Source organism: Herbaspirillum sp. C7C2, from assembly GCF_022627865.1.
Taxonomy (GTDB): domain Bacteria; phylum Pseudomonadota; class Gammaproteobacteria; order Burkholderiales; family Burkholderiaceae_D; genus Herbaspirillum; species Herbaspirillum frisingense.
Genome location: NZ_JABXGI010000005.1, coordinates 230,687 through 286,764, shown reverse-complemented (window position 1 = coordinate 286,764; position 56,078 = coordinate 230,687). Strand labels below are relative to the sequence as shown.

Annotated in this window: 52 protein-coding genes and 1 riboswitch (2 of these 53 running past the window's edge); of the genes, 25 read left to right on the top strand and 27 right to left on the bottom strand. The window is 63.8% G+C overall.

Annotated features, from left to right (window positions below; genetic code table 11):
- From pilO2 to HWE04_RS10805, 7 genes are all read right to left on the bottom strand, one after another.
- Window positions 1–191 carry the 5' portion of a type 4b pilus protein PilO2 gene (gene pilO2 / locus HWE04_RS10835; RefSeq protein WP_241812406.1) on the bottom strand. 1,186 nt of this gene lie to the left of the window's left edge, so only the first 191 of its 1,377 coding nucleotides appear in the window; it begins with the start codon at window positions 189–191; its stop codon lies beyond the left edge, outside the window.
- Entirely contained in the window at window positions 184–1,890 is a 1,707-nt protein-coding gene (locus HWE04_RS10830) for a hypothetical protein (RefSeq protein ID WP_241812405.1), read from the bottom strand. The genes pilO2 and HWE04_RS10830 overlap by 8 nt, the downstream gene beginning before the upstream one ends.
- 17 nt (window positions 1,891–1,907) lie before the next feature.
- Window positions 1,908–2,468: a toxin co-regulated pilus biosynthesis Q family protein gene (locus HWE04_RS10825; protein ID WP_241812404.1), complete on the bottom strand. Its 561-nt coding sequence runs from the start codon at window positions 2,466–2,468 to the stop codon at window positions 1,908–1,910.
- Between the two features lie 15 nt (window positions 2,469–2,483).
- Window positions 2,484–3,179: a type II secretion system protein gene (locus HWE04_RS10820; RefSeq protein WP_241812403.1), complete on the bottom strand. Its 696-nt coding sequence runs from the start codon at window positions 3,177–3,179 to the stop codon at window positions 2,484–2,486.
- A complete protein-coding gene (locus tag HWE04_RS10815) occupies window positions 3,176–3,814 on the bottom strand; it encodes a type II secretion system protein (protein ID WP_241812402.1) in 639 nt (212 codons plus the stop codon). The genes HWE04_RS10820 and HWE04_RS10815 overlap by 4 nt, the downstream gene beginning before the upstream one ends.
- Before the next feature lie 63 nt (window positions 3,815–3,877).
- Entirely contained in the window at window positions 3,878–4,582 is a 705-nt protein-coding gene (locus tag HWE04_RS10810; RefSeq protein WP_241812401.1) for a PulJ/GspJ family protein, read from the bottom strand.
- A 235-nt stretch (window positions 4,583–4,817) separates the two neighbouring features.
- Entirely contained in the window at window positions 4,818–6,704 is a 1,887-nt protein-coding gene (locus HWE04_RS10805) for an ATP-binding protein (RefSeq protein ID WP_241812400.1), read from the bottom strand.
- A gap of 395 nt (window positions 6,705–7,099) precedes the next feature.
- Between HWE04_RS10805 and pgi the strand changes: the two genes are divergently transcribed.
- From pgi to HWE04_RS10780, 5 genes are all read left to right on the top strand, one after another.
- On the top strand, window positions 7,100–8,803 hold the full coding sequence (gene pgi / locus HWE04_RS10800; RefSeq protein WP_241812399.1) for a glucose-6-phosphate isomerase: 1,704 nt from the start codon (window positions 7,100–7,102) through the stop codon (window positions 8,801–8,803).
- A 45-nt stretch (window positions 8,804–8,848) separates the two neighbouring features.
- Complete coding sequence (locus tag HWE04_RS10795) at window positions 8,849–9,409, top strand: hypothetical protein (protein WP_241812398.1); 561 nt, start codon at window positions 8,849–8,851, stop codon at window positions 9,407–9,409.
- 270 nt (window positions 9,410–9,679) lie between these two features.
- A complete protein-coding gene (locus tag HWE04_RS10790) occupies window positions 9,680–11,287 on the top strand; it encodes a sensor histidine kinase (RefSeq protein ID WP_241812397.1) in 1,608 nt (535 codons plus the stop codon).
- 43 nt (window positions 11,288–11,330) lie between these two features.
- Complete coding sequence (locus tag HWE04_RS10785; RefSeq protein WP_102662409.1) at window positions 11,331–11,801, top strand: response regulator; 471 nt, start codon at window positions 11,331–11,333, stop codon at window positions 11,799–11,801.
- The gene (locus HWE04_RS10780) at window positions 11,798–12,892 is read left to right on the top strand and encodes a hybrid sensor histidine kinase/response regulator (protein WP_241812396.1); all 1,095 of its coding nucleotides are present in this window, start codon (window positions 11,798–11,800) and stop codon (window positions 12,890–12,892) included. The genes HWE04_RS10785 and HWE04_RS10780 overlap by 4 nt, the downstream gene beginning before the upstream one ends.
- 39 nt (window positions 12,893–12,931) lie before the next feature.
- Here HWE04_RS10780 and HWE04_RS10775 read toward each other — a convergent pair whose 3' ends face one another.
- A complete protein-coding gene (locus HWE04_RS10775; RefSeq protein ID WP_241812395.1) occupies window positions 12,932–15,130 on the bottom strand; it encodes an ATP-binding protein in 2,199 nt (732 codons plus the stop codon).
- A 705-nt stretch (window positions 15,131–15,835) separates the two neighbouring features.
- Between HWE04_RS10775 and HWE04_RS10770 the strand changes: the two genes are divergently transcribed.
- Together HWE04_RS10770 and HWE04_RS10765 are read left to right on the top strand one after the other, a co-directional pair.
- Entirely contained in the window at window positions 15,836–16,207 is a 372-nt protein-coding gene (locus HWE04_RS10770) for a hypothetical protein (RefSeq protein WP_241812394.1), read from the top strand.
- 361 nt (window positions 16,208–16,568) lie between these two features.
- Window positions 16,569–20,396 carry a hybrid sensor histidine kinase/response regulator gene (locus HWE04_RS10765; protein WP_241812393.1) on the top strand — a complete coding sequence of 1,276 codons (3,828 nt, stop codon included), beginning with the start codon at window positions 16,569–16,571 and terminating at the stop codon, window positions 20,394–20,396.
- 16 nt (window positions 20,397–20,412) lie between these two features.
- Here the strand turns inward: HWE04_RS10765 and HWE04_RS10760 are convergent, their stop codons facing one another.
- The 4 genes from HWE04_RS10760 to HWE04_RS10745 form a co-directional block, all read right to left on the bottom strand.
- A complete protein-coding gene (locus tag HWE04_RS10760; RefSeq protein WP_241812392.1) occupies window positions 20,413–20,733 on the bottom strand; it encodes a hypothetical protein in 321 nt (106 codons plus the stop codon).
- Between the two features lie 61 nt (window positions 20,734–20,794).
- A complete protein-coding gene (locus tag HWE04_RS10755; RefSeq protein ID WP_077238038.1) occupies window positions 20,795–21,115 on the bottom strand; it encodes a hypothetical protein in 321 nt (106 codons plus the stop codon).
- Between the two features lie 2 nt (window positions 21,116–21,117).
- Complete coding sequence (locus HWE04_RS10750) at window positions 21,118–21,726, bottom strand: hypothetical protein (RefSeq protein WP_241812391.1); 609 nt, start codon at window positions 21,724–21,726, stop codon at window positions 21,118–21,120.
- A gap of 2 nt (window positions 21,727–21,728) precedes the next feature.
- The gene (locus HWE04_RS10745) at window positions 21,729–22,238 is read right to left on the bottom strand and encodes a PAAR domain-containing protein (RefSeq protein ID WP_241812390.1); all 510 of its coding nucleotides are present in this window, start codon (window positions 22,236–22,238) and stop codon (window positions 21,729–21,731) included.
- A 459-nt stretch (window positions 22,239–22,697) separates the two neighbouring features.
- Here HWE04_RS10745 and HWE04_RS10740 point away from each other — a divergent pair, with 459 nt between their 5' ends.
- Window positions 22,698–23,948: a PepSY-associated TM helix domain-containing protein gene (locus tag HWE04_RS10740; RefSeq protein ID WP_006462309.1), complete on the top strand. Its 1,251-nt coding sequence runs from the start codon at window positions 22,698–22,700 to the stop codon at window positions 23,946–23,948.
- A gap of 16 nt (window positions 23,949–23,964) precedes the next feature.
- Here the strand turns inward: HWE04_RS10740 and HWE04_RS10735 are convergent, their stop codons facing one another.
- A complete protein-coding gene (locus tag HWE04_RS10735; protein ID WP_241812389.1) occupies window positions 23,965–24,789 on the bottom strand; it encodes a universal stress protein in 825 nt (274 codons plus the stop codon).
- Between the two features lie 272 nt (window positions 24,790–25,061).
- Between HWE04_RS10735 and HWE04_RS10730 the strand changes: the two genes are divergently transcribed.
- The 3 genes from HWE04_RS10730 to HWE04_RS10720 are packed head-to-tail and all read left to right on the top strand — an operon-like array spanning window position 25,062 to window position 26,755.
- The gene (locus HWE04_RS10730; RefSeq protein ID WP_006462307.1) at window positions 25,062–25,478 is read left to right on the top strand and encodes a VOC family protein; all 417 of its coding nucleotides are present in this window, start codon (window positions 25,062–25,064) and stop codon (window positions 25,476–25,478) included.
- The gene (locus tag HWE04_RS10725) at window positions 25,475–26,425 is read left to right on the top strand and encodes a 2-hydroxyacid dehydrogenase (protein WP_241812388.1); all 951 of its coding nucleotides are present in this window, start codon (window positions 25,475–25,477) and stop codon (window positions 26,423–26,425) included. The genes HWE04_RS10730 and HWE04_RS10725 overlap by 4 nt, the downstream gene beginning before the upstream one ends.
- A gap of 42 nt (window positions 26,426–26,467) precedes the next feature.
- Window positions 26,468–26,755 carry a type II toxin-antitoxin system HicB family antitoxin gene (locus HWE04_RS10720; RefSeq protein ID WP_241812387.1) on the top strand — a complete coding sequence of 96 codons (288 nt, stop codon included), beginning with the start codon at window positions 26,468–26,470 and terminating at the stop codon, window positions 26,753–26,755.
- On the opposite strand, the gene HWE04_RS10715 is transcribed toward HWE04_RS10720, so the two are convergent.
- From HWE04_RS10715 to HWE04_RS10685, 7 genes are all read right to left on the bottom strand, one after another.
- Window positions 26,740–27,666 carry a bestrophin family protein gene (locus HWE04_RS10715; RefSeq protein ID WP_241812386.1) on the bottom strand — a complete coding sequence of 309 codons (927 nt, stop codon included), beginning with the start codon at window positions 27,664–27,666 and terminating at the stop codon, window positions 26,740–26,742. The genes HWE04_RS10720 and HWE04_RS10715 overlap by 16 nt on opposite strands.
- A 118-nt stretch (window positions 27,667–27,784) precedes the next feature.
- Window positions 27,785–29,230 (bottom strand): heavy metal sensor histidine kinase, encoded by a 1,446-nt coding sequence (locus HWE04_RS10710; RefSeq protein ID WP_077238035.1) that lies wholly within the window; start codon window positions 29,228–29,230, stop codon window positions 27,785–27,787.
- Window positions 29,223–29,915, bottom strand: coding sequence for a heavy metal response regulator transcription factor (locus HWE04_RS10705; RefSeq protein WP_006462301.1), 693 nt, complete (start codon window positions 29,913–29,915; stop codon window positions 29,223–29,225). Before HWE04_RS10705 ends, HWE04_RS10710 begins: the two co-directional genes overlap by 8 nt.
- Before the next feature lie 92 nt (window positions 29,916–30,007).
- A complete protein-coding gene (locus HWE04_RS10700; RefSeq protein WP_077238033.1) occupies window positions 30,008–33,175 on the bottom strand; it encodes an efflux RND transporter permease subunit in 3,168 nt (1,055 codons plus the stop codon).
- Window positions 33,172–34,392: an efflux RND transporter periplasmic adaptor subunit gene (locus tag HWE04_RS10695; protein ID WP_241812385.1), complete on the bottom strand. Its 1,221-nt coding sequence runs from the start codon at window positions 34,390–34,392 to the stop codon at window positions 33,172–33,174. Before HWE04_RS10695 ends, HWE04_RS10700 begins: the two co-directional genes overlap by 4 nt.
- 58 nt (window positions 34,393–34,450) lie before the next feature.
- Window positions 34,451–36,040 carry an efflux transporter outer membrane subunit gene (locus tag HWE04_RS10690; RefSeq protein ID WP_241812384.1) on the bottom strand — a complete coding sequence of 530 codons (1,590 nt, stop codon included), beginning with the start codon at window positions 36,038–36,040 and terminating at the stop codon, window positions 34,451–34,453.
- 137 nt (window positions 36,041–36,177) lie between these two features.
- Complete coding sequence (locus HWE04_RS10685; protein ID WP_241812383.1) at window positions 36,178–37,362, bottom strand: citrate/2-methylcitrate synthase; 1,185 nt, start codon at window positions 37,360–37,362, stop codon at window positions 36,178–36,180.
- Window positions 37,363–37,481: 119 nt separating this feature from the next.
- Between HWE04_RS10685 and HWE04_RS10680 the strand changes: the two genes are divergently transcribed.
- From HWE04_RS10680 to HWE04_RS10665, 4 genes are all read left to right on the top strand, one after another.
- Window positions 37,482–38,876: a CoA transferase gene (locus HWE04_RS10680; protein WP_241812382.1), complete on the top strand. Its 1,395-nt coding sequence runs from the start codon at window positions 37,482–37,484 to the stop codon at window positions 38,874–38,876.
- 49 nt (window positions 38,877–38,925) lie between these two features.
- Window positions 38,926–39,630: a signal peptidase I gene (lepB, locus tag HWE04_RS10675; RefSeq protein WP_241812381.1), complete on the top strand. Its 705-nt coding sequence runs from the start codon at window positions 38,926–38,928 to the stop codon at window positions 39,628–39,630.
- A gap of 108 nt (window positions 39,631–39,738) precedes the next feature.
- Entirely contained in the window at window positions 39,739–40,389 is a 651-nt protein-coding gene (locus tag HWE04_RS10670; RefSeq protein ID WP_274620108.1) for a TetR/AcrR family transcriptional regulator, read from the top strand.
- A gap of 399 nt (window positions 40,390–40,788) precedes the next feature.
- Window positions 40,789–41,127 (top strand): hypothetical protein, encoded by a 339-nt coding sequence (locus tag HWE04_RS10665; protein WP_241812380.1) that lies wholly within the window; start codon window positions 40,789–40,791, stop codon window positions 41,125–41,127.
- 59 nt (window positions 41,128–41,186) lie between these two features.
- On the opposite strand, the gene HWE04_RS10660 is transcribed toward HWE04_RS10665, so the two are convergent.
- From HWE04_RS10660 to HWE04_RS10645, 4 genes are read right to left on the bottom strand one after another with little or no spacing between them, the layout of a single operon-like run.
- Window positions 41,187–41,996: an endonuclease/exonuclease/phosphatase family protein gene (locus HWE04_RS10660; RefSeq protein WP_241812379.1), complete on the bottom strand. Its 810-nt coding sequence runs from the start codon at window positions 41,994–41,996 to the stop codon at window positions 41,187–41,189.
- Window positions 41,996–44,332 (bottom strand): VTT domain-containing protein, encoded by a 2,337-nt coding sequence (locus HWE04_RS10655; RefSeq protein ID WP_241812378.1) that lies wholly within the window; start codon window positions 44,330–44,332, stop codon window positions 41,996–41,998. Before HWE04_RS10655 ends, HWE04_RS10660 begins: the two co-directional genes overlap by 1 nt.
- Before the next feature lie 57 nt (window positions 44,333–44,389).
- Window positions 44,390–44,596, bottom strand: coding sequence for a hypothetical protein (locus HWE04_RS10650; protein WP_241812377.1), 207 nt, complete (start codon window positions 44,594–44,596; stop codon window positions 44,390–44,392).
- Between the two features lie 35 nt (window positions 44,597–44,631).
- Window positions 44,632–45,417 carry an SDR family NAD(P)-dependent oxidoreductase gene (locus tag HWE04_RS10645; protein ID WP_006462288.1) on the bottom strand — a complete coding sequence of 262 codons (786 nt, stop codon included), beginning with the start codon at window positions 45,415–45,417 and terminating at the stop codon, window positions 44,632–44,634.
- A 413-nt stretch (window positions 45,418–45,830) separates the two neighbouring features.
- On the opposite strand from HWE04_RS10645, the gene HWE04_RS10640 reads away from it, so the two are divergent.
- From HWE04_RS10640 to HWE04_RS10610, 7 genes are all read left to right on the top strand, one after another.
- Window positions 45,831–48,266 carry an ATP-binding protein gene (locus HWE04_RS10640; RefSeq protein ID WP_241812376.1) on the top strand — a complete coding sequence of 812 codons (2,436 nt, stop codon included), beginning with the start codon at window positions 45,831–45,833 and terminating at the stop codon, window positions 48,264–48,266.
- A gap of 64 nt (window positions 48,267–48,330) precedes the next feature.
- On the top strand, window positions 48,331–49,056 hold the full coding sequence (locus HWE04_RS24545; RefSeq protein ID WP_446719222.1) for a methyl-accepting chemotaxis protein: 726 nt from the start codon (window positions 48,331–48,333) through the stop codon (window positions 49,054–49,056).
- The gene (locus tag HWE04_RS10630; protein WP_241812375.1) at window positions 49,053–49,685 is read left to right on the top strand and encodes a hypothetical protein; all 633 of its coding nucleotides are present in this window, start codon (window positions 49,053–49,055) and stop codon (window positions 49,683–49,685) included. Before HWE04_RS24545 ends, HWE04_RS10630 begins: the two co-directional genes overlap by 4 nt.
- 34 nt (window positions 49,686–49,719) lie before the next feature.
- Window positions 49,720–50,673, top strand: coding sequence for a chemotaxis protein CheX (locus HWE04_RS10625; protein WP_241812374.1), 954 nt, complete (start codon window positions 49,720–49,722; stop codon window positions 50,671–50,673).
- Window positions 50,674–50,755: 82 nt separating this feature from the next.
- Window positions 50,756–51,124, top strand: a complete 369-nt coding sequence (locus HWE04_RS10620; RefSeq protein WP_006462277.1) for a response regulator — start codon at window positions 50,756–50,758, stop codon at window positions 51,122–51,124.
- Window positions 51,125–51,276: 152 nt separating this feature from the next.
- Complete coding sequence (locus HWE04_RS10615; RefSeq protein WP_241812373.1) at window positions 51,277–51,543, top strand: BrnT family toxin; 267 nt, start codon at window positions 51,277–51,279, stop codon at window positions 51,541–51,543.
- Window positions 51,530–51,811 carry a BrnA antitoxin family protein gene (locus HWE04_RS10610; RefSeq protein ID WP_006462275.1) on the top strand — a complete coding sequence of 94 codons (282 nt, stop codon included), beginning with the start codon at window positions 51,530–51,532 and terminating at the stop codon, window positions 51,809–51,811. Before HWE04_RS10615 ends, HWE04_RS10610 begins: the two co-directional genes overlap by 14 nt.
- A gap of 54 nt (window positions 51,812–51,865) precedes the next feature.
- Here the strand turns inward: HWE04_RS10610 and HWE04_RS10605 are convergent, their stop codons facing one another.
- Window positions 51,866–52,732, bottom strand: coding sequence for a DUF296 domain-containing protein (locus tag HWE04_RS10605; RefSeq protein ID WP_006462274.1), 867 nt, complete (start codon window positions 52,730–52,732; stop codon window positions 51,866–51,868).
- 273 nt (window positions 52,733–53,005) lie between these two features.
- On the opposite strand from HWE04_RS10605, the gene HWE04_RS10600 reads away from it, so the two are divergent.
- Both HWE04_RS10600 and HWE04_RS10595 read left to right on the top strand, forming a co-directional pair.
- The gene (locus HWE04_RS10600) at window positions 53,006–53,284 is read left to right on the top strand and encodes a helix-turn-helix domain-containing protein (protein ID WP_241812372.1); all 279 of its coding nucleotides are present in this window, start codon (window positions 53,006–53,008) and stop codon (window positions 53,282–53,284) included.
- A gap of 134 nt (window positions 53,285–53,418) precedes the next feature.
- Window positions 53,419–53,724: a hypothetical protein gene (locus tag HWE04_RS10595; RefSeq protein WP_241812371.1), complete on the top strand. Its 306-nt coding sequence runs from the start codon at window positions 53,419–53,421 to the stop codon at window positions 53,722–53,724.
- Between the two features lie 65 nt (window positions 53,725–53,789).
- Here the strand turns inward: HWE04_RS10595 and HWE04_RS10590 are convergent, their stop codons facing one another.
- Together HWE04_RS10590 and HWE04_RS10585 are read right to left on the bottom strand one after the other, a co-directional pair.
- On the bottom strand, window positions 53,790–55,094 hold the full coding sequence (locus tag HWE04_RS10590) for a voltage-gated chloride channel family protein (RefSeq protein ID WP_241812370.1): 1,305 nt from the start codon (window positions 55,092–55,094) through the stop codon (window positions 53,790–53,792).
- 92 nt (window positions 55,095–55,186) lie between these two features.
- A riboswitch (Fluoride riboswitch) is annotated at window positions 55,187–55,260 on the bottom strand.
- Window positions 55,261–55,342: 82 nt separating this feature from the next.
- Window positions 55,343–55,639 (bottom strand): YciI-like protein, encoded by a 297-nt coding sequence (locus HWE04_RS10585; protein WP_241812369.1) that lies wholly within the window; start codon window positions 55,637–55,639, stop codon window positions 55,343–55,345.
- A 162-nt stretch (window positions 55,640–55,801) separates the two neighbouring features.
- On the opposite strand from HWE04_RS10585, the gene HWE04_RS10580 reads away from it, so the two are divergent.
- On the top strand, window positions 55,802–56,078 hold the start of the coding sequence (locus tag HWE04_RS10580; RefSeq protein WP_241812423.1) for a zinc-binding metallopeptidase family protein. Its footprint extends 881 nt past the window's final position; the window shows 277 of its 1,158 coding nt (coding positions 1–277); the start codon lies at window positions 55,802–55,804; its stop codon lies off the right edge, out of view.

Here is a 56,078-nt window from a genome sequence, read left to right as displayed (position 1 = left end):
GGGGTGACGCAATAGCTGTGCTCGCCTTCGCTACGGGCGGCGGTGAAGAGCTTGCTACGCTCGCCCTTGTTCAGCGGCACCCAGCGCAGGCCAGCCACCAGCGCCACCTTGTTCTTCTGGAAGATGCGGCTGTGGTCCACCTCCGGCCTGGCCGGGCGTGCCGGTTTCTTGTTGAGTAGAGTCTTAAACATCGGTCAGCCGCGGAGTGATCAGGATCACGAAGGATTGCCGTACGTTGGCGGCGGTCTTGCTGGCGGCCAGGCCATCGACGCTGCCGCTGTTGCTGGAATTGGCCTGGGCCTGGTCATACCCGAGCATGACCAGCGTTTCGCCCGAGGGCACCACCATGCGCTGGCCGACGGTGAAGGCATTCACGTTGGGCAGCTGGATGGTCTGCCCGGCCGAACTGAACGAGGGCAAGCCCTTCAGGCTGGAGATGTTGACGTAGGTCTGCAACAGCACCTGATTGGAATCCAGCACCACCGGCAGGAAGGCCAGGGACATGCCGGTACTGATCTGGCCTGGGGTCAGGCTGGGCCCGGTGGTGGAGACGCTGCCCACCTGTCCGCCGGCGACGACCGCCGCCTGGGTCTGCTTCAGATAGGCCTGCTGGTTGACCACCATCAGGGGTACCGAGACCCGGTTGGAGGTCACGGCCACGCCGGAATAGGTGGTCGAGACGCGGCCGAAGGTCTTGAGCAGCTTGATCAGCGCGGTATTGCCATTGCCGTTCTGGTAGCCGATGGTGAAAGGGCTGCCGGACTGGCTGGGTAACAGCGCTGCGGGCGCCGAGGAGGTGAAATTGTTGCGGACCACGTTCCAGTCGATGCCGGCCGAGAACTCGTCGTTCAGCTGCACCGACAGGACCTGGATTTCCAGGCTGACCTGGCGCATCAGCGACTTGTTGACCAGTTCGACGTAGCTTTCCACGGCCTTCATCGGCTCGATGGCGTCGGTCACCGTGATGACCCCGGATTTGGCATCGACCGAGAATTTGCCACCACCGGAGACCAGGGATCCCAGGGTCTTTTCGATACCGCCCCAGAAGTCGGACTCGAAATCCATGCTGGCCGAGCTGCTGCCACCACCACCACCGCCGCCACCGCCACCCTCAGCCGAGGTCGAGGCCGACAGCGACGCGGTGTACTTGAAGGAAGAGCTCAGCGTCTTGACGAAGAAGGTGCGGGTGCTGACGCGATAGAAGAGGATGCGGTCGTCCTCGTATTTCCATTGCAATCCCGCACGCACGGCCACGTAATCCAGCAGGCCCGCAAAGGAGCCGGCGTAGTTGAGTTCGTAGGTGTTGCCGTAGGACTGGTTGCTGAAGCTGAGGTCGCTCAGGCCTTTTTCGCCAAAGGCGCTTTTTTCGCTGGCTGCACCCTGCGGCCCCACGCCCGGAAGCGGCTGGGCCACCGCGGCCAGTACGGCACCTGCTGCACCTGCGGCACCGGCTGTGCTGCCGACGGTAAAGCGCGAGGCCGGCAGCAGGGCGTCGGGCGTGAGCAGCATGGGTACGCCGGTCTCGCTGGCGATACGCTCGACGATGGTGGCCACCGAATAACGGCCCGGGAAGCGGAAGGCGACTTGACGCATTGCATCCGGCAAGGCCGCCTCGCGGGAGAGGGGCATGGAGCGCGTGGCAATCGTCAGGCGTGTGTCCTTGACCGCATAGGCTGGGCGCGGCTGGGCCGTCATCAGTTCGGCACGCGAGCTGTCGGTGCGGCTGACGACCTTGTCCAGGGTCTGGTCGGCCTGGCGCCAGGTGCTGCATGCGCTACACAGCATGCTGGTGGCGACCACCAGCGGAAGGGCGCGGCCGGCGCGGCGAGCGTGCGGCGCAGTGGAGCGGGCAAGAGCTTGCCCGGGGGCGATGATGTGTTCGATTTTCATGATTTTGCGTGATGGACCTAGCGGGCCTTGCCTTCCAGATAGCGGCCGATGCGGATGATGCGCAGCTCGCTGTTGATGCGCGCCTGCACCGGATAGTCGGTGGTGGCCAGCGACTCGATGACGGCGCTGACGACCTGCTCGATACGGCCCGACAATTGCAGCTCGGTCTCGATGGGGAAATCGCGGGGGGCATCCCACACCAGCTGCCAGCCGGCGTCGCTGCCCCAGCGTTGCAACATGCGCCGCACCGAGACGTCGGTACGGCGTACCTGCCATTGCTGTACGCCGGGATCGGGCTGTTGGCCCAATGCGGACATGGCGATGCCGTCGGACAGCTCGGGGGCAATCGTGTCGCCCTTGGGCAGCCAGGCGGAGGCACGCGCATTGGCGGGTGTCGTTAGCGCAGAAGCTTCTGCTGGTGCGTCAGCCTGCACTTGCGCGCTGTCGGAAACCTGCTCCGTCGCCTGCTGGGCATGGACGGGAAGGCTGGCGGCCATCAGCACGAGCGGGGGCAGCCATTGACGCCCCAGGTGGGTGAGGCGGGTGGGATCAGTAAGGTAAGCCGTGACTTTTTTCATATGATGATGTCATGCCTAGAGAGCATGGTTGTTACCTGTAAGAAAGAGGTTGAAGTAAGGCTGGTCGGTTTCGCACAGGGTGCTCATGGCGGCCGGATTGAGCGGGGCATAGGGGTCGCTCTTGATCACATACACATCGGCCAGCGAAGTGGTCAGTACGCGGTTGGCGTCCAGCGCGACCGCGCCCAGCGCAGAGGTGGTGACTGCCGTGCCGTTAGTCGGTGAGCCGGCCAGACCATGTCGCAGGTTGGCGGTGTTCAAGGTGGATTCCACGCTCTGCACAATGTCCGGACACAGTCGCATGGGCAGCCCCGATACCTGCAAGACCCAGTCGGTATTGCTGCCGGCGATCAACGAACCCAGGAACATCTGCCCCCCCCAGGGATTGTTGATCTGGGTACTGACACCGGCACCGCCCCCTACGTATTGGCGGGCCACGGCGGCGCCACTGGCTAGCGTGCTGTTGTTGATGGGTGCGGCGCCGTTATCGTTGGAAAAGAAATCCTGTAACGCCACCGCCGTCTGCCGCAGAAAGTAGGAGGACGAGGTCACCTGCGCCTGATCCAGCTGCTGGCGCAGCAGCGCCAGCGAGGCCACCGCCAGGATGGCGGCAATGGCCATCGAGACGGATAACTCCACCAGCGTGAAACCACATTGACGCAGGTGTGGCGTTGGCGTGCAGGGCAGCCGGGATAGGAGTAAACGATTCATCTTAGTTTGGATTTCAGTAACAGCACGCCGAGGCTGTCGCCAGCGTCCTGGCATGCAGCGGACAGCGCAGCGGGGGCAATTTCCTCGGTCAGGTTCTTGACGATGCGCGGGGCGGCGGCGCCAAAACCTGCGCCGAAAGTGATCGCCGGTACGTTCGTATCGATGAAGAGGCCCCTGGACCAGTCATTTGGATTGCCCATCCCGCCGGGAAAGATCACGAGCGCGTCAGCAACCGGTGCTGACTGCAACAACAGCTCGGCGCACAGCTCCGCCGGTATGGCATTGAGATACAAACCCCATGCCTGGGCCCCGCCATTGACCGGTGCCACGCCCACGGCGCCGCGCAATGGATGCGTCACGGTCACGTTGTTGGTGGCGCGCTGGGTGATGGCGAACTGGCTGAACGCGCCGAACGACACTGCCTGTCGCAAGGACAGGCCGGCATAGCTCGGCAACTGGGCATAGGCCTCGTTGACGCGCTTGATGGCGTCGGCATTCTGCGTCGCGAGTTCGTTGACTGTCTGTTGATGGAGCAGCGTGGTGGCGCCCACGAGACTGCCCACGACGATCAGGCCGGCCAGGGCCATGACCACGGAGAGTTCGACCAGCGTGTAGCCGGATTGTTGGTTTTTCATGGGAGAACTCCGATCTTTCCCGGCGGCTCATCGCTGCAGGGAAAGATCGACGCCAAGTACGGCTTACTTCCAGTTGACCATGGCGATGGTCACGGTGTCGTTATTGGTGCCACATGCATTTCCGCCGGACATTGCAGCCACATCCAGCCGGCTGTTATTGTCAGTGCCTTTCACCATGACACCGGCTGGCGGAGCAGTGCCAGTTCCGTCGAACACGGGCATGGTGAGCGCTGCGGCATTGGCTTCTGTAAATGCCGGTGTGCCGACAACGCCTTCCGGTGCGACGATCAGGCCAAGGACACCGGAGGTGGCAGCAGAGCTCACGATATCAGCGCATGCGGCCCGGGGAATGCCGCTATACATCACGGAATAAGCTGTGCCGCCAGCCCCCGCTCCGGTGCGAAAAGCGGTTGTCGATCGCGCCAGGGTCTGATAGCCAAATCGATGGGTCGCCACCCTGGCGTTGGCTGGGCCAGTAATGTCGAAAGCACCGTCGAAAGCGCCTATGCCAATGGCGACCTGGGTGTTCAGGCCGGTGAATTCGGCCACGCGGGCGTACATCTTGTCAATTTGCGTCATCGTGCGCGGGATACTGCTCACCAGGTCATTGGTACGCGTTTGCCGCAGCACCACCTGTACCAGTGCAATCGCCGAGACCAGCAGCACGCCGGCAATGGCCACGGCGACCGACAGTTCGACGATGGTAAAGCCGCGTTGCGCATGCGGCAGGGTGCGCGGCTGGCGCGCCGGGTGAGGGGAGTGAAGCATGTCTGTATTCCTTGAAATAGGGTTAGCGCCGGCTGAAAGAGGGGGGCAGGCCTAACTGATGAGTGGATGGATTCTTGGCAAAGAACACCGCGCCGGGCCAAGGGTTGTCCCGTTCTTCATGCCACGTCCTGGCAGGCAACCAGGGTTTCGGGGCAGTCTTGCGCGCATGCGCCTTGCTTTCTGTCACTTCGTCGTGGTGCTTGTCCTTGGTTTGGCGATTTACTTCATCACGGGGCTATCTCCTTTCTCGTGGATCGAAACGCTTGGCCTGGATCGGCAGGACGAAGCGGCGCGAATAGCTCAGTACCCGCATGTAGCCGGGCAGGCGGAATTGCAGGATGTCGTCCTTGACGGCGCCAAACAGGCTTTGCACCGAGGCCAGGGCATCGACATCGATGTCGCTGGAGAGATGACCGATGAAGAAGTTTTCGGTCTGCGTCAGCAGGGAATAGCTGACCGAGGTCGGCGACTGGGTCGAATAGACGATGCCGATGCCGAACTTGGCGCCTTCCTTGGCAAAGCGGGCGTAGATGTCGGTAGCGTTCTTGCCGGCCGCCTCGACTGGGAAGATCATGTGCGCTTCTTCGAAGTAGATCTGCACGAAGCGCCCGGCCAGGGTGTTGGTGATGAATTTGCGTTCCTGCTGCTGGAACACGGCCGTGGAAATGATGCGCGAGAAGTAGCGCACGATGCGTTCATTGGCCGCACCCAGATCGATGATGACGGTCTTGCCGGTATCGAGGGCGCGCAGGCTGTCATGCAGGAAATCGCTGGCGTTGGCGGAGTGGAACTGCAGGCATTCGCGCAGGAAATAGGGACCCACGCCGTTGGTCTGGCAGAGCAGTTCCTGGATCACGCGGTCTTCTTCGTCGAACAGTTCGGTGCGGCCCACGCGCAGGTTGGGGTCGTTCTCGTACTTGAGCGCGAAGGCCGAGAGCACGCGGATTTCTTCGGTCATCTCCGTGAAGCTGGTGGGTATCGGCGGCGGGACCTTCGATCGGATCGCCTGCCAGGCCGCCATGCGCAAGCCCTGGGTGAAACCGACATTGACCAGTCCACGGGCGGCGATGGCGGCGCAGACGGCCTCGCCCGGTTCGAAGCCGGCTTCCTGCAGCAGTGTCCAGAACAGGCAGAGCTTGCGGAAGGCGGCGGCACTGTCGTCGGCACGCGCGGTCTTCAGGGCCGACAGGGCCGGAAAGCGGATCATCAGGAAGTTGCGTACCTCGGGAATCTCCAGCACCGAGGGTGTGAGCAGTTCGGAAAAGATCGCCAGGGCGCGGTCCGGGATGTCATAGAAGTTGTAGCGCAGGAATTCGCCGTCGCCACGGGGCTGGGTCGAGAGGTAGTACACCTGGACGCGCTCGGGGTAGGCCGAGGCGATGGAGAAATTGCCGTCCTGGGGATTGTCGTTGGCGTATTCGCCGTTGACGTCGAACACCAGCTGGCCGACGTGAGCACTCTCGCGGGTGGCATTGAGCACGCCCTGCATGAGCAGCTTGACGACGTTGGATTTGCCCAGCCGGGTCTTGCCGAACATGGCGGTGCGCTTGCCCACCACTTCATTGACGCTCATGGCCACCGGCGCCGCGTAGGCATGCTGGCCGATATGTTCGCCCCAGCGCACATGGCCCAGTTCGAAGGCTTCACCGACCTCGCCGGAGAGCGCCAGCAGGGCGCGCAGGATGGGCTCGGGCAGCACGTGGCAGCCGCAGGTGGGTGAGAGCATCAGCCCACTGTAGCCAGGCAGGCCGGCGAAGTAGCTCAGTTGTCCGTTGACCGGGTCGATGCGACAGCTGCCCATGACCCGGCAATGCAGTTCGCAATTGGTGCTGTAGCCATCGCGCCTGGCTGTGACCTGCAGGAAACGGACCAGGATGAACTCCTGCTGGCCGTTGAAGATCCAGTCGGGGGCAGCAACGGCGAGGAATTGGCCGGGCACGATGCCGGCGTCGCGCAGTCTTTCATAGGAGGAGCCTGCCTTGACCAACGGGCCGTCCTGGGATTCGACCCAGCCCAGGCTCCCTTCCCGATTGAAAAACGACTGCGCATCCTTGGAGGCCGCATTGCCAGCCGCGGCACCGTTTGCACTGAGCAGCGTCACGATCGCCTTGGTCTCAGGCATGGGGGTAGTCGACACACGCGGGATGATTCCGGTCGATGTCGGGTGCGGGCTGGTGGCGACAGTGGTGTTCATAAATGAGAGTGGCTGCAAGCAATACTTCATCGCTACAGCGCTACGATCCATTGATTTGACGGCTGTACTTTAGCTAGCAAAACTACACGCCGGCTGACATTTCCTGACCGGATTGATCGTCGCAAAGCCGCGCGGGCATTGGATTTTCGTCGATCAAAGGAAATCTGCATCCAGGCAAAACAAGGAGCGCGGATTCCTCGTTTCCTACAAGCGAATGTCCCGCCGTCCTATGCCCTGCGGAACAGGTCGACCCTTATCATCGAGCGATCCGGCATGCCGTCCGGCAAGTCCGCTGGAGCTGCCATCCCGCTCAAGGAGTCCGCATGACCAAGTTGCCCGCCGCCGATCTTCAACTTCCGCTGTTCGTCTACAGCCAGCGCGAGTCGCTGACCGAGAAGAGCGCCTGGATCGCCCTGCAGGAGCACCACCAGTACAGTGCCCGCCACTTCCGCCTGGAACGGCTGTTCGCCGCCGATCCCCGGCGCGGCGAAACCCTGACCGCCGAAGCGGCAGGTATCTATCTCGACTACTCCAAGAATCTCGTCACCACCGAAACCATGACCCTGCTGATGCAGCTGGCGCGCCAGTGCGGCCTGCAGGATCGGGTGGAGGCAATGTTCCGCGGCGACCGCATCAATGCCACCGAGCAGCGCGCGGTGCTGCATACGGCCCTGCGCAAGCCGGCGACAGAGCGGCTGGTGGTGGAGGGTGAAGACGTGATTGCGCAGGTGCAGGATGTCCTGGCGCGCATGGAGGTGTTTGCCGAACAGGTGCGCAGCGGCGCATGGACCGGGCATACCGGCCGGCCGATCCGCCATGTGGTCAATATCGGTATCGGCGGTTCGGACCTGGGCCCGATGATGGCGCACGAGGCCCTGCGCCATTACAGCCAGCGTGACCTGTCGCTGCACTTCCTCTCCGATGTCGACGCGGCGGCACTGCTGGAAACGGTGCGCGGCTTGCCGGCGGAGGAGACGCTTTTCATCGTCTGCTCAAAGACCTTTACCACCCTGGAAACCATGACCAATGCCCAGGCCGCACGCCAGTGGCTGGTGCAGCAATTGGGCGACGAGGCGGCTGTGACCAGGCACTTTGTGGGCGTGACCACCAATATCGAGGAAGCCAGCCGCTTCGGCATCGATGAGCGCAACATGTTCGGCTTCTGGGATTGGGTCGGTGGCCGTTATTCGATGAGCAGTGCCATCGGCCTGTCGACCATGATTGCCATCGGACCGCAGCACTTCCGCGACATGCTGGCCGGTATGCACGCGATGGATGAACATTTCCGCACCGCGCCGCTGGAGCAGAACCTGCCGGCCATCCTGGGCATGCTCACGGTCTGGTATGGCAATTTCTTTGATGCCCGCAGCCAGGCAGTGCTGCCGTATAGCCAGTATCTCAAGCGCCTGCCGGCCTACTTGCAACAGCTGACCATGGAGAGCAACGGCAAACAGGTAACCCTGCACGGCGAGTCGGTGGATTACCAGACCTCGCCGGTGTATTGGGGCGATAACGGCATCAATGGGCAGCACTCCTTCTACCAAATGCTGCATCAGGGAACGCAGATGGTGCCGTGCGACTTCATTGGCTTCTGCCATCCCGCGCAGGCCTTGGGGCAGCAGCAGGAACTGCTGATGGCCAACATGTTCGCCCAGGCCGAGGCGCTGGCCTTCGGCAAGACCGTGCAGCGCGTGCGCGAAGAAGGCACGCCTGAAGAACTGGTGCCACACCGGGTCTTCCCCGGCAACCGCCCCAGCAACAGCATGCTCATCGAGCAGCTGACCCCCTATAGCCTGGGCAGCCTGATCGCGCTGTACGAACACAGTGTCTTTACCCAGGGTGTGATCTGGAATATCGATTCCTTCGACCAATGGGGCGTGGAGCTGGGCAAGCAGCTGGCCAAGCGCACCGCGCGCGAGCTGATCGATCACGTGCAGCCGCTACACCACGACAGTTCCACCAATGCCTTGATCCGGCGCTATCGCGCCTGCCAGGGCGGCACTGTCGCTAGCGATCCATCCAAATGAAGCGAAGCGGCCGCCTTGCGCCGCAGGGATCAATGAGGAGACACCATGGGCAGCATCATCGCCGCACGATTTGAATTGCAGGACGAGGCGGCGCGTGCCGTCAATGCGCTGGTCGATGCCGGCTTCGCCCGCGAGCGCATCAGCAGTTTCTTCGTCAACCCGGCCGGGCAGCATGACCGTTTCGCCGTGGGCGGCGATCGGGACAAGTCGCCCGGCGCCGAAGAGACGGATAAAGGCGCGGCGGCTGGCGTGGCCGCGGGTGCCGGCGCCGGGGCGGTTGCCGGGGTGGCCGCCGCGCCCGTGGCGGGTCCCTTGGGACCGGTACTGGGTGGGCTGGTGGGTGGCCACCTGGGCGGTCTGGTGGGCAGTCTCAGTGCTACCGACGACGATCCGGTGCCGCGTCGCGTGGCAGGCATGCTGGTGGCGGTGCAGCTGGACGACTCAGCGGCCTCCGCCGATTCCGCTGTTGAACAACGCGCCATGAGGGTGCTGCAAGACCTGCAGGGTGCTGATCTGGAGCGTGCGGAAGGCCAGATTCGCGATGGTGACTGGATCGATTTTGATCCTCTGGTCGAACCGCAATGGATACCGGCTGGCGTGGGCTGACGCAGTGCAGCGACAGGATCAGGACCAGGCCCGGCAGCATGCTGTCGGGCCTTTTGCTTTCCTGAAGGCACAGAGTGCAATCCTGGGCATGCATACCGTCGCTGAGAGTTGATGAGTTTATGACTTTATAAGTCTATAATTGGGCGTAATAATTGATTACCAGAAATTCAGCGGGCGGGCGTACGACAGAACAATAAGAAACGCCAAGAGGGGGCGCTGCGATGGAAGGCAGCTGCGCCGTGAGAATGATCATGAAGCGGACGAACGCACATGAGATTATTGACCAAGGGCTTGTTGATCGTTGCCATCCCCAGCCTGGTTGAATTACTGCTGCTGGGGGCGCTGTTCAACTCACAGGACGATGCCGAGGAGGCTGAGCGCTGGGCCGCGCACTCGGCGCAGGTGATCAACCAGGCGGCCGAGGTGCGGCAACCGATGCTGCTGGAATCGGCCCGTATCCGTAATGCCATCCTCCTCAACCAGTCCGAGCCGATCAGTCGGCCCGAGATGTGGGCCGATCTGGAGGTCAAGACTGGCGAGCTGGTCCGGCTGGTGGCCGACAATCCCCAACAAACGACTGCAGTGCGGGCGCTGCACGATAGCATCGCGCGTTATCGCAGCTGGGCCGATACCGCCCGCGAGCGCATGCAACGGGGACAGCGCGATGCGTTGATCCGCGAACTGCGCGACGAGGAGGGGCCACACCGGCTTTCGGACTTCCTGAGCCGGCTGGATGGCTTTGTCGAGCAGGAGCGTCGCCTGGGCGAGCAGCGCACGGCGCTGTTGCAGTCGGCGCGCAGTTCCCAGACTGCGTTGCTGATCGCGGCAGTGCTGGGCTCCATCATCACTGCGGGACTGGCCTCGCTGGCCTTTACGCGCAATATCGGCAGCCGTATCTCGGTGCTCATCACCAATGCCCAGCGCCTTGCCGACGGGCAACCGCTGGCGGCGCGGGTGGGTGGCAATGATGAGATCTGCCAGCTCGATGATGCCTTGCACCGCAGCAGCGAGCGCCTCAACGAGGCTTCGCGCCAGGCCCAGGGCTATCGTACCGAACTGGAACAGCGCGCACGCGAGCTGGCCGAGGTCAATGCCGACCTGCGCCAACAGACCCAGGACAATGAAATGTTCATCTACAGCGTGTCGCATGATCTGCGCTCACCGCTGGTGAACCTGCAGGGCTTCAGCAAGGAGATCACCCACACCACCCGCGAACTGCTGGCCGAAGTCGAACAACTGGCGCTGCCGGCGGCGGACAAGCAGCGCCTCAAGGCGCTGGTCGAGGAGGACATCCACACCTCGCTGCGCTTCATCCAGAACGCGGTTACGCGTTCGGCCGGGATCATCGATGCCATGTTGCGCCTCTCGCGTGCCGGCCGCGTCGAATACCAGCCGGTGATGCTGGACATGCACGCCATTGCACAGCGCATCGTCGCGGCCATGAGCGGCAGCATCCGCGCCAAGGGGGCGCAGGTAGAGATCGCGGCCGACCTGCCGCCGGCCTTCGGCGACCCGACCTCGGTGGAGCAGGTGCTGGGCAACCTGGTGGGCAATGCCGTCAACTACCTCGATCCGTCGCGCCAGGGGCATATCACCATCGACCACGTGCGCCACGCCGACAGCATCGCCGCCGCGCCCAGCCTGGTGACCTACTGCGTGCGCGACAACGGCATGGGCATCGCACCGGCCTATCTGGACAAGATGTTCATTGCCTTCCAGCGTCTGCATGGCAACGCCGCGCCGGGCGAAGGCATCGGCCTGGCACTGGTCAAGCGGGTGGTGGAACGCCACGGCGGTCGCATCTGGGTGGAATCGGTGGAGGGGCAGGGCAGCTGCTTCTATGTGGCCCTGCCGGCGCGCCCGCCGGTGGCGGCATGAGCGCCGGCACCGGCGGGCTGTCATACATCACAGGGAGAGGGGCATGAATACGGAACAAAGCGTCAATATCCTGCTGGTCGAAGACGATGACGGCCATGCGCTCCTGGTGGAGAAGAACCTGCGGCGCGCCGGCCTGGTCAACGGCTTTACGCGCTTGCGTGATGGCCAGGAGGCGCTGGACTATTTCTATGGTGACGATCAGTCGCAGGGTGAATCGCAACAGCTGGTAGTGCTACTGGACGTGAACATGCCGCGCGTGAATGGCGTAGAGGTGCTGCGACGGATGAAGCAGGAGGCCTCCACCGCGGCCATCCCGGTCATCATGCTCACCACCACCGATGACCCCCGCGAGATCGCCCACTGCTACGAGACCGGCTGCAATGTCTACATCACCAAGCCGGTGGAATATGACGACTTCATCGAGGCGGTGCGCCGACTGGGTTTCTTCCTGCAGGTGGTCAAGCTGCCCCTGGCGGGTCGTGTTGCGGATCGAGGCGAGAACGGGTCACGATGAGCGCCATCGCCGCCCACGTACTGGTACTGGAGGATGACGACGGGCTGCTGGCATTGGCGACCCGGGTACTGCGCAAGCAAGGACATCGCGTGACCGCCACGGCCGATGCCGTCAGCGCCCTGGCGGCGGTGCAGCAGGAGCGACCGGACCTGCTCATTGTCGACTATCACCTGCAGGCACTGGATACCGGTCTGGACTTTTTTCGGCAGCTGCGTGCATCGGGGCTGGACATTCCGGCCATCATGGTATCGGGCGTTTCCGACGATGCGCTCATCATCGAGGCGCTGCGTACGGGGGTGGCCGACGTGCTGCCCAAGACCAGCGATTATCTGGACTACCTGCCGGCCGCAGTGGAGCGCCTGCTCCAGCAGCAGGCGCTGCAGCGTCTTGCCGAGGCCGAGCGCATGGCCCACGTGCGGGAAGAATTCGTGGCCGCGCTGGCGCAGGAATTCCGTGCCCCCTTGAATACCATCATCGGCTGGACGCAGTATCTGCTGCGCGACGCCACCGATGGCCAGCAGGTGCGCAAGGGGCTGGAAGTCATCGAGCGCAATGCCCGCCTGCAGGCGCAGCGGGTGGAGCAGTTGCTGGAACTGAGCCGCATCATGGCCGGCAAGCTGCACGTGGACATGCAGCCGGTGGACATGGTCCGCGTGGTCGAACAGGCGATTGCGGCGGTACACGCGGTGGCCGATGCCAGGCAGATCCACATTCATGCTGTAGTCGATACGCCAGCGCCGATCCTGGGGGATCCTGCGCGGCTGCAGCAGGTAGTGGGGAACCTGCTGACGCACGTCATCCGCTCTACGCCGCCGCAAGGGCGCGTGCAGGTGATCCTGCGTCAGACAGGTGGCCAGGTAGAGCTGGAGCTGGGGCAGGCCTTGATCGACGCCGGTCAGGCCAATGCGCCGGAGCGTGTTGGCGATGACGATGTCGAGGTCGACCTTGCAGGTGAGAGCGGCGTTGCGTCAGGATTGTCGCTGGCCATTGCCCGTCAGCTGACGGAATTACACGCAGGGCGCATGCACGCGGAAGGTCTTGGCCCCGGTGTCCGTTTTCTGCTGACGCTGCCGCTGACCACTCCGACCTGAGCGATGTTGCCGGGGTGCCGGTGGCGGTCTGCGTCGCATTCAGTCTGCCGGCACCGGAATGGTGACGGTGAAGGTGATGATGTTGCTTTCGCAGTCCACGGTAATGCGGCCCCCGTGGCCGTTGACGATCTCGCTGACGATGTACAGGCCCAGTCCCAGGCCGCGCGCATTGCGCTGGTTGCCCATCGATTCCTTCTTGTAGGGCTTGAAGAGATTGTCACGCACGGCGGCCGGTATCGGTGCGCCGTGGTTGGAGACCGAGATGGTCAGTTGTTCGTCGCGGCGGAACACGATCAGCGTGGACGGCTTGCCGATTTCGCCATGGTGGCGTGTATTGGACAGCAGGTTGGAGACCACCTGGCTGATGCGGTCACCATCGAGCCCGATCTCACCGCAGTCTTCGGCTTCCAGGATGATTTCATTGTCGGGATAGGCCATGCGGGCCTCGTTGACGATTTCCATCGCCATCTTGCGCACGTCCACCGGACGACGCTGGATATCCAGACCCATGCCGCTTTGCAGGCGGCTGATGTCGAGTACCTGCGAAATCAGCCGATGCATGCGGCTGGAGGAGGACGAGATGCGCTTGCTCAGGTTGGAACTGGACGGCGAGTGCTCGCGCACCTCGATCATGCGGGCAGCCATCATGATGGCTTGCAGCGGATCGCGCAGGTCATGGCCCAGCGTGGCCAGCAGGGTCTCGCGGGCGCGCTTGACCATGTTTTCGTTGGACAGGGCCACTTCCTGGAAATCCAGGCGCAGCTGGCCGGCCACTTCCAGTTCGGTCTTGACCCAGGGCAGGCTCTTGCCGCGCACGGTTTCCTTCCAGACCGCGAAGGAGCCACGTGGCGTGAGTCGCGGGCCGAGCGGGCCGATGCTGTATTTCTTTTCGGGGTTGCCGCCCCAGCGCACGTCTTCCACCTGTTCGCTGCGGAACCAGAAAGCATAGCCATCCTGTTCGCGGTAGAAGCGCACGGCCAGCACGCCGCAGATGTCGCCCAGCACCTGTTTCAGGGCTGGTGCATCGGCGCCGAGGGCGCTGGTGTAGAACAGGTCCCCGGGTTCGTTTTCGTTGAGCCAGTTGATCAAGGCGTTGACCGCCTCGCGTGACGGCGCCTTGCCGAAGACCTGGGTCTTGCGGTCCATCGAGATGGCGCCGCCATGGCTGTTCATCAGGCGCAGGAAGCCCTCGTGTTCACCGGCCAGGGCCAGCACGATGTCTTCGCGGTCGGTGATGCGGGCCACGATCTCGCGCCGCAGGGCGGTACTGTATTCCAGCGCCCGGGCGCGCTCGCCATTGAGGTTGCGCTCGACCAGGGCGCTGACGAATTGCGCCAGCAACTGGCAGGACATGCGCACCGCGTGCGGTACCAGGTGGGCACTCATGTGATGGCAGGCAATGAGCCCCCACAGCCGGTCGCCGATGACGATGGACAGGCTCATCGAGGCGCCCACGCCCATGTTGCTCAGGTATTCGATGTGCACCGGCGAGACGCTGCGCAGCATGCTGTGGCTGAGGTCCAGCGGCCGCCCGGTCAGGGGATTGAGATCAGGCTCCAGCGCCACCGTGGGCGCCTTGACATCGGCGATCAGGCGGATCGGGTTGATCACGTACAGGCGTCGTGCCTGGGCCGGGATGTCGCTGGCCGGATAGCGCTGGCCGAGGAAGGGTTCGAGGTCTTCGCGCTTGTGCTCGGCAACGACCTCGCCGCTATCGTCATGCAGGAAGCGGTAGGCCATCACCCGGTCGAATCCGGTGATGCGGGCGATCTCGTCCACGGCCAGAGTCAGCAGGTCTTCCACGCCTTGCTGGCGCTGGATGCGCTGGATGGCCTGGTGCGCTGCCAGGGCGAAGGCGTCCAGCGACAGCGCATCGGGCGGGCGTTTCTCGAATTCGGCGATCAGCACATCCTCGGACTTGTGGGTCACCAGATCGAAGGCGCCTGACGGCAGGGTGATCATGCGCGAATCGACATAGCCATGCTTGTCTTCCAGCGCGCTCTGGATCACTGCGCGGGCGCCGGCATCCAGGTGGTGTTCGCCCAGGGGGGCGCCCGGCGCGGGCAGTGTGCCAAGCAGGGCATCGGCGTTGGCGCTGTGCGAAGCGAGGCGGCCATCCGGCGTGAAGCACAGCAGGGCGCCGTGGCTCTGGATGGAACCGGGGATGTGGATCGGCTCCCGGTCGCAGTTGCTCAGGTCGACCGATCGTCGGCGATTTTCGTGGTACGGGTTGCTCATGTACTGCTTTCCCGATGCCTGTGGAAACAGGGCGTCGAATTGCGGTCGCGCACATCTGGAGACGAACGCAAGTTGAAGGCGGCCCAAAGTCGGCAACGCACCTTTTCATTCCGCGCTGTTCCAGCTGTCGTCAAGCGCGGCGGTACGGCCCTTGTTTTCGGGAAATGCCAATTATAGGCGTGGTTCTGCATTTGGTGAACTCTGCATGTGAATTTAATGGCAGTGCCGGGAGGCCCCGATCCGTCCAGTCTCGCCAGCCGCCGGGATTTCCATTTTGTCCTACAAGGCAATCGGGAACAGTCCGATAGAACTCATCCGTGCGGACTCTTAAGATCAGCAAAAACTCGCAGAAACAACGCGGCAGTCCGGTGCTTTTGTGCCGGAAGATGCCACACGGGAAAAGATTGCCCGGTTCAAGTGCTGAGACTTCGTGAGGATGCGTCAAATCACATCAGGAGGTGCCGTCAGGCTCTTCCAGTTTTGCGTGACATGGCTACAATGAAGTCGTCGATAGTGTGCTGAGCCGGGGTTACAACAGGGAGCGAACCAGTATGCTGTCGATGACATACCGGGAAGAAATCGAACGCTGTATCGGTCCGGCCAAGCCGCTGGCACATCCCGGGACCGACGCGGACAATGGCAAGCTGATGTTGCAACCAGCCCGGCGCAGTCGGCATGCGTCGGATCTTTGAGCAGGGTAGCCTCATGGACAAGTCTGATTCCACCCATCCTTGCGATCCTCTCGTCGCCATCCAGCAGGGCGACTGGACCGCTTATCGTAACCACATCTCGACCCAGGCCGGGCAGCCCGGCGAAACCGAGGACGAGCGGCCGAGCAATTTTGCCGAGCCTGTTCAGCAGCAGGATACGGCGGGTGAGCCGCTGCACGGCGAGGAAGACATCCTGGCCTATCGTCGGCGCTGCGCGCGCGCCTACATCGGCATGAACGGTCGCCTGGGCGGCCGCGCCTACCGGCCCAACGAGCCGGTGATCCTGACCCAGGAAGCGGTCCAGGAACTGGCCGAGTTGAATCGCCTGCTGCGCGAAGAACGTGCGCTGAAGAAAAAAGCCGGCTGATACCCTGAGGCCGGGCGCCGTACCCTGTAGGTGCCTGACGCGACTTCATGTAGGAAAAACGGAAGCTCCCCGCAAATGCAGACGCCATGCGGCTCCTGGTTGCATGCGCCGTTGCCCGCCGCGTGAGACGGCAGCGTGAGCGGGCGCGGGCTTCCCGTATAATCGTGCGCGTCATGCAGGGGCGCATGATCGACATTATCGAGCTTGCAGCACTATCGAGATTGCTGTGAGCAAGCGCCCCCGCTCGAAACGGATGCGAACAACAATGAAGGGACCCGTGGGCAAGGACGGCGCAACGTGATCGCGCAACGCCGTCATCCACGCGACCGACCTCGGTGCTCATAAAGGTAAGTTTCACGACATGGCAGAAATTTCTTGGTTGCGCGCAACCGGCCTGACCGCGCAAATCGTCGCAGCAACCGATTGGAGCGCCAGCCCCCTGGGCGCGCCGACCCACTGGTCGTCCACGCTGCGGACCACACTCAATATCGCACTGCGTTCGCCCACGCCCAGTCTGCTGGTGTGGGGTGCTGGCCGTCACATGCTCTACAACGATGCATTTGCCGCCTGTATCGGCGCGGCCCACCCGGCCGCGTTTGGTGCTGCGCTGGCGGGTTCACACATGTGGACCGGCGCCGGTGGCCGCTGCGAATCTGCCATCGAGGCCGCGTTCGCCGGCCAGCAACAGCAACTGTGCCGTCTGCCCTTGTTCCACGATGACAACCAGGCGATCGCCACCGGCAATCAATGGGATTTCTCCTGTCTGCCGGTATGGGATGAGAAGGGTGAAGCAGGCGACGACCAGGTGGCCGGCGTCCTGTGTTCCCTGCACCGGGCCAGTGGACTGGATGCAGCGCTGGCCCATACCGACCTGCTGCGCGACCTGATGGAGCAGTCGCCCAGCTTCAAGGCCGTGGTGCGCGGGCCGCAGCACGTATTCGAGCGCGTCAATGACGCCTATTTCAAGCTCTTCGGCGACCGTCCGGTGCTGGGGCTGCCGGCGCGCGAGGCCTTGCCCGAACTGCTGGATGAAAACCTCTTCGCGCTGCTGGACCGTGTCTATCAGACCGGCCAAGCCTATACCGAACGTGGCGCCCGCTTGTTCCTGCGGCGCTCGGAGGAAGGCGGATTCGCCGGCGCGGTGCTGGACTTCGTGTTCCAGCCCATCAAGGGCAGCGACGGCCGGGTGGCGGGCATCTTCATCGAAGGCAATGACGTCACTGATCTCCATGTCGCCGAGGAGCGGCTGCGCATCGTCGACCGTGCCGGCGGGATTGGCATCTTCGAGTGGTTTCCTGATTCCGGCAAGCTGTCGGTGTCAGACCGTTTCCGCCGCCTGTGGGGTGTCGCGCCGGAAGGCGAGGTGACCTCGCAGCAGCTGGTGGACATGATCGATGAAGAGTTCCATCCCAACCTGGGGACGGTGCGTATCCGTGAGAGCGGTCCGCGCAATCCGCTCGAATACACCGAATACCATATCACCCGCCCCGACGGCGAGCAGCGCTGGCTGGCGCGCAAGGGCGAGGTGGTGCAGGACGATCCGCGCGCCGGTGCACGTTATGTGGGCGTGGTGTTCGATGTTACCTCGCGCAAGCTGATGGAACAGGCGCTGGCCGCCTCCGAAGCCAGCGTGCGGGCCAACAACGCCTTCGTGCGCCAGCTGCTGGATTCCACCGATCAGGGTTTCTTCTCCATCGACTGCGATGGCACGGTTACCCTTTGCAATGCCGCCTTCCTGCAGATGCTGGGCTATGCCAGCGAGAAGGACGTGCTGGGGCGTTCCATCCATGAAGTGATCCTGGTCCCGCAACAGGACGTGCCGGTCAGCCGCACCGAATGCGCGGTGCTCAAGGCGGCACGTGAAGGCATCACGGCCCATATCGACAACGAGGACTTCCTGCGCCTGGATGGCAGCAGCTTCCCGGCGCAATACCAGGCGCATCCGGTATGGCAGGACGGCAAGCTGCAAGGGGCGTTGTGCACCTTCATTGATCTGACCGAGCGGCGTCGTGGCCTGCAGGCCTTGTCGTGGAGCGAGAGCCGCCTGACGGCCATCTTCAACCAGGCCTCGGTCTGTTTCTCCGAGCTGGACCTGCAAGGCAACTACCTGCGCGTGAACCAGGCGCTGTGCCGCATGCTCGGCCGCACTGAAGACGAGATGCTGCACATGACCCTGGCCGACGTCACCCATCCGGATGACGTGCCGATGAACATGTCCCTGTTCAACCGCTGCATCGAGGATGGCCACTCCTTCACCCTGGAAAAACGTTACCTGCGTCCGGACGGTTCGACCTTCTGGGTCTCCAGCGACATCAGCCGCATCGTCGACGGTGAGGGCCGTCCGCAGGCCATGATCGCGGTCTCCACCGACATTACTGAACGCCGCCGCGCCGAAGATGCCCTGCGCGAACTCAACGACACCCTGGAGCAGCGTGTGGTCGCCGAGATCATCGAGCGCACCCGCGCCGAGGCCGCCCTGCGTCAGATGCAGAAGATGGAGGCCGTGGGGCAACTCACCGGCGGCGTGGCGCACGACTTCAACAACGTGTTGCAGATCATCGGCGGCAACCTGCAACTGCTGCAGGGCGACCCCCGCCAGGATGATCGCAGCCGGCAGCGCATTCGCACCGCTATCGGCGCCGTCGATCGCGGAGCCAAGCTGTCCTCCCAGTTGCTGGCCTTCGCCCGCCGGCAACCGCTGCAGCCGCGCAGCATCAATCTGGAACGGGTGGTGCAGAACATGGATGACCTGCTGCGTCGCGCCGTGGGCGAGAATATCGAGATTTCCACGGTGGTCACGCATGAGCTGTGGAACAGCATGCTCGACCCCAACCAGGTCGAGAACCTGATCATCAACACCGCCATCAACGCGCGCGACGCCATGCCCAATGGCGGCCGCCTGACATTGCAGATCGATAACGTACAACTGACCGATCCGGCATTCCTGTCACAGGCCGACCTGGCCGCAGGCGACTACGTCGAGCTGCAGATTTCCGACAACGGTGCCGGCATGTCGCCGGAGGTGCGCGAGCGCGCCTTCGAACCCTTCTTCACCACCAAGCGCGAAGGCGAGGGCACCGGGCTGGGGCTGTCGATGGCGTATGGCTTCGTCAAGCAGAGCAAGGGGCATATCAGCCTGCACAGCGAACCGGGCAAGGGCACGACCATCCGCATCTACTTCCCGCGTTGCATCGAGGACGAGGTGGTCGTCGACGACAGCCGCGACCTTCAGGTGCGGGGCGGCGACGAGACCATCCTGGTGGTCGAGGACGATCCCAACCTGCAGCTCACGGTCATCGACACGCTCTCGTCCCTGGGTTATCGCGTGCTCAAGGCCGACAATGGCGAACGGGCCTTGGCCATCCTGCAGAGCGGCATCACGGTGGACATGATGTTCACCGACGTGGTGATGCCGGGCAGCGTGCCGGTCACCGAACTGGCGCGGCAGGCGCGTCAGTTGCTGCCGGAGATCGAAATCCTGTTTACCTCCGGCTATCCGCGTGATGCCATTGTTCACGAAGGACGACTGGATGCCGGCGTGGAACTGCTCTCCAAGCCCTACCGCATCAACCAGTTGGCGCAACGGATCCGGCACATGCTGTCCAACCGGGCGCATCGCATCGAACTGGCCAAGGCCAGCCGGGAGCGTGACCTCGCCACGGCCTCGGCCACCATCCACGTCTTGCCGGTGGCCGAGCGCCACCACCAGGCTGATGCGACCGAGCAGCCACTGTCCCAGGAGGCTTATGGCACGGGCGGCCTCGCTGCAGGTGGCAGCGTCGGCGTGGCGGGCAGCGTGACTTCGCAGGATGCCGATGAGCCCGCACAGGCCGTCAGCGGACTGCGCCTGCTGGTGGTGGAAGACAACATCGACTCCCAGCAGCTGGTCTGTGAGTTGCTGGAGACCCTGGGCCATCAGGCGCGCGGCGTGGCCAGCGGCGAAGACGCGCTGCAGGCCCTGGAGGAGCAGCCGTTCGACGTGCTCTTCACCGATGTGAACCTGCCGGGTATCACGGGGGTGGAACTGGCCAAGCGCGCGCTGGAGCGGTTCCCGACGATGTCGGTGATCTTCGCCTCCGGCTATGGCGCGATGGTGGCACGCAACGTGGGCTTCCCGTCGCATTCGCTGCCCAAGCCTTACGACATCGATCAGTTGCAGGAGATATTGACGAAGATTGCGTTGGCTTGAAGCCTTGGGTCGGGTCTCAGATGCCGTCCCTGCTCCAGCCTGCGCCGTAGCCCGGGCACAGCAACAGGAACTCCTTTGTCGTTGCGTCCTTGAAGTCCACGATCACAAAGGAATGGGAGTCATCTTCCAGGCGATAGCAGAGCATGCCCTTGCTGGCTTCAAACGCAGCCTGCGTGTAGTGCCTGTTCTTGAAGACGGTGATCTTCTCCGAGACGATGCGAAAAGCCACCACATCGACTGGGCCGTGCCAGAAGTCGGGAGGGATAAGGATCAGTTTGCAGTAGAGCGCAATGGGAGCGGCGATGGCTGCGCCGATCAATAGTGATTTTATTGTCATGGATTCCCTCGCGATGATGCAGCGCTGGATATCGGGAGCAAGTGACGAGGCAAAGATGAATTCATATGCCGTCTCGTAACCAGCCCGTGCCAAGGCCCGGGCAGATGATGAACTCTTCCAGGGTCGTTCCGTCCTTTGGGTCGAATACGCCGAAAGACCAGGTTATTTCGTAAAGGCGGTAGCATTCCGTTTCCTTGAAGACGGTAAAGGCTACTTCCTTCGAATCCTGGGTCTTGAAGACGTCGAGTCGTTCCGAGACGAACTCTACTTTTTCAAGATCGATAGTCGAGAAATGAAACCGTGGATCGATCAGGAGCGCGTGTCCAAAATAGCTGACAAGCGATCCGAGGATGACGCCCTTTAACCATTGGGGAAGCGTCATTGTCATCTCTTCGGATAAAAGTTCTTTTTGACCAGGCGCCTGGATTTTTCTAGTACGGCAAGCAGTTCTGCTGGCGCTACCGGGGTAGGGGGCCAGCGTGGATCGTGCGCCAGGATTCCGACCAGTTCGAGAACGTCAGCGACGTTGGTCGAACAGGAGTTGTCGAGAAGGCTGTAGCTGCTTTGCTTGCCGTTGGTTTCCCGGATCAGTCGCCTGTCCTGCTCCACTCTCCGCTTGAGTTCAGCTTCCACTTTTCGCTTCTCCTCTGTCGATAGCCACAACACTAGGCCGACGCTGTCGCGGAAGCCTTGCCCTTTGATTTTTAATGATTCAAGAGTTTTCTGGACTTCCCCTCCGTACAGATAAACGTTCTTCGGCATGACCACGTATTCGTCATGCGCACGTGTATAGACGGTGTCATCAACGACGATGGCGACGTGTCCCCACTGCGAACCCAAGCTGATGATCCGCGAATCTCCAAAGATCACTTCCACGAATTCGCGTTGCACCGTGACGGTCTTCTCGCTGGTATCGGAGGCCGGCGTCAAAGTCCGCGTGTCGACCTTGCGCAAAGTCTTGCCTGTGCTTGGCGATCTGAGCTGCTTCTCCATGCTCAGCCCTCCAGGAAGATGTCCACCGGTTGCTGTTGCGCAACCGTGGCGGAAAGGTGCGTGCGTCCGAAGGCATCGCTGGTGCCGAATTCAGGTGCGGAACCGGCGATCACGAGCGCATATTCGGCATGGGCGAGCGGCTCGCCATGCTGGTCCTGGATGACGAAGCGGTCCTGATAGGCCGGTGCGTCCTTCTTGCCAGGATGGGCGCCACTTTCCGGTTCCATTCGACGGCCACCGCCAGCCACCACCGCGACCTTGGCTTGCTGCTGGGTGGCCTGCAAGATGGCGCCGCAGGAAGTCTGCATTCCTTCGACAGCGACCTCGTGTCCCATGTAACGGAAGCTCTCTACTCCGCTCAGGATGAGGAAATCGCGTTTGCACTGTGGGCAATAACCACCATGGCCGACGCCGGCCACCTGTTTGCCGAACAGCTTGAAATGGGGGAATCCGTCCTTCACGGTGCCGCCGTGGGAGGTCGGGTCTCCCGCCCGGATGATGGCTTTGGACATGTGCTGCTCCTTTGTGGTCAAAAAAGCAGCGACAGTAGCGTCAACCCATCGGCCTTGAGCACCGCCACCGAAGGAAGGATAGAAATACGGTAATTCTTGCGATTCAGGCTCGAAGGGATTCGATGCGCCAGAAAGTGTGCCAGGGCCTCACGGGGAGGGCTGACGAAGCGAGCGGATGCAAAAAACTGTACACGGTGGTTTCCTTTTGCCTTCAGATTTCTTACAATTAATGGTAACCATTCTCGTTCTTATTTAATAATTGAATGGTGAAGGGAAATTTTTGATCGTGCTGCCTTTTCGGGCGAGTGCGTCATCTGTCTGCCCGGGAAGTCAATGCTGTAGCTTGCCGTTGGCCACCCTCTCGGTGGGCTGGCAGCTTGGATTCAGCCCGACATTTCCGCTCAGCCGTTCTACCGTTCTGCGGTTTAGCCACCTGCCCAATCAGCCTTACTGACCCTCATGCGCGCATTGCTCGTTCTCCTCCACCGCTGGTTCGGCCTTGCCGTTGCCGTGTTCCTGTTCATCGCCGGTGCTACCGGGGCGCTGATCTCCTGGGACCACGAACTCGACGCCTGGCTCAATCCGCAGCTGTTTAATGCCCGCAGTGCCGATCAACCCGGTGCCGGGGCGCCGTTGCCCGGCCTGGAGCTGGCGCGCAGGGTGGAGCAGGCCGAACCGCGCCTGCGGGTGACCTATGTGCTAACCGAGGCCGAGCCGGGCCATACCATCGGCATGATGGTCGAGCCGCGCCTGGACCCGGCGACCGGCAAGCCATTTGCGCTGGATTACAACCAGATCGCCGTCGATCCGGTCACCGCCGAGATCCAGGGCCGGCGCATGTGGGGTGCCATCTCGCTGTCGCGGGAAAACCTGCTGCCCTTCCTCTACAAGCTGCACTACACGATGCATCTGCCTGATATGGGCGGCATCGAGACCGGTATCTGGCTCATGGGCATCATCGGTATCGTCTGGATGCTGGACTGCTTCATCGCGCTCTACCTGTCCTTCCCCAACTGGCGGAGCTGGCGCAAGTCCCTGGCTTTCCGCTGGCGCGAGGGCGGGCACAAGCTCAATTTCGATCTGCATCGTTCCGGGGGCGTATGGGTCTGGGGCCTGCTGCTGGTGCTGGCGGTGACCTCGGTGTCGATGAACCTGGAGCGCCAGGTGATGCGGCCGATCCTGCAGACGGTCTCCACGCTGACCGCCGGTCCGTTTGAGACACGCACGCCGCTGGCAGCCGACAAGGTGCCGGAGCCGCGCATCTCGCGGGAAGAAGTGGTGGCGCTGGGCCGGGCGCAAGGGCAGAAGCTGGGGCTGGATGAGCCGGTCGGTGGGGTCTTCTATTCCGGCATGTTCGGCGTCTATGGGGTTGGCTTCTTCCAGCCGGGCAATGACCATGGCGACGTCGGGCTGGGCAATGCCTGGCTCTATTTCGATGCCATGACGGGCGCCTATGAGGGGGGCAAGATTCCAGGCCGGGGTAGTGCCGGGGATATCTTCCTGCAGGCCCAGTTCCCGCTGCATTCGGGCCGTATCCTGGGGCTGGCCGGGCGGGTGATGGTGTCCTTGCTGGGGGCGCTGGTGGCCATGCTGTCGGTGACCGGGGTGATCATCTGGGTGCGCAAGCGCAAGGCACGACTGCAGCAGCGTGAACGGCTGGCCGCACAAAAGACACCGGCCCGCGAAGGGCCGGTGGCGGAACTACGGTAAGCGGATCAGGGTTGCGTCAGTGCGCCATCAGGACCGGCAGCGTCATGGTCTTGAGGATGGTCAGCGTGACCCCGCCCAGCAGCACTTCACGGAAGCGGGTGTGGCCGTAGCCGCCCATGACCAGCAGGTCAGACCCCTTGTCGGCGGCCAGCGAGAGCAGGGCGTTGCCGATGTCCAACGGGGTCTGTTCCTGCGCCACTTCCACCTTCACGCCATGGCGCGCCAGATAGAGCGCGATGTCGGCGCCGGGTTGCTCGCCATGGGTACCCAGGCGCCTGTCGGAATTGAAGATCACCACCGTCACGTTGTCGGCCTGGCGTAGCAGCGGCAGGGCAGCAGTGATGGCGCGGGTGGATTCCATGCTGCCGTCCCAGGCGATCAGTGCGTTCTTGCCGACGTGCTTGAATTCGCCGGCGCTGGGGATGATCAGCACCGGGCGCGGTGCGTTCAACATCACATATTCGGGCAGGTCGGTGAGGAAACTGTCGTCGGCATCGTCCAGGTCGGCCTGGCTGACCACCACCAGGTCGGCATAGCGGGCTTGCAGCGCCAGGCCACCTTCGGCGTCGTCGTCGACGAAGCGCTTCTCGCAGGAAGGCACGCCCACGCTGTTGGCGATCTTGTCGAAGCTCTCCAGGGCCGCCAGGGCGCGGTCGCGGAAGCCATCCATCTGCGCGGCCACATAGGCGGCGCCTTCCATCGTGATGAAACTGGAGATGCCACTGACGGCGCTGCCGATCAGGTGCGCCTGCTGGGCGCGGGCCAGTTCGGCGGCGATGCGGATGCGCTGGGCGGCGTGACGCGACTGGTCGACATGGACCAGGATGGACTTGTAGCTCATGGTGACTCCTCGGAAATATCGGGTAGATCAGGTGGGACGGCATCCGGGGCGGGATGCCATGTATCCAGACTAGGCCGCTCCTGCCCGGGCGTCCAGCGCAAATGCGGCGCTGATTGACACATGTCAATCGCGGCCGGCATCACTTCGCGGGCAGAATTCGGCGCGCCAACGATAGGCGCTTGCAGTGCGGTCGCGCTGGCTGGGTTATCCTTGTCAGCTTTGCGGTCTTTCCGTCATCCGACATTGCGTCATTGCCTCAGCGAGGAGCTTGCATGCCATCGATCTTCCATCTTGCCTACCACGTGCGCGACCTCGACCAGTCGCGCCGCTTCTATTGCGACCTGCTCGGTTGCGAAGAGGGCCGCAGTACCGACACCTGGGTCGACATCGACTTCTTCGGCCATCAGCTCTCCTTGCACCTGGGGCAACCCTTCGCGGTGAGCAACACCGGCAAGGTCGGTGAGCACATGGTCCCCATGCCACACCTGGGTGTGATCCTGGAGCTGCCCGAGTGGCAGCAACTGGCTGATCGCCTCACGGCCAGCGGCCAGGTCGAATTCGTGCTCAAGCCGCAGATCCGCTTTGCCGGTGAGCCGGGAGAACAGGCGACCATGTTCTTCCTCGACCCCTCTGGCAACCCCATCGAGGTGAAAGGCTTCAGGAGCCTGGCGCAGGTGTACGCCAAATGAGTCAAGGCACGACTATCCCCTTCGTCAGCCAGGGCGATGCCGCCTCGGTCACCGCCTGGCTGCAGGCCCTGCGCAATGCCATGCCGGAGGAGCAAGTGGTGGCCTTCGCCGATCTGGACGACGCCCAGCGCGCCCAGTGCCGCCTGGCCATCGTCGCCAACCCGGACCCGGCCGAGCTGAAGCAGTTGCCGCAACTACAGTGGGTGCATAGCGTGTGGGCGGGGGTGGAACGGCTGGTGGCCGATCTTGGTCAGTCCGACCTGCAGATCACCCGGCTGGTCGATCCCCGGCTGGCGGCGACCATGGCCGAGGCCGTGCTGGCCTGGACGCTCTACCTGCATCGCGACATGCCGCGCTATGCGCAGCAGCAGCGCGAGCAGCGCTGGCAGCAGCTGGACTACGTCGCACCGGAACAGCGTCGCATCGGCCTGCTGGGCCTGGGCGCGCTGGGCGAGGCGGCCGCCGTGGCACTGCGCCAGGCGCGCTTCCCGGTGGCGGGCTGGAGCCGCAGTCCGCGCCAGCTGGACGGCGTGGAGACCTTCAGCGGCATGCAGGGGCTGACGCAACTGCTCTCACGCAGCGATATCCTGGTCTGCCTGCTGCCCCTGACCCACGACACCCGTGGCCTGCTGGATGCGGCGCGCCTGGCCTTGTTGCCGCCGCAGGCGCAACTGATCAATTTCGCCCGTGGCCCCATCATCGACGACGGCGCGCTGCGCCAGGCGCTGGATGCCGGCCAGCTGAAACATGCGGTGCTGGACGTGTTCGCCACCGAGCCCCTGCCGCCGGCTTCCTGGCAATGGACCCATCCCGCGGTGACGGTCTTGCCGCATTGCTCGGCCCCCACGGATGCCGCCACGGCCTCGGCCATTGTGGCGGGGAATATCCGGTATTACCGGGAGAGTGGGGAGATTCCAGCCAATGTGGATTTGGGGCGAGGTTATTGAGACTGAGTCGGGGGGATGAAGTAAGTCCAAAAGGAGAACTCCATGCTTTACCCAATCTACGTCCACAAGGATCCCGACAGCGCCTATGGCGCTCAATTTCCCGACTTCCCCGGTTGTTTTGCCGGGGCGGACGATTTGCAGGATTTGCTGGCCGCTGCACGAGAGGCAGCTGCAGCGCACTTCCACGGCGAGACCGAGCCTATCCCACTGCCTAGCACGCCCGAAGACTGGTCCGAGGATGCGCAATTCCAGGGCGGCTATTGGATGTTGATGGAGATCGAGTTGTCGCCCCTACCCATCCCACCAAACATCCCTCAATCCAGCCGATAGTCCTTCCCGCACGCTGCCGCCGGTGGCAGCGGTTCGCCCGCCAGTTCCAGCAAAGATCGCTCGATTTCCAGGCTGATAGCATCCAGCGCCAGGCCATTGGGGGAACAGGCGAAGGGCAGGGAGATTTCGCTGGCGATGGCTTCCAGCGCCAGGAAGGTGTAGGAGACGAAGACCGAAATCAGCGGTGTGGCGACACCGATGGCATCGACCAGCCCGAACGGCAGCAGCAGGCAATAGATGTAGACGGTCCGGTGCAGCAGCACGCCGTAGGCAAAGGGGATGGGCGTGGAGGCGATGCGCTCGCTGGCGCCGATGCAGTGGTTGATCTCGTTGAGCTGCTGGTCGCAGGTCCACAGGCCAGTGTCGCTGAGCCTTCCCTGCCGGTTGGCCTGGGCCAGCATGGCGCGCAGCTGGTCCATCTGGTACACCGGGAGGTATTGCACCGTGCCGGCCCTGGCATCGATCTCGGCCGCGCCCGGCAGCAGGCGCGCCATGTCCTCTTGCGGCGAAGTCTTGCGCAACTGGTGCTTGAGCGCATAGGCCAATGCGATGATGCGACGGATGAACAACTTCTTGTGGGCGGCATCCTCGCCCGTCACGCCATAGCGCAAGCCCTGCGACGCCAGCGCCCGCGCTGCAATCAGCAGGGCACCCCAGATCTTGCGGCCCTCCCAGTAGCGGTCATAGCTGGCGCTGTTGCGAAAGCCCAGGAAGATCGCCAGCGCCACGCCCAGCAGGGTGAAGGTGGAGGTGTTCAGCGGCAGCTTGTCGCCGAAGATCTTGCCGTCGGTCAACACCGCCAGGGTGGAGAAGGCCGTCATCATCAGCATCTGCGGCATGATGGTGCGCAGCACCGAGCCGTTCCAGACGAAGAGCATGCGGAACCAGTGGGGCTGGGGGCGAACGATCATATTGGCTTCCCGGAACAGGAACGAAAAAGTCGAAGCCCCATGTTAATTCCGCGCCGCTCCGGCCGGCGTAGACAGATGGCGGCAGCGTCCGCACATACAGCCGACAGACGTTCAGCCCTTACTGACGGGCGATGGTGAATCCGATGGTGTTATGTCCGCCGCCGCTGCTGGCGAAGGCCCGCCCGCCATGCATGCGTGCCACCGCCTTGACGATGGCCAGCCCCAGGCCGTGGCCATGGCTGCCGTTGATGTCCTGGCGGGCGCTGTCGACCCGGTAGAAGCGGTCAAACAGGCGCGGCAGGTGCTGTTCGTCGATGGCGGGGCCGGGATTGGTGACCGCCACCCTGACCATTTCTTCACCTGCGGAAATATCAATGCGCAGCATTGCGCCTTGTGGTGAATGCTGGATGGCGTTCTGGATCAGGTTGGTCAGTGCCCGCTTGAAGAGCGCTGTTTCCATGGTGGCCGTGGCCTGGGTATCGCCGGCGACCGTGATACCCATGCCGGCATCGTCCAGCACGAACTCGAAGAAATCGGCAGTCTTCTGCACCTCCGCAGCCACCCGCGCCGGCACCCGGGCGGTGGCGGCCTCGCCCTGGTCGGAGCGGGCCAGAAACAGCATGTCGTTGACGATGGAACGGATGCGGTCCAGTTCTTCCAGGTTCGATTGCAGCACATCCTTGAATTCGCCTGCGCTGCGCTCGCGTGCCAGCGCCACCTGGGTCTCGCCGATCAGGTTGGCCAGGGGCGTGCGCAGTTCATGGGCCACGTCGGCATTGAAGGCTTCCAGTTGGGTATAGGCCTGTTCGATGCGTTCCAGCGCGCCATTGAAGGCGTCGGCCAGGACCGACAGTTCTTCCGGCAATGCTTCCACCGGCATGCGCGCCGACAGCTTGCGTGGCGAAAAGCTCTGGGCGCGGACCGACATGCGGCGCAGCGGTGCCAGTCCGGCGCGGGCGATCCAGTAGCTGGAGATGACAGCCAGCACGATGCCCAGCAGCGAGGAAATGCTGGTCCCCAGCAGGAAGGTACGGCGCATCTCGAAGTAGGGTTCTCCATCCACGCCCACCGTGACCCGCACTTCGGGGCGCTCCTCGAAGGCCGGCAGGGTGCGCGTCATGATGTGCAGGGGGAAGCGGCGTCCCGGCAGATGCAGGCGGCCGACCACCTTGCCGTCGTCGTGGGTGATGGCGGCCGGGGTCAGGCGGGTGAGGTCGCCATAGGTAAAGCGCGGGTCGTCGCTGGCGATCCAGAAGAACACGTGCTGGTCCGCCTGCGACAGGGTGGAGAGCTTCAGCTGCACGCGTCCCCAGCGCTCGGTGTTGCCGGCGCGCTCGATCTGGTAGCTGATGTCGTTGAGGGTGGTGAAGAGGGCGTCGCGCTCGTGGCGCAGCAGTTCGCCCTTGAGGACGGTGTAGAGCACCACGCCAGCGACGGCGAAGATCAGCAGGGCCGAGGCGGCCGACATCAACACCAGGCGCGCCGTGATCGATTGCCGCAGCGGCAGGCGGCGCCGGCGGGGCGGTTGCGCCGCCGGGACGGTCTGGAGATCGGGCTCAGTCATCGCCGGCATCGGCCGCAGCCCGGGGCTCCAGCACGTAACCCATGCCGCGCACGGTATGCAGCAGTTTCTGTTCGAACGGAGCGTCGATCTTGGCGCGCAGGCGCTTGATGGCGACTTCGACCACGTTGGTGTTGCTGTCGAAGTTCATGTCCCAGACCAGTTCGGCAATGGCGGTCTTGGACAGGATCTCACCCTGGCGTCGCGCCATCACCGCCAGCAGGGCGAATTCCTTGGCCGTGAGGTCGATGCGCAGGCCACCGCGAAAGGCCTTGCGCGAGAGCAGGTCGATCTGCAGGTCGCCGATGCGCAGTTGCGCCGGCTCCTGCGCGCGGCCGCGCCGGGTCAGGGCCTGCAGGCGGGCCAGCAGTTCCAGGAAGGAAAAGGGCTTGATCAGGTAGTCGTCGGCGCCGTCGTGCAAGCCCTTGATGCGGTCTTCCACGCTGTCGCGGGCGGTCAGCATGATGACCGGGGTCTGCTTGACCGTGCGCAGCGAGCGCAGCACGGCAAAGCCATCCAGTCCCGGCAGCATGACGTCGAGCACGATGACGTCGTAGTCATGCTGGATCGCCAGGTGCTGTCCATCCACCCCGTTGGAGGCCAGATCGACCGCGCACCCCTGCTCGGTCAAGCCCTTGCAGAGGTATTCGGACATCTTTTGTTCGTCTTCGACTATCAGGATCTTCATGCGGTCTCCATAGCCTGCGCCGGAACAGGATCGCCCGGCGTCAGCCCATGCCGGATTCTACCGTCCCGGCTTTTTATCGGTGTGGTCTTGTTTCAATGTTCCACCTGCGGCGGCTGTTGGGCCAGGCGGGCGGCCTTGCGTGCCTGGCGCGCCTTCTTCTTGCGTTCATACCAGTAGTGCGCGCGGTCCAGGTAGAGGTAGACCACCGGGGTGGTGAACAGGGTCAGTGCCTGCGACAGCACCAGTCCGCCCACCATGGCGTAGCCCAGTGGCCGGCGCAGCTCGGAGCCGGCGCCATGGCCCAGCATCAGCGGCAGGCCCGACAGCAGGGCGCACATGGTGGTCATCATGATGGGGCGGAAGCGCAACAGGCAGGCCTGGTAGATCGCTTCTTCCGGCTTCATGCCCTGGCTGCGTTCGGCGGTGAGGGCGAAGTCGATCATCATGATGCCGTTCTTCTTGACGATACCGATCAGCAGGATGATACCGATCAGCGCGATCACCGACAGGTCGTAGCCGCCTATCATCAGGATCAGCAGGGCACCTACGCCGGCCGAGGGCAGCGTGGAGAGAATCGTCAGCGGGTGGATGTAGCTCTCGTAGAGCAGGCCCAGCACGATGTAGACCGCGATCAGTGCGGCCGCGATCAGGTAAGGTTGGGACGACAGCGAATCGCCGAAGGCCTTGGCCGTCCCCTGGAAATTGCCTACCAGCGTCTGCGGCACGCCCATCTCGTCCTTGGTCTTCTGGATGATGTCCACCGCCTCGCCCAGGGACACGCCCTTGGCCAGGTTGAAGGAAATCGTCACCGCCGGGAACTGGCTCTGGTGGCTGATCGAGAGGTAGGAGGTCTTGCTCGTATCGACCTTGACGAAGGTCGACAGCGGCACCTGCTGGCCGGTCAGGGGCGAAGTCAGGTAGAGCTTGTCGAACAGGGCCGGGTCCTTCTGCAATTGCGGCGTCACTTCCAGGATCACGCGATAGCTGTTGATCTGCGTGAAATACTGCGCGACCTGGCGCTGGCCGATGGCGTCATAGATGGTGGCGTCGATCAAGGCCGGCGAGATGCCGAAGCTGGAAGCACGGGCGCGGTCGATGGTGATCACCGCCGCCGCCGCCTGGTTCTGCTGGTCGGAAGCCACATCGGTCAGCTGCGGCAGCTGGCGGAAACGCTCCAGCATGCGCGGCGCCCAGACGTTGAGCTCATCGAGGTCGGTATCGGTGACGGTGTACTGGTACTGGGTGCGCGAGAGGCGGCCACCGACGTTGATGTCCTGGCTGGCCTGCATGAACAGGTTCACCCCTTGTACGCGTGCCACCTTGGGGCGCAGGCGGGCGATGATCTCGTCGGCATTGGTGGTGCGCCCCTGGTCCTTGGGTTTCAGGGCGATGAAGAACTGCCCCGTGTTGAAGGTGGTGGAGCCGGCGCTCATGGCAAAGCCGATCACGTCCGGGTCCTGGCGCACCACGTCGGCCACCTTCAGCAGGCGTTCATGCATGGCCGCCGAGGAAGTGTCCTGCGAGGATTCGGCAAAGCCGACGATGACGCCATTGTCCTGCTGCGGGAAGAAACCTTTGGGGATGAAGATGAACAGCACCACCGTCAGCGCCACCGTCGCCAGGAAGCTCATGAGCGTGATGAACTGGTGCTTCATCACCACATCCAGCCCGCGCTTGTAGCCGGCCAGCATGGCGTCGAAGCAGCGTTCGAACCATTGATACAGCTTGCCGTGGCGCTGGCCGTGTTCGTTCTTGAGGAAGCGCGAGCACAGCATGGGTGTCAAGGTCAGCGAGATCACCACCGACACGCCGATGGTCAGCGTGACCGTCACCGCAAACTCGCGGAACAGACGCCCGACGATACCGCCCATCAGCAGCAGCGGGATGAACACCGCCACCAGCGAGACCGAGATCGAGATGATGGTGAAGCCGATTTCGCCCGCGCCCTTCAAGGCCGCCTCCAGCGGCGACATGCCTTCCTCGACGTAGCGGTAGATGTTTTCCAGCATGACGATGGCGTCATCCACCACGAAGCCCACGGCAATGGTCAAGGCCATCAGCGACAGGTTGTCGAGGCTATAGCCGACCACGTACATCACGCCGGCCGTGCCCATGATGGCCAGCGGCACCGTGACCGAGGGGATCAGGGTGGCCGCCACGTTGCGCAGGAACACGAAGATCACCATCACCACCAGGGCGATGGTCAACACCAGGGTGAATTCCACATCCTCCACCGAGGCGCGGATGGTCTGGGTACGGTCGATCAGGGTGTTGACGTGGATGGCGGCCGGAATCGCTGCGCGCAGGCGCGGCATGGCGGCCTTGATGCGACCCACGGTCTCGATCACGTTGGCGCCGGGCTGCTTGGTGATGGCCAGCACGATGGAGCGACCGTTGGTGATGGTGTGGTCCGCCGTGTTGGCAGCACCCGAGAAGGCCCAGGCGGCGATCTTGTTGTTTTCCGGCCCGTCGATGGCGATGCCGATGTCCTTGACCCGGATCGGCGCGCCATTGCGCCAGGCCAGGACCATGTCGTTCCACTGGTCGGCCTTGAGCAACTGGTCATTGGTATAGACGGTAAAGGCCTGGCGCGCGCCATCGACCGTGCCCTTGGGCTGGTTCACGGTGGTGGTGGCGATGACGCCGCGGATGTCTTCCAGGCTCAGGCCCAGCGTGGCCAGCTTGGCCGGATCGACCTGGATGCGCACGGCCGGCTTCTGCTGGCCGTTGACGTTGACCAGGCCGACGCCGGAAATCTGCGAAATCTGCTGGGCCAGGATGTTGTCGGCGTAGTCGTTGACCACCGTCAGCGGCAGCGCATCGGACTGCACCGACATGATCATGATGGGCGAGTCGGCCGGGTTGATCTTGCGGAAGGTCGGCGGGTTGGGCAGGTTGGACGGCAACTGCCCGGTGGAGGCGTTGATGGCCGCCTGCACATCCAGCGCGGCGGCGTCGATGTTGCGGTTCAGGTCGAACTGCAGGGTGATCTGGGTCGTGCCCAGGGTGCTCTGCGAGGTCATCTGTGAGAGCCCGGCGATGAGCGAGAACTGGCGCTCCAGCGGCTGCGCCACGTTGGAGGCCATGGTCTCGGGACTGCCCCCGGGCAATTGCGCGGTGACCTGGATGGTCGGGAAGTCAACCTGCGGCAGCGGTGCCACCGGCAGCAGCGGCCAGACTGCGATGCCCACCAGCAGGATGGCGATCGCCAGCAACGTGGTGCCGATGGGGCGCTTGATGAAGGCGGCGGAAACGCTCACTTGGTGCTTCCTTTCGCATCGGTGCCGGTGCCGGCGCTGCCCTGGGCCTTGGCCGGCTGCGGCTTGCTCTCGACGATGCGGCTGCCCGGCTTGAGCTTGTACTGGCCGTCGATGACCACGCGCTGGCCAGCGGTGACGCCGCTATCGGCGGCCAGCACGGCCACGCCGTCCTGGATGCGATCGACCTTGACCGGCTGCATGTTGGCCTTGTCGTCCTGGTCGATGGCATAGACGTAGGTACCCTGCTGGTTGCGCTGGATGGCGGCAGCCGGCACGGTCAGGGCATTGCCGTGGGAATTCATCTGCAGGCGGGCATTGACGTACTGGCCCGGCCACAGCTTGTGTTCGGCATTGTCGAAGCGCGCCTTGAGCTGCACCGTGCCGCTGGCGGTGTTGATCTGGTTATCCAGCAGCACCAGCTTGCCGGTAGCCAGTACCTCCTGCGAGTCGCGGGCATAGGCGCTGACCTTGAGCGGCTGCTGGCTGCTGCGCTGGGCGCGGTTGATGGCCACCACCGCCTCCTCGGGCAGGGTGAAGACCAGGGTGATCGGATCGATCTGGTTGATCACCACCAGGCCATTGGCATCGCTCGCATGCACGATGTTGCCGGGGTCCACCAGACGTGCGCCCACGCGCCCGGAGAGCGGGGCGTTGATGGTGGTATAGCTCAATTGCACCTTGGCATAGGCCACCTGGGCCTCGTCGGTCTTGACCGCCGCTTCCAGCTGCGCCACCAATGCCTTTTGCGTATCCAGCTGCTGCTGGGTGGCCGCGTCCTGGCCGCGCAGGGTGGTGTAGCGCTGCAGGTCCAGCCGTGCATTGGTCAGGGTGGCGGCGTCCTTGGCGCGTTGTGCCTCGGCCTGCGCCAGTTGCGCCTGCAGGGCGCGCGGGTCGATCTGGGCCAGCAACTGGCCTTTCTTGACCTCTTCACCTTCCTTGAAGCCGACCTTGTCCAGCTGGCCGTCGATGCGGGTCTTGACCACCACGCTGGCATTGGCCGTGACCGTACCCACGCCGGCCAGGTACAGCGGCAGGTCGCGTTCCTGCACGCTCACCAGCGAGACGGCCACCGGCGGCGGCGCCTTGGCGGCCGGCTGGTCGGCGGCGCGGGCGTGTTCGACATAGGACCAGGCGCCGATGCCGGCCGCCAGGATCAGGGCCGTGGCAACGAACACGGCGAGGGGAGAGCGCTGGGGAGATTGGGGTGAGGTGGTCATGCCTGAAACTCGTCCTGAAATGATCGCTGTTGATTCGGAAATGGTTGCGTGGCCGCGCTCAGCGGGCAGCCATCGGCGGGGCAGAAGGTGTCGACGTTGCAGCATCAGCGGCCCCGGCCGCTGCAGCCGCTGCAGCCGCTTCTGCCTGCCAGCCACCACCGGTGGCCTTGATCAGGGCGACGCTGGCCACCAGTTGCCGGCCCAGCAGGGTCACGGCATTGCGCTGGTTGGTCAGCGACGTGGCCTGGGTGGTCACCACCGACAGATAGGTGACGGTGCCGGCCTGGTACTGGCGCATCGCCAGTCGTTCGGCCAGTTGAGCCGATTGCACCGCCTGTGCCTGGACCGCGCTTTCCTGGTCCAGCACGCGCAGGGTGGAGAGGTTGTCTTCCACTTCCTGCAGGCCACCCAGCACGGTCTGCTTGTATTGCGCCACGGCGGCATCGAAGGCGGCCGTGGCCGCATCGTTGCGGGCGCTGCGGGCGCCGCCGTCGAACAGGGTCTCGGCCAGCGCCGCACCCAGCGACCAGACCCGGCCGGGGGTGTTGAACAGTTGCGCAAAGGCCGGGCTGTTGTAGCCGCCGCTGGTGGAGAGCGTGAGGGTCGGGAAATACGCCGCCCGTGCCACGCCGATGTTGGCATTGGCGGCAGCGGCCAGGCGCTCGGCATTGGCGATGTCGGGGCGGCGCTCCAGCAGGTCCGAGGGCAGGCCGGCAGGAATCTGCGGCAGGCTGGCCTGCAGGCGCTGGGCATTGGCGTCCATGGCATCGTCGCTGGCGGTGGCGGCGGCCACCGGTGCCAGCGAGAAGGCGGCCGGCGCCTTGCCGACCAGCATGGCGATGGCGTGTTCCAGCTGGTTGCGGGTAGCGTCGAGGTCGATCAGCTGCGCCTGGGCGGCACGCAACTGGGTTTCAGCCTGGGCCACGTCGGAGCGCAGGGCAGTACCGGCTTCGTATTGATGGGTGGTCAGCTGCAGCGAGCGGCGATAGACCTCCACCGTGCGGCGGTACAGGTCCTTCTGCAGGTCGGTCACGCGCAGTTGCAGGTAATCCTGGGCCAGCGTGGCCTGGATCGCCAGGCGCGCCGCCGCCAGGCTGGCCGCACTGGCCTGGGCGCTGGCATCACCGGCTTCGGCGCCGCGTCGGATGCGGCCCCAGACATCGGCCTCCCACGAGGCATTGAGGCCCACCGTATAGGTGTCGGCCAGCCGTTGCACACCGTTGCTGTTGGTCTGCCCGCGCGCGGCGCCGGCCTGCAGGCCGACGGTCGGCCACAGGCTGGCGCGGGCCAGTGCGGCGGTGGCCTGGGCCTGGCGATACTGGGCGGCGGCCTGCTGGATGGTCTGGTTGGCGGCGTTGGCCTGGGTGATCAGGTCATTGAGGATAGGATCGCCATAGGCTTGCCACCAGGGCTGGTGGTCGTCGACCTGGCGCGGCGTGGCCTGCTTCCAGGGGCCGGCTTCCTTGTAGGCCTGCGGCAGGTCGATGGCCGGGCGCACGTAGTCCGGGCCGACTGCACAACCGCCCAGCAGCGCGGCCAGCAACAGCACCGTCATTCCCTTCTTGGCGCGGAAGGGGGTTCGATTATTGGGATGAGTGAAATGACGGGTACTGACGCTGGCTGCGACGCGGCGAAACGGGACGACCATAGGGCTCACGGAGATGGCTTGCGGATGACGGACAGACCGACCCCGGCGCCCCTCAGCGCCCGTAACCGGCCCCTGCTTAGGACACTAATGTAAGCCTTGCCCCTCGACGTCAGGCTGACATCAAGATGACAATTCTGTCAGCCAGGGCGGGGACCGGTGTAGGCGGCGCGGGGACGGATCAGGCTGCCGTCGCGCCCCTGTTCCAGCGCGTGGGCGATCCAGCCCAGCGAGCGGCCCAGCGCAAACAGGCCGAAGGCGCTGCCCGCAGGCAGACCCAGATGACGGCGCAGCGCCGCCAGGGCGAAATCGACCGAGGGGGCATGGCCGGTCAGCTCCCGCACGGTGGCGATGGCGACCTGCCAGCGGGGATGGGCGTCGAGGAAGCCCTCCAGCAGGGCCTGAGCCCGTACATCGCCCTGCGGATAGAGATGGTGGCCGAAGCCAGGCAGGTCATCACCCCGTGCCAGCCGTTCACGCAGGGCCTGGGCTGGATCGGCCGCTATCTCCAGCATGTCCAGCAGCGCCTCGACACGGGCCGTGGTGCCGCCGTGCAGCGGGCCGCTCAGCGCCGCCAGCCCGCCCACGATGGACGCCTGCAGATTGGCGCCGGTGGAGGCAATGCAGCGGGCGGTGAAGCCGGAGGCATTCAGTTCGTGGTCGGCGCACAGCACCAGCGATCGCCGGACCAGATCGGCACCGGCCGCATCCAGCTGCCAGGCCCGGGCGCACTGCAGGTGCAGGGGTTGAGTAGAGGGCCTGCTACCCAGCAGGCAGGCTGCCAGGCGGCGCACCAGCAGGCCGGCGCTGGCCAGTCGGCGGGCCGACGGCAATTGCCATTGCGCGCCGATGTCCTCGGCACAGGCCAGGGAGAACAAGGGCAGCAGTGTCTGTTCGGCCCGGCGTTCACGCCACTGCGCCGCCAGTGCATCAAATCCTGTGGGCAAGCAGGGCGCGGCCTGGTCGAAGGCCTCATCCACGGTGCAGTCCCAGAGCAGGGCGGCGGCTTCTTCGACGCTGGCCTGCGTGCTGAACTCCACCGCATCCTGGCCGCGATAGAACAGGCGCCCATCTTCGATCAGCGTCAGCGCCGACTCCAATACCGGCAAGCCCCAGTCCAGCGCAGCCCGCGCCACTTCGCGGGGCTTGCGGCCACGGGTGCGGTTGGCCGCCAGACGTTCCACTTCGGCGGCCAGGTAACGGCTTTCCCGCGCTTCTTCCCCCGGATGGGCGTGCAGCAGGCCACGGCTGACGTAGGCATACAGGGTCTGGCGCGACACGCCCAGCAGGGCGGCGGCATCGGCGGAAGAAAGATAGGTGCTCACGGCGGGTCCAGATCGGTCGATAAGTTGATTAAATTAATCAATATTGACGATTAATTCAAGCGGAGTAAGCTGCAGGCATTCACCCTTGCCCGACACCGACCCTACTTGAGGAGCCCACCATGACCCAGCCCGACACCACGCCCGCCTACGCCATGCTGACCGAGATCTGGAACGCCCTAGGCGGGCCGGCGGCCGCGCTGGAGACCGTCACCTTCAGTGGTGAGGGTGCCTTGCCCTCGGTCTTTGCCACCAGCGACCTGGCCCAGGCCTCGGTGGCGGCGGCCGGGATGGCGGTGGCGCAGTGGATCCACAGCAGTGGCGCGCCGCTGCCACAGGTGCAATGCGACCGCCGCCTGGCCTCGATGTGGTTTGCGTCTTCGTTGAGGCCCCAGGGCTGGCAGGGGCCTTCATTGTGGGATGCGGTAGCCGGCGATTACCGTGGACGCGATGGCTGGATACGCCTGCATACCAACGCCGCTCATCACCGTGCGGTGGCGCTGGCAGTGCTGGGGCTGGATTCACTGCAGGCAAATCGCGAGGAGGTGGCCCGCGAGGTGGCGCGCTGGCACTGCGCCGAGCTGGAGGCGGCGGTGGTCGGTAACGGCGGTTGTGCCGCCGAGATGCGCAGCCAGGTCCAGTGGGCCGCGCATCCGCAGGGCATGGCGGTGGCCGGCGAACCGCTGGTGGCCAGCCATCTGGTCGACGCCGGCCCGGCCACGCCGCACCGCATTGACCCGTCCCGGCCCCTGGCGGGCGTGCGCGTGCTGGACCTGACGCGGGTTCTGGCCGGACCGACCGCCACACGCTGCCTGGCCGGCTTCGGTGCCGAGGTCCTGCGCATCGACCCGGCCCGCTGGAATGAACCCGGCGTGGTGCCGGAAATGACCCTCGGCAAGCGCTGCGCCCATCTGGAGCTGGACCAGCCCCAGGACCGCGCCACCCTGGAAACCCTGCTGACCCAGGCCGATGTGCTGGTGCACGGTTATCGCGCCGATGCCCTGGAGCACCTGGGCCTGGGAGCGGCCCGGCGCCGCGCCCTGAACCCGGCCCTGGTGGATGTGGCGCTGGACGCCTACGGCTGGAGCGGCCCCTGGGCCGGCCGGCGTGGCTTCGACAGCCTGGTGCAGATGAGTTGCGGCATTGCCGATGCCGGCATGCGCCAGCACGGCAGCGACAAACCGGTCCCGCTGCCGGTCCAGGCGCTCGATCACGCCACCGGCTACCTGCTGGCCGCGGCTGCCGTGCGCGGACTCACGCTGCGCCAGGCCAGCGGGCAGGGCAGCCAGTACCGCCTGTCGCTGGCCCGCACGGCCCATTTGCTGGCCGCCTATCCGGTGACGCAGGCGCATTCCGGCTTCGCTAGCGAAAGCCCGCAGGATCTGGATGCGCACCTGGAACAGACCTTCTGGGGCCCGGCGCAACGGCTGCGTGCGCCCATGCAGGTGGCCGGTGCGCCCATGCACTGGAGCCTGCCGGCCGGGCCTTTGCGCTCGGCGCCGGCACGCTGGGGCTGAGTACGGCGGCTTGAGGTAGGATGTGCATCCTTGTCACAGGAGACCCACCATGCCCTCGACCGCCCGCAAGCTGCTGACCCAGAACAAGGGACTGCTGGCCTTCATCGCCCTGATGGTGGTGTTTCGCAGTGCCATCGCCGACTACAACGTCGTTCCCAGCGGCTCCATGCTGCCCACCGTGATGGTGGGCGACCGCATCCTGGTGGACAAGCTGGCCTACGACCTGCGCCTGCCGCTGACCCATATCAGCCTGCTGCGCCTGGGTGAGCCGCAGCGCGGCGACATCGTTACCGTCGACTCGCACCAGGCCGGGGAGCTGCTGCTCAAGCGCATCGTCGGCCTGCCCGGTGACGTGGTGGAATTGCGCGACAACGTGCTTACCATCAATGGCCAGGCGGCCAGCTACGGCCAGGCCCAGGTCAGGCCGCTGGCCGGCGATGGCGCGGATGATGCGGTCTACCGCGACGAGCGTATCGACGGCATGAACCATCTGGTGCGCCTGTCGGAATCGCATCCCAGCCTGCACAGCAGCTTTGGCCCGGTGGTGGTGCCGGCGGATCATTACATGATGCTGGGCGACAATCGCGACAACAGCATGGATTCGCGCTATTTCGGCTTCTTCGCCCGCAGCGAACTGATGGGGCGCACCAGCCGCATCGCTTTTTCGCTGGACGCGGACAAGGGCTACCGACCCCGGTTGGACCGCTTCGGCCGCCTGCTGGATCCGGTCGACGTCCATCATCAACAGCAATAACAGGTGCTGCTCCATTGTTGTCGTAAAAATCTGCGTTTTTTTGCTGTCAATTGCTCAAGTTGTCCAAAAGCATGCCGTTACCAGAAGCGGAAAACATGCAATTGCCTTCTGGAGCACATCATTTCTCTCACCTTCATCTCCGATCCGGCCACCGGTCGCCGCAGGAATGCCGTCAGTCATGACGCCATCCTCGATGCCACGTATGTGATGCTCGAGGAGATCGGCTTCGACAAGCTCTCCCTGGAGGGTGTGGCGGCACGCGCTGGCGTGGGCAAGGCCACCATCTATCGCTGGTGGCCCAACAAGAGCGCCCTGGCCATGGAAGCGCTGCTGCGCGCGGTGGAACCGATGCCGGCCATCGGCGACAGCGGTTCGGCGCGGGAAGATATCGGCTTGCATATGTTGCAACTGTCCCAACTGTTGCGTGGCAAGTCCGGTCGTGTGGTGCGCGAGATGATTGCGCTGGCCCAGTTCGATGAAGAGAGCAAGCGCATCTTCAACGACAACTATCTTGAGCCGCGCCGCCTGGCGCTGGTCAATGTCCTGCGCCGCGGCGCCCAACGCGGTGAGTTCAGGGATGATGCCGACCTGAACCTGGTCTTCGATCTGCTGTATGCCCCCTTGCTGCAGCGCCTCCTGACCGGCAGTGCCGACATCGATGAACGCCAGATCCAGTCCCAACTGAAGCTGGTCCTGGGCAGCATCGCGCTGTCTCAACCCTTTTTAGCGACTAGTAAAATTTCGAGCCAACAAGCGTAAATTTTGTTGAGCAGTAGATAATTTGCACCTAGAATCCGAGACGAAACGTATCGTATTGGTTCTGGGAAACTGACTTTTTGTCTTTTGAAACAGGAGTGCTGGCTGTTTTAAGGGGCGTTTTTTGTAAAGAAAACGGCTCCAGCCTCCTTCCTCTCCGCCGCCGTGCGCGAGGGGAATTCTCATGGAAAATGCGAGCCGCCATCCTTTCCGATGGCTCGCTGCTTCCCCCGTGCCTGCCTTGGCAAGCGCTTCCCTGACCTTTACGTTGATCCGGACTTATATCACCGGCGGCTCCCTGTGGAGCTGCCGGATAACGGTTGCCGTTCCGCATTTGGGCGCCTTCGGGCGGCGGTGCGGCGACCCAGGGGCAGACAATACATGCAAGTGCAAGGGGGAAATATGCACGGCGAGTCGATGCAGCAATGCGCGGGCGCAGGCGGGGCCTGGCAGCGCGAGGGACACTGCCGACGACAACGCCAGCTGCGGCGCTGTTGCCTGGCAGGCGTGGTAGCCATTCCGGTGTTATTGGGTTTTCTCTGGCTGCAGTTCGCCGCAGCGCGCAGTGGCGGTGAACTGTTCTACGCCGATCAGGTGTGCGGTTGCCGTGACGTGCTGGCGCTGTGGGTGAGCGACTATGTGTGGACGCAGATGATCTGGTTGCCGGGCAACATGCTGTTCCTGCTGATCTGGATCGCGCTGGCGGTCAAGCTGTGGAGCGGCAAGCGGCGCATGTGCTGAAGGCAGCCCTGCTGGCTGCCTTTTCACCCTTTTCACCTTTTTCGCCCTGGTCACTCTTCTCAACCATCGATATGCGCTACCAGCGGCAGGTGGTCCGAGGCCACCCGTGCCAGCGGCGTGCGATGTACGTTCACCTGCAGCAGGCGCTGGCGCGGGCTGATCCAGATACGATCCAGCGCGAACAGCGGCCAGCGTGAGGGAAAGGTCCGTGGCGCCGGTGCCGCCTCGAAATGCGACACCAGCCAGCGCAGCGTGCGTCCCCACATGAACCATTCGTTCACATCGCCCATCAGGATCACCGGCGCCTGATCGGTATCGAAAGCCTGGAGCAGGCGCTTGATCTGGTCACGCCGTTCAGCCGGCTTCAAGCCCAGATGGGTGGCGACCACCCGCAGCATGTGGCCGTGGCAATCGATATCGGCATCCAGCGCGCCGCGCGGTTCCCGGCTGCCGAAGGAGAGGTCCAGGCTCTGCTTGGCCAGGATGGGATAGCGGCTCAGCACCGCATTGCCATAGCGTCGTTGCGGGGTATCGATGGTCGCTCCTTCGACGGCGAAGAAACCGGTTTCCTCGCGCAGCAGCGCCAGCACATCCACCTGCTCCGTGCCGCCCAGCGGCACTTCCTGCAGGGCCAGCACATCGGCATCGATTTCGCGCAGGACCTGGGCGATGCGCTGCGGCGAAAATAGGCCATCCATGCCGACCGCACCATGGATGTTGTATGTGGCCACTGTCAGGGGCCAGGGGTTGAGATCGCGCAGCGGCACGTCGGCCGTGCGCACCAGTTCGGCGTCCGCTTGCCGCGTCGCTTCGTGCTGTCCCTGGCGGGGATGCACGGAGTCCGAGGTCCCCAAGGTGTCGATCCTCATCAAGCCTGGCGCGCCTCGATCGGATGATCGGCCTGGACGCGTGGCAGCGGGTCTTCGCGTCGCACGGGCTGGTCGGTCGTGGTCATCGCACCGGTGGTCTTGCCCATTGCATTGCGTGACGGCTTGCCCGGCTTCGTCTTCTTGTCGCGTGGCTTGAGCAGCTTCTGCAGGCCGAAGGCGGTCAGCATCAGAGCAGCCGTCACGCCCGCCAGCACCAATACTGTCTGCAGGCTGGGATGACGGATCGCCTCGGCCAGGTTGTGGGAGAACACCACCGTCAACACGATGCCCGGCACCATGCCGATCAGGGTGCCGAGCAGGTAATCGCGCAAGCCCAGATGGGAAGCACCTGCCACCACATTGACCACCGTGAAGGGCGCGATCGGCAGCAGCCGCACCACGGCCATGGCGGCGATGCCGCGCTGCGCAAAACGGCGGCTCAGATTGTTGATGCGCGGGCCCAGCATGTCGCGCAGGGCGTCATGGCCCAGCCAGTGACCCAGGCCGAAGCCGAGCAGGGCGCTCAGACCCACCCCGGCCGTGGCGTACAGGCCACCATTGACCGGCCCGAAGACCACCCCCGCCACTGCGATCAGCACCGTAATCGGCACCATCAGCATCCCCGCCACCACGAAGGCGGCAATGACGATGGCGGGTGTGAAGGGCATCTTGTCCACGCTGCGCGCCAGCGCGATGAGCGAACTCAGATTGATCCAGTCGCGCAGCGGCGTGAAGCGCCAGGCCAGCGCAAATACCACCAGTGCCACCGCGAGTATGCCCAGCCCGATCATGCGGCGCGGCACCGGCTTGCGGGCGCTGCGTGGCACGTAGGCGTCCACGATCTCGTCGGGGCTGACCGGGCGCTCTGGATCGAAGACAGCGTTGTCCTGGGTCAGGGCGTCCAGTTCGGGAATCAGGCGCGGGTCCATCGGTCGCAGTTCGCGCTGCTCTGGCTGGCGCAATTGTTCGATGGCCGCATGCAGGCCGGCCTGCTGGTCCATGGCTTGTTCCACGGCGGCCGGGGTCACGCCCAGGTGCTCGGCCAGCAGACGATTGCGCATGAGCGCGATGGCCTCGGCGATCTCGCGCTGGCGCTGCGCATCGCCCTGGACTTCGATCGTGAGATTGCATTCGGTATCGAAGCCCATGGAACGGTTGCTCATATTGGCCGAGCCGACCGAGAACAGGCGGTCATCCATGGCGAAGACCTTGCTGTGTACGTTCAGGCAGCAGCTTTCTTCCAGCCCTGGCAAGTGCGGGCAATACATCTGGTAGCGCGCTTCAGCGGGCGGCTGCTGGCCTTCCAGTGCATTCTTGAGGCGATGGTGGATGCGCGCGCGCAGGGCGCCCATGGTGGCCTGTTCCAGCCAGCCGCTCTGGGTCTGCGGGGAAATGACGGCCACTTCCGGGCCATCCGTTTCGCGCAGGCGGGCGCCGATGGCCTCGGCCAGCACGTTGGAAGTGAAATACTGGTTTTCGAAGAACAGATGCTGGCGGGCGGCAGCAATCGCATCCAGATAGAGCTCCCGCACCTCGAACACGCCCGGTCGGTCTTCATAGGCCGGTTCGGTACGGGAGATGCCGATGCGCAGGTCGCGCAGATCCGGCTCGAAGCCATCGGGCCAGAGCTCGTCGGCAGACGCCTGCGATGGCGCCAGCCGGGGCGAGCGATCTTCAGTGCGTTCGGCATAGCCTGCCAGCGTCCAGCGGCGACGCGCCAGATCGCCCAGGGCAAGCGCCACATCGCCATCGACCATGGCCTGGACATCGTGGAAGGGGGCGTAGGGCTTGTCATCCGGATCGCGCCGCAGCGGGTTGTCGGGCGCATGCTCGGGCGTATCCCAGCGGCAGCGCGTCAGGTCCAGACCGCCGACGAAGGCCAGCTGATCATCGATGACCACGATCTTCTGGTGATGCGAGGCGCCCATCGGGTGGCGCGCGTCGGTGCGGAAGTGCAGGCGCTTGTTGCGGGGGCGACCGGGCTTCCTCGCCATCATCCATTCGCGCTCCAGCGCATAGAGCATGGCGTAGTCCCAGTTGAGCACACGGATGTGCAGCGCGGGCTGCCGCTCCACCAGCGCATGCAGCAGGTCACCCAGCTGCTCCGGCAAACCGTCGTCACTGCCCTGCGGAACGAGCACAGTGCGGCTGTCCAGATCCCAACCCAGGATGTAGACGCTGTGGCGCGCCTGGACCAGCGCACGCCGCAAGGCGCTGAAATAGTCGGCCGCGTCGATCAGCAGCTTGAAGCGGTCGGCGTGCTCCAGCCGCCAGCAATTGCGGCCAGGCTGCAACAGGCCGGGAGTGGGATTGTCCTGCAGGGTGGGCGACGACATGGGGGCCTCCGGGTGCGCGGTCTTGTTCTTGTGATGGGTGTGGGTCTGGCTCGCCGCTCAGGGCTGGCCGACCGAGAGCGGATGCTCTTCGCCATCGGTCGAGGCTGGCCGCTTGCCGGCAGCCGCCTCATTCTGGTCTTGGGCCTGGCCCACCTGCCGATGCGCAGGTTGCGGCTGCTGGGGCAGGGCGTGTGGCTTGCTCTTGTCCATGGCGCCTTCGCTGGCGCGGGTGGTGTCTTCGGGCAGGGGAATGGCTTGGCTCATGGGAGTCTCCTCATCATCGGATGCGATTGTTCATTTCACTGTGGTGGCTGGCCGTTGGAGGCGGTCAGCCCGCCATCCACGGGCATGTTCACGCCGGTCACGAAGGCCGCATCGGGACTGGCCAGGAAGGTGATCACGGCGGCGATTTCCTGCGCCTCGGCGCCACGGCCCAGGGGAATGCGCTCGGCAAACTTGTCCTGCAGGACCGGGTCGTCTTCCATATCGGCCGTCATCGCGGTGTGCGTGAAACTGGGACAGACCGAATTGACGCGCACGCCCTTGCGGCCGAAGTCCATGGCCATGGCGCGGGTCAGGTTGACCACGGCGCCCTTGGAGGTGTTGTAGGCCGACAGATTCCAGTCCGCCCCCAGGCCCGAAACCGAGGCCACGTTGACGATGCAGCCGCGCGTCTTCTGCAGGTGCGGCATGGCTTCACGCGCGCCGTAGAAGACGCCGTTCACATTGGTGGCCTGGACGCGGTGCCAGTCTTCAGGGCTGACTTCGGTGACGTTGCCTTCGGCAAAGATGCCGGCATCGCTGACCAGCACATCCAGACGACCGAAGCGCTCGATGGCGAAGGCCACCATCTCGCGCACGTCTTCGTGGCGGGAAACGTCGGTCTCGCGGGCCGCCGTGCGCTCCGACGGCAGCGAATCGAAGACCTTGGTCAGCGCCGCGGCATTGCGGTCGGCCAGCAAGACCTGGGCACCTTCATCGGAAAACCGCCGCGCAGTGGCCTCACCGATACCGGAAGCCGCGCCGGTGACGATGACGACCTTGTCCTTGAAACGCTGCAGATGGGAAGGGTTCAGTGGATGCATGCGGACTCCTTTGCAAATCTGAGGAAATAGAAATGGTGGATGGCAGGCAGCCTGAACAACAGGAAGACCAGGGTAGAACCAGGATGCCAGTGCCTGACGATAGCCAACGATAGGCCATGGCCCGCCATCGGGACATCGGACAGCTCCCCAAGCTGCTGTAGGAAGACGCTGTCTCAGCCCGTGTCGCGGGGGAGTATCTCCTGCCGCTTGAGACCGGCCTTCTCACTGGCTGCCGCGGCCTGAATGCGAGCTCTTCCCTGCGTCGCTTGTCACAAATGGATTGTCACGTAGCAGTAATACTTCAATGCAACAATGCGCCCCGCATCCAGACCGGTCGCTCATTTGTTCATGTTCCAGGGACGAATGTGAAGCAAATGACAACACCGGTTCACCGCCATCTCAAGGGGAATTCCATGACCATCCGTATGCGTATCACGCTCCTGGTGATACTTACCTTCGTCGCCATTGCCGGCATTGGTGGCTACGCGATGTACCAGTCGCGCAGCAGCGCCGTCGAGGTCCGTTCCGTCACCGAAGGCGTGATGCCCAGCGTACTGGCCTCGTCCGACCTGATGGGGCAGTTGAAGGACGTACAGTTGGCGGCCATGGTGATGGTCACCGAGAGCGATACCCAATTGGTCGCGCAGGAAAACGACAAGCTGGCCGAAAAGAAGGCCGTGCTGGAACAGGCCCTGGCGGCCCAGGCCAAGCAGGCTGAAGGCGTCGCCCAGCGTGGCCTGATCGAACAGGCCAGGGAAAGCCTGGACAACTACTTCGGCGCCATCGACACCACCGCCAAGTTCAAGCTGGCCGGCAAGAACGAGATCGCCCAGGCGCAGTTCTTCGGCGGCGTGATGCAGTACCAGAGCGAACTGGAAGGCATCGTCAACACCCTGCGCATCGAAAAGAACCGCTTCAAGGACAATGCCATTGCCTCGCTCAACGGCAAGCTGGCCCAGACCACCACCACCATCAGCGTGGTCACAGTGATGGCTGTGCTGCTGCTGGGGGGCATCGGTTTCCTGCTGTATCGCCAGATCACCGGCCCCATCAGCCGCATGGCGGCGATGATGGGCGAGATCGCCACCAGCCAGGATTTCACCCGTCGTCTGCCGGTGCAGCGCATGGATGAGGTGGGTCATTCCATCGTCGCCTTCAACGGCATGGTGGAGAAGATCGAAGAAGCCTCGGCCCAGGTGCGCCAGAAGACCGCCGACATGCAGGCCATGCTGCAGAACATCCCGCAGGGCATCCTCACCATCGTCGACGGCAACCGCATCCACCCGGAATACTCGGCCTTCCTCGAAACCGTCTTCGAGACCACCGACATCGCCGGCCGCGACGTGATGGAGCTGGTCTTTGCCAATACCAACCTGGGCGCCGACACGCTGTCGCAGATCGAAGCCATCGGCGGCGCCTGCATCGGCGAAGACGTCATGAACTTCGAGTTCAACGAACACCTGATGGTGGGCGAGATCGAAAAGACCATGGCCGACGGCAGCAAGAAGATCCTGGACCTGTCCTGGTCGCCCATCACCGACGAGAGCGATACGGTGATCCGCCTGATGCTGTGTGTGCGTGACGTGACCGAGTTGCGCCAGCTGGCGGCGGAAGCCAACGAACAGAAGCGCGAACTGGAAATGATCGGTGAAATCCTGGCCGTGGCCGCGCCCAAGTTCGCCGAGTTCATCGGCAGCGCGCGCCGCTTCCTGGACGAGAACGAGCAGATCGTGCACCAGAACCCGGAAGCGACCGCCTTCGCCATCGCCAAGCTGTTCCGCAACATGCACACCATCAAGGGCAATGGCCGCACCTATGGCCTGCTGCACCTGGCCAACGTGGTCCACCACGCCGAACAGCACTACGACGACCTGCGCCACCCGGCCAGCGGCGCCGTGTGGAACCAGCAGGAACTGCTGCAGCAACTGGCCCAGGTGCGCGAGTTCATCGACCGCTACGCCCGCATCAATGAGGTGACCCTGGGGCGGGGCAGCAGCACCGCCAGCCCTGGCGAACAGGTGCTGCCGGGTTACGAGCGCCAGGTCCTGACCATCGACCGCAAGCACATCCAGGAAAGCCTGCAGCGCCTGGAAAACGTCAACACCGCCAACCTGCACGAACTGGTGGCCGTGCGTAACGACGTGCGCCGTACCCTGCGCCTGCTGGGTACCGAGACCATCGCCGACGTGCTGGCCCCGATCACCGATTCGCTGCCTGCGCTGGCGGCCGACCTGGACAAGGCGGCACCGGTCGTGGACATCGAGGACAACGGTTACGTGGTCCATAGTTTTGCCGCACCGCTGCTGCAGAACGTGTTCATGCACCTGATCCGCAATGCCATGGATCACGGCCTGGAAGGGCGCCAGGAGCGGGCCGCCAAGGGCAAGCCCGAGACCGGCACCATCAAGCTGGAGACGGGTGTGATGGACGACATGTTCCAGCTGGCGCTATCCGACGACGGCCGTGGTCTGGCGCTGGAAAAGGTGCGCCAGATCGGCATCGAAAAGCAGCTCATCACCGTGGACCAGGCCATGTCGGATGCCGAGATCGCCCGCCTGATCCTGCAACCGGGCTTCTCCACCCGCAGCGAAGTGACCGACGTTTCAGGTCGTGGCGTGGGCATGGATGCGGTGCTGGACTTCGTCACCCGCGAACATGGGCAGATCGAAATCCGCTTTGCCGATACCAACGAAGGCGCCGCCTTCCGCCCCTTCCAGATCATCGTGACGCTGCCCGAGAGCGTGGCGGTGGAAGTGGATGGCATCGACGTGCCTTACCCGGTGGCCGGCCAGGAGGCGACGGTGCCGGTCGCGCTGTCGCCGCAGGACGGCAATCCCCAGGTGGCCTGAGGGCCGACCGGCATCGGGCACCCAAGCAAGAGAAGCAAACGCGGAAGCAAAAAAACGGATGAGCATGTTCAATTCGATCCTCCTGGTGGCGCTGGGCGCCGCCCTGGCCGGGCTGCCGATGACCTGGTTGTGGCTACGGCAGAAGCGTCGCGCCGGGCAGTTGTTCGATGCCGGCCAGCTGGAGCAGGCCCGCGACCAGGCATTGGCGACCTTGGCACAGCAGCAAGAGCAGTGGGCCGTCCATCAGCAGCAGCTGGAGCAGCAGCAACTGGCCGCCGAGCGCCACATGGCCGAGATGCGTCACGAGAGCGACGCCATGCTGGCCCGCTTCAACCAGCAGCAAACCGACAGCCTCTCGCGCGTGATGCAGAACTGCGACGCCTCCCAGGACACCATCGGCAAGCTGCTGGGCCTGGTGCGGACCTTCGAGCGCTGGCACGACGACATGAACGAACTCATCACCCACAATCGCGACATGCACCGCATGAACGACGAGTTCGCCCTGATCGTGAACCAGGTCATCATCGTGGCCCTGAATGCTTCCATCGAGGCCGCCCGTGCCGGCGTGCACGGGCGCGGCTTCGCCGTGGTGGCGCAGGAGGTGCGCGACCTGGCGCAGCGGGCCGAGAAACTCTCCAAGAGCTACCGCGCCAACCTGTACCAGAACGACCTGATCACCACCACCACCTTCCAGGACCTGCAGGCCGGCGGCAAGATGATCATGGGCGCCGTCATCGGCCTGGACCTGATCAACAAGAAGACCAGGGCAACCCTGGCCGAGGCGGCATGAGCGCCAACGACATGGACGAGCTGCAGGCCGTGGCCCAGAGCATCGCCGACGAGCGCATCAGCGCCAGCGCCCGCGATGGCTTCGACACCCTGTTGCAGCAGGCCCTGCGCGGCAGCGTGGTCCCCGCCGGCGCCGATGCGGTGATCACCGCCGTCGAGGTGGACGATCTGGCGGAAAAGAAGATGGTGGTGCTCACCATTTCCTCCTACCTGTTCCGCCTGATGGTGATGTTCCATTTCACGCCGGACGCCGCCACCAAGGGCCACTTTGCGCGGCTCGCGGGTGACGGTGCGGCTGAGGTGGGGGCAGGGGGCGCAGCGGGTGCAGAGGGCGAGCAGGCCTTCATGGACGCGCTGGCCGAGTGCGGCAACCTGTGCTGCGGCATTTTCAACCGCGAGCTGGGGCGCTTCTTCCCGCACCTGGGCATGTCCACGCCCAATGTCATCGACACCCAGTGCCTGCACTACCTGCACAAGCTCGGGCACGCCCATGTGCGCCACTTCGCCATCGACATCGATCAGTCGCCCCGGCTGCATGTCTCGCTCTGCGTATCGGCCTATGACCGGCTGGACTTTGCCGTGTCGGCCGAAGAGCAGGCAGACACCACCGGCGAACTCGAACTGTTCTAGACCTCCATCAACGATCCGGGGAACCCACACCATCATGCAAGCCAGCGCCAGCCTCGACAACACCATCACCAGCAAGGTCCTGGTCCTGGACCGTGACGCCGACTGCTACGACACCATCAAGTCCTTTTGCGAACGGCATCAGCTGGTCGGCCTGAAGGCGCATGAAGAACACGTCATGGCGGTCTTGCGCAGCAATGTCGACCTGGGCGGCATCATGCTCTCGGAGAGCTTGGCCGGTCTGGGCGAGGGCGGTCGCGGCCTGGCCCGCCGCATTCGCGAGGTGCGCCCGGAGTTGCCGATCTTCCTGCGTCGCCGCCGTGAGAGCGCCGACACGCCATTGGCCGAGCGCGACAGCGAACTCTTCAGCGCCGTCTACCGCGTCGACGACATCGAAGCCCTGGCCCCCGCCGTGGCGGCCTCCATCTTCAGCCAGCGCTACCCCAATGCCCTGGTGCGGGGTATCGCCGAAATCAGCCGCATGGTGCTGGAGAGCCAGTTCCCCGGCATGCAGGTGGAGATCGACCAGCCCTATCTGGTGCGTGACCGCATCATCTTCGGTGAAGTGTTTACCCTGATCCCGCTGGAGAGCAGCTGGTGCCGTGGCTACATGATGCTGCAGGCGGAGCAGAAGACCCTGCGGGCGCTGGCACCGGAAGCGGCTGATGATTTCCGCCATCTCAACAATGCCCTGGGCGAACTGACCAACCTGATCTGGGGCTGGTTCAAGAACCGCTTCATCAACCAGAGTCAGCCCATCCAGCAGTTGAGCCAGGTGCCCATCATCATCAACCACCAGCATCGCTACATCTCCTTCGGCTCGGACGATGCGCAGCTGTGCTTCAAGTACGTGCTGCGCGGGGACGACGGCGTGCCGCTGGTGCTGCTGCAGCGCTTCATCTTCAACCTGTCCTGGTCGCCCGAGGATTTCCGCGAGAACCAGACCTCGGTGGAGGAACTGTTCGAATCGGGCGAGCTGGAACTGTTCTGACCTGGCTGCCCGCGGCGAAGATTGCAGCCCCCCATTTCCCTCATCCCCTCATTGAAACAATCCTAGTGAAAGAGAATTCAACATGGCACAAATCCTGGTAGTGGACGATTCGAGCACCGTGCGCGCCGAAGTCGGCGACTTCCTCAAGAAGAACGGTCTGGACGTGGCGCTGGCCGTGGACGGCCGCGACGGCCTGAACAAGCTCAAGGGCGACCCGGCCATCAAGCTGGTGGTGTCCGACGTGAACATGCCCAACATGGACGGCCTGACCATGGCCGAGAAGATCCGCAGCGAACTGGGCAATGCCAGCGTGAACATCATCATGCTCACCACCGAGAACTCGCCCATCATGAAGGAACGCGGCAAGGCCGCCGGCATCAAGGGCTGGATCGTCAAACCCTTCAAGGGGGAGGCGGTGCTGCCGACTTTCAAGAAGCTGGTGGGGGCGTAAGCTTGTTCCTGCATCGCTGAAGTCCCCTGCGAGTCACCACTGATAATTCGGCCTGCAATGCAGGCCGAATTGTTTTTGACAGACCCGGTTCCAATTAAATGTAGCTACAAATAATGCTTGTCGAAGGAGATTATATGTAGCTACAATAATTGATGGAAATCCTGTTCGATCCTCATAAAGACGCCATCAACAAACACAAACATGGCGTTTCGCTCGCAGAAGCCGCGGCTATCGAATGGGAGAGCGCCTTGATCACGCTTGATGACAGAATCGACTACGGCGAACAGCGGGAAATCGCGATCGCCTACATCGGTCTGCGACTTCACGTGGTGGTCTATGTGCAACGCGCGTTTGCCAGGAGGATCATCAGTCTGCGCAAAGCGAACAAAAGGGAGATTGATCGATATGCCGAAGCTTAAACAGGGAACCATCCTGCCCACCCCCGCGGAAGACGCGCAGATCACCGCTGCGGCGCTGTCCGATCCCGATGCACAGCCGTTGAGTCCGGCCCAACTGGCTGCGTTGCGGCCTGCACGGGGACGCGGCAGGCCCGCAGGTAGCGGCTCCAAGGTGCAGGTCACAATGCGTTTCGACGTCGATATCGTCGAAGCCTTCAAGCGCGGCGGCGATGGTTGGCAAAGCCGCATGAACGGTGCCCTGCGCGAATGGCTGACACAACACCAATGACCATGGACGGTGATTGATGGCGCGACCGCGTCTGTCTTCACTGCTCGTGTAGTTTCACTGCTCTTCCAGCACCAGCTCAAAGCAGATCAGCACCGGATTGCAGCCGCGCGCCAGCACCCCTTCACAGACCTGGCCTTGCGGATTGACGAGGCCGATATCCAGGCGGCCGATGCCATCCCGCACTTCCCCGGCACGGATCAGGATTTCCGTGGCGCGGTCATCCAGTACGCGGCCGTCCTCGAACTCGGCGCCGATGATGCTGCCCACGCTACCGCGCACGATGGCGTTGCGCATGTCGTGGGCGGCGCAGGCCTGCTCAACGGCCAGGGTCAGGTCCTGGTCGGGCCGGATGCGGGCTAGCACCACGCGCTTGCCGGTGGCGACGACGGCCTGGTCCGATAGGCGGGTGGGGTAGAAGAGGGTGAAATTGGTTTCCGGATCGTAGCGCGTGGCCATGGTGGCGTCGTGCAAACCCCAGGCCTGGGCCGGTGCGGCTTGGCCGACGATGGTCTTTTCCATCATCAGGTGGCCGCCCTGGCGCTGGCCATCGCGACCACGCCAGATGGCATGGCAATGCACGAAGGGCTCGCCGTCCTTGCGTCCATAGGTGGCGCAGGCGTATTCGATGACGGTGCCTTCTTCCATCGCATGCGGCGCGCTGTAGAAGGCGGCATGCTGGTCGTCCACTGCCAGCGCGGGCATGAGGAAGTGCAGCGCGGCGATCTTCAGATTGGAAAAGCGCACGGTACCGCCATCCAGCCCGGCGCGCGAGAGCGGGATGCTGATCGCGTCGCGCAGGCTCAGGCCCGCCTCCAGGGTGAAATCAAGCTGCATGGCCTGGCCTTCCAGGCTGACGATGCGTTCGGGTTCAGGCGGGCCGGGATGGCGGACGGTACGTGCGAAGGCTTGCGGGGTGGGCATGCGGTCTCCTGGCTAAGGTGTCTGGGTGCGGCTTTGGTGGGCCGTCGGATAGCCGGTTCGTAGGCGGCTGGTGTGGTGAATTATCCTGCGTTCTGCGTGGGATTGCTGGTGAATGTTTTTAACCGGAAGGAGTTTCACCGGGTGGGATGTTCAATTGCTCAGTAGTGGAAGTGACGAGAATTTCTTCCTGAAGTCAGCTTTATCTGCCCAGAAGTCGCAGCGCGGCTATATTTGGCCTTGATGAGACAACTCTCCAGAACATGACGAGGCGAGATGAAGGCCGCTAACAACATTCCAATGATCCGGACTCCACGTTACGGCGGGCAGGGTAATCGGATTCCCAATGAAGTAGTGGGTGCGACCATGGACGGCTTGACGCCGATACAGGCATGGCGCGAGCATCTGGGGCTGACACAGGCGGTCGTCGCGCAACGCCTCGGGATTAGCCAGGCGCTCTATGCAAAATATGAGAAGACCCTGAGGCCGAGAACATCTACGATTTCAAGGATTGCAGTCGCCTTGGGTATCTCCAAGGAACAATTGGACTTCTGATAGGCAATTGGCGATCCTGCCTTGACGCTAGCGCATCATGCTTGCTAGTCTCCGCCATCCCATCGCACATGGGATCGAGTTTGGCGACTCGAACACACCCACGACATTCAATAATCCTTCTTACCGGAGAAACCATGTCCGACAAGTGTTCGCACGTCCCTGACTCGTCCCCGATCTTTCGTTCGTTCTCCTGGCATCGCGCCGATACGCCCCCGTCGCATCAGAAAACCCTGGCTGACTATTCGCTGGATATAGGTGGCGGCGTCTCCACCTTGCTTTCCTTGATCGCATTCAGCGACGCGGAGGCTATCGATGGCAAGCCCTTGCTGTCAGTGGTTGACAGGGAAGTCTTGCTGCGTCTGACGATCACCGCCTGCAAGATGCTGGCCAAGGTGGCCGAAGACCACATCGACGTCGCTAATGCCGTAGAAGCGCAATAACGCCGCATCCAAGGGGGCAGCACTCCGTTGCCCCCTCACCAATACTTGCAATGCAGTCTCGCCGATCAGCCTTCGTTGGTCGGCTCAGCCGATTTCTTCGCTTTGTAGGCCCTGACTTCCCCGATCTTCAATCCCTTGGGCAGCAAACCATGCTTGGCCCAGCCCACCCGTTGCGCGTGGTAGATGCCGGTATGGCCGGAAAACAGGTAAGCGACCACGCAGGCCAGCGCCGCAAACGGGCCGATTTCCGGGCCGAACAATTCGATGGCCATGATGGTAGAGGCAATCGGCGTATTGGCCGCACCGGCGAAGACGGCCACGAAGCCGATACCGGCCAGCATCGAGAAGGGCAGGTGCAGCAGCGGTGCCAGGGCATTGCCGAGGGTGGCGCCGATGTAGAACAGGGGCGTGACTTCGCCGCCCTTGAAGCCGCTGCCCAGCGAGGTGACGGTGAAAACCATCTTGCCTAGGAAATCCCAGGGTGCCAGCGGCTGCTGGAAGGCTTCCACGATCACCGGAATGCCCAGGCCGATGTAGCGATCAGTGCCGATGGCCCATACCCCGAGCGCCACGATCAGCCCACCGACGAAGGGGCGCAGCGGCGCATAGGCGATGCGGCTTTTCATGAAGGCTGACAGGCGATGCGTGCTGTTGGCAAAGACCATACCGATCAGGCCGAACACCACGCCAGCAGCGATCACGGCGGCCACGCTCCATAAGGCGACGGGGGCGCTGCCGCTCATGAGGTAGTGGGTGTGATGCACGCCCCAGGCCAGCCCGACCTGGTCGGCGGCGATGGCGGCGATGAAGCAGGGCAGGATGGCGTCATAACGCATGCGGCCGATGGCCAGCACTTCCAGCCCGAAGATGGCGCCGGCCATCGGGGTGCCGAAGACGGACGCGAAGCCTGCGCTGATGCCGGCCATGAGCAGGATACGGCGATCTTCGGTGCGCAGGCGCAGCAGGTGGGTGAGCTGGTCGGCCAGCGCGCCACCCATCTGCACGGCGGTTCCTTCGCGCCCGACGGAGGCGCCGAAGAGGTGCGACATCACGGTACCGAACAGCACCAGTGGCGCCATGCGCAGGGGGATCACCTTCTTGGGGTCGTGGATTTCATCGATGAGCAGGTTGTTGCCGGCTTCGACCGGCTTGCCGGTGTGCAGATAGAGCCAGCCCACGATAAAACCACCCAGGGGCAGCAGCCAGATGATCCAGGGATGACCCTGGCGCCATTGCGTGGCGTACTCCAGCGAGAACAGGAAAAAGGCGGAGGCCGAGCCTGCCAGTACGGCGATCAGGCAGGCGATCAGGCACCATTTGACGATGTAGGGCAGCAGATAGAGCTGTTCGGGGTATTTGTAATGTTTCATGTTGCCAGGATTATAGTGAACCAGCCTGGAAACACGGAGCGCAGGAAGCGCATGAAAGATGAAGGTGCGCGCCTACAGCCCTGGGTCGCCAGGTCACTGTAGGCATCATCAGCCCCAACATGATGTTGGTGGCGGTTTGAGGAGGAATGCCATCTCCTTGACGCCGATGGTAACAAGTTTGCGTCAGATCGACAACATAATGTCTATCGGGGTTGATGTCTCGCGATCCTTATCGCTCAATCCGGGCCTTATAGCGGGTCCGGCACCAGTTCCGGGATGCCGACCACCACCGTCCACGGTTGCACTTGCCAGCGCGTGACCAGACCCTGGGTGACATAGGGATCGGCGGCGGCAAAGTTTTCGGCATGTCCGGCCGCCCCCTGGAACAGCAACAGGCCGCTGGACGGGGGATTGCCGACAGCGCCGCCGGCCAGCATTTCGCCGCGGGCCACGGCTTGCCGGCATAGGTCTAGGTGGGCGGGGCGCAGGGCGGTGCGGCGTTCCAGATAGTCGCCGACGAATTCATAGCTGAGCAGGTAAAGCATGATGGGGCTCCGGTCTGCGTGGAAAAGGTGGATAGCATCGCTGAAGAAGCCTGCACTTGGCAAACATTTAAGCTGCAGGAACGTATCGGCGAATTGCCCTTCAAACGCCTGACCACCGCGACCAGTGCGGTCGTGGCCATGACCAATAACAGGGGAGCACCGGTGAAAACCTTTCATTGCGACAATTGTGGAATGCAGGTCTTTTTTGAGAACACGGTCTGCGGGAATTGCGGCTGGATGCTGGGTTATCAGCCGCAATTGCAGGCCATTGCCAGCTTTTCGCCGCTGGAGCCGGTACAGCCGGTGGATGGTGAGGTGGCAGCGGAGGCAGCGGAGGCGGTGGCCGAACCTGGCCCCGGGCGCTGGCGCAGCGTCAGGCCGGAGAACGAAGGGCGGGTCTTCAAGCAGTGCCTGAACTACTGGCGTGAAAACATCTGCA

What these genes read in the sequence shown, in the direction of transcription:
- HWE04_RS10830 (WP_241812405.1), bottom strand. Translation starts at nt 1,890, where the DNA reads ATGAAAATCGAACACATCATCGCCCCCGGGCAAGCTCTTGCCCGCTCC.
- HWE04_RS10825 (WP_241812404.1), bottom strand. Translation starts at nt 2,468, where the DNA reads ATGAAAAAAGTCACGGCTTACCTTACTGATCCCACCCGCCTCACCCAC.
- HWE04_RS10820 (WP_241812403.1), bottom strand. Translation starts at nt 3,179, where the DNA reads ATGAATCGTTTACTCCTATCCCGGCTGCCCTGCACGCCAACGCCACAC.
- HWE04_RS10815 (WP_241812402.1), bottom strand. Translation starts at nt 3,814, where the DNA reads ATGAAAAACCAACAATCCGGCTACACGCTGGTCGAACTCTCCGTGGTC.
- HWE04_RS10810 (WP_241812401.1), bottom strand. Translation starts at nt 4,582, where the DNA reads ATGCTTCACTCCCCTCACCCGGCGCGCCAGCCGCGCACCCTGCCGCAT.
- HWE04_RS10805 (WP_241812400.1), bottom strand. Translation starts at nt 6,704, where the DNA reads ATGCCTGAGACCAAGGCGATCGTGACGCTGCTCAGTGCAAACGGTGCC.
- pgi (WP_241812399.1), top strand. Translation starts at nt 7,100, where the DNA reads ATGACCAAGTTGCCCGCCGCCGATCTTCAACTTCCGCTGTTCGTCTAC.
- HWE04_RS10795 (WP_241812398.1), top strand. Translation starts at nt 8,849, where the DNA reads ATGGGCAGCATCATCGCCGCACGATTTGAATTGCAGGACGAGGCGGCG.
- HWE04_RS10790 (WP_241812397.1), top strand. Translation starts at nt 9,680, where the DNA reads ATGAGATTATTGACCAAGGGCTTGTTGATCGTTGCCATCCCCAGCCTG.
- HWE04_RS10785 (WP_102662409.1), top strand. Translation starts at nt 11,331, where the DNA reads ATGAATACGGAACAAAGCGTCAATATCCTGCTGGTCGAAGACGATGAC.
- HWE04_RS10780 (WP_241812396.1), top strand. Translation starts at nt 11,798, where the DNA reads ATGAGCGCCATCGCCGCCCACGTACTGGTACTGGAGGATGACGACGGG.
- HWE04_RS10775 (WP_241812395.1), bottom strand. Translation starts at nt 15,130, where the DNA reads ATGAGCAACCCGTACCACGAAAATCGCCGACGATCGGTCGACCTGAGC.
- HWE04_RS10770 (WP_241812394.1), top strand. Translation starts at nt 15,836, where the DNA reads ATGGACAAGTCTGATTCCACCCATCCTTGCGATCCTCTCGTCGCCATC.
- HWE04_RS10765 (WP_241812393.1), top strand. Translation starts at nt 16,569, where the DNA reads ATGGCAGAAATTTCTTGGTTGCGCGCAACCGGCCTGACCGCGCAAATC.
- HWE04_RS10760 (WP_241812392.1), bottom strand. Translation starts at nt 20,733, where the DNA reads ATGACAATAAAATCACTATTGATCGGCGCAGCCATCGCCGCTCCCATT.
- HWE04_RS10755 (WP_077238038.1), bottom strand. Translation starts at nt 21,115, where the DNA reads ATGACGCTTCCCCAATGGTTAAAGGGCGTCATCCTCGGATCGCTTGTC.
- HWE04_RS10750 (WP_241812391.1), bottom strand. Translation starts at nt 21,726, where the DNA reads ATGGAGAAGCAGCTCAGATCGCCAAGCACAGGCAAGACTTTGCGCAAG.
- HWE04_RS10745 (WP_241812390.1), bottom strand. Translation starts at nt 22,238, where the DNA reads ATGTCCAAAGCCATCATCCGGGCGGGAGACCCGACCTCCCACGGCGGC.
- HWE04_RS10740 (WP_006462309.1), top strand. Translation starts at nt 22,698, where the DNA reads ATGCGCGCATTGCTCGTTCTCCTCCACCGCTGGTTCGGCCTTGCCGTT.
- HWE04_RS10735 (WP_241812389.1), bottom strand. Translation starts at nt 24,789, where the DNA reads ATGAGCTACAAGTCCATCCTGGTCCATGTCGACCAGTCGCGTCACGCC.
- HWE04_RS10730 (WP_006462307.1), top strand. Translation starts at nt 25,062, where the DNA reads ATGCCATCGATCTTCCATCTTGCCTACCACGTGCGCGACCTCGACCAG.
- HWE04_RS10725 (WP_241812388.1), top strand. Translation starts at nt 25,475, where the DNA reads ATGAGTCAAGGCACGACTATCCCCTTCGTCAGCCAGGGCGATGCCGCC.
- HWE04_RS10720 (WP_241812387.1), top strand. Translation starts at nt 26,468, where the DNA reads ATGCTTTACCCAATCTACGTCCACAAGGATCCCGACAGCGCCTATGGC.
- HWE04_RS10715 (WP_241812386.1), bottom strand. Translation starts at nt 27,666, where the DNA reads ATGATCGTTCGCCCCCAGCCCCACTGGTTCCGCATGCTCTTCGTCTGG.
- HWE04_RS10710 (WP_077238035.1), bottom strand. Translation starts at nt 29,230, where the DNA reads ATGACTGAGCCCGATCTCCAGACCGTCCCGGCGGCGCAACCGCCCCGC.
- HWE04_RS10705 (WP_006462301.1), bottom strand. Translation starts at nt 29,915, where the DNA reads ATGAAGATCCTGATAGTCGAAGACGAACAAAAGATGTCCGAATACCTC.
- HWE04_RS10695 (WP_241812385.1), bottom strand. Translation starts at nt 34,392, where the DNA reads ATGACCACCTCACCCCAATCTCCCCAGCGCTCTCCCCTCGCCGTGTTC.
- HWE04_RS10690 (WP_241812384.1), bottom strand. Translation starts at nt 36,040, where the DNA reads ATGGTCGTCCCGTTTCGCCGCGTCGCAGCCAGCGTCAGTACCCGTCAT.
- HWE04_RS10680 (WP_241812382.1), top strand. Translation starts at nt 37,482, where the DNA reads ATGACCCAGCCCGACACCACGCCCGCCTACGCCATGCTGACCGAGATC.
- lepB (WP_241812381.1), top strand. Translation starts at nt 38,926, where the DNA reads ATGCCCTCGACCGCCCGCAAGCTGCTGACCCAGAACAAGGGACTGCTG.
- HWE04_RS10665 (WP_241812380.1), top strand. Translation starts at nt 40,789, where the DNA reads ATGCACGGCGAGTCGATGCAGCAATGCGCGGGCGCAGGCGGGGCCTGG.
- HWE04_RS10660 (WP_241812379.1), bottom strand. Translation starts at nt 41,996, where the DNA reads ATGAGGATCGACACCTTGGGGACCTCGGACTCCGTGCATCCCCGCCAG.
- HWE04_RS10655 (WP_241812378.1), bottom strand. Translation starts at nt 44,332, where the DNA reads ATGTCGTCGCCCACCCTGCAGGACAATCCCACTCCCGGCCTGTTGCAG.
- HWE04_RS10650 (WP_241812377.1), bottom strand. Translation starts at nt 44,596, where the DNA reads ATGAGCCAAGCCATTCCCCTGCCCGAAGACACCACCCGCGCCAGCGAA.
- HWE04_RS10645 (WP_006462288.1), bottom strand. Translation starts at nt 45,417, where the DNA reads ATGCATCCACTGAACCCTTCCCATCTGCAGCGTTTCAAGGACAAGGTC.
- HWE04_RS10640 (WP_241812376.1), top strand. Translation starts at nt 45,831, where the DNA reads ATGACCATCCGTATGCGTATCACGCTCCTGGTGATACTTACCTTCGTC.
- HWE04_RS24545 (WP_446719222.1), top strand. Translation starts at nt 48,331, where the DNA reads ATGTTCAATTCGATCCTCCTGGTGGCGCTGGGCGCCGCCCTGGCCGGG.
- HWE04_RS10630 (WP_241812375.1), top strand. Translation starts at nt 49,053, where the DNA reads ATGAGCGCCAACGACATGGACGAGCTGCAGGCCGTGGCCCAGAGCATC.
- HWE04_RS10625 (WP_241812374.1), top strand. Translation starts at nt 49,720, where the DNA reads ATGCAAGCCAGCGCCAGCCTCGACAACACCATCACCAGCAAGGTCCTG.
- HWE04_RS10620 (WP_006462277.1), top strand. Translation starts at nt 50,756, where the DNA reads ATGGCACAAATCCTGGTAGTGGACGATTCGAGCACCGTGCGCGCCGAA.
- HWE04_RS10615 (WP_241812373.1), top strand. Translation starts at nt 51,277, where the DNA reads ATGGAAATCCTGTTCGATCCTCATAAAGACGCCATCAACAAACACAAA.
- HWE04_RS10610 (WP_006462275.1), top strand. Translation starts at nt 51,530, where the DNA reads ATGCCGAAGCTTAAACAGGGAACCATCCTGCCCACCCCCGCGGAAGAC.
- HWE04_RS10605 (WP_006462274.1), bottom strand. Translation starts at nt 52,732, where the DNA reads ATGCCCACCCCGCAAGCCTTCGCACGTACCGTCCGCCATCCCGGCCCG.
- HWE04_RS10600 (WP_241812372.1), top strand. Translation starts at nt 53,006, where the DNA reads ATGAAGGCCGCTAACAACATTCCAATGATCCGGACTCCACGTTACGGC.
- HWE04_RS10595 (WP_241812371.1), top strand. Translation starts at nt 53,419, where the DNA reads ATGTCCGACAAGTGTTCGCACGTCCCTGACTCGTCCCCGATCTTTCGT.
- HWE04_RS10590 (WP_241812370.1), bottom strand. Translation starts at nt 55,094, where the DNA reads ATGAAACATTACAAATACCCCGAACAGCTCTATCTGCTGCCCTACATC.
- HWE04_RS10585 (WP_241812369.1), bottom strand. Translation starts at nt 55,639, where the DNA reads ATGCTTTACCTGCTCAGCTATGAATTCGTCGGCGACTATCTGGAACGC.